Here is a 57017-nt window from a genome sequence, read left to right on the forward strand (position 1 = left end):
CCGAAATGGCCGATGCTGCCGAGCAGGCCAATGTCGTCAATATGGTCAATCTGACCTATCGCAATGTTGCGCCCTTGCAAAAGGCGCGCGAAATGGTGCTGGCCGGAGAGATCGGACAGGTGCGCCATTTCGAGGCGTCCTATCTGCAAAGCTGGCTGGTGTCGAAGACATGGGGCGACTGGAAGACCGAGAGCAAATGGCTCTGGCGGCTTTCCACGCGCCATGGGTCGAATGGTGTTCTGGGCGATGTCGGCATTCATATCCTCGACTTCGCATCCTATGCCATCGGCAGCGATGTGCAGCGGGCGTCCGCTCGACTCAAAACTTTCGACAAGGCGGAAAACGACCGTATTGGCGAATATGTGCTGGATGCCAATGACAGCTTCGTCATGATGGCGGAATATGCCAATGGTGCGCTGGGTGTCATTCATGCCAGCCGCTGGGCGACCGGCCATTTGAACGAGCTGCGCCTGCGCATCCATGGCGACAAGGGCGCATTGGAAGTGCTCCACACACCCACCGGATCAAGCCTGCGCGGTTCTATCGGCGAGGATATCGAAACGCCGGTCTGGCGGGATATCGATGCCGGTATCGTTGAGACGAACTATCAGCGTTTTGCCCGTGCCGTGGCTGACGGTGTCGGGCTGGAGCCGAGTTTCCGCCATGCCGCCAACCTGCAACGCGTGCTCGATCATGCCATGGTCGTGGACAAGCCCTTGCCGGAAGTGGTCGAAAACTGACCATCGTAACGCCGGTCTGTCGCAAACAGGTCGGCGTTTTGCTCCTGGCAATCTCTCTACCGCAGAGTGCGGGATATTTCCGCCTGTGCCGCTTTCAGCGCCGGAAGATAACGTGTGATGACGTCGACCATCGGTTCATCGGTCAAAGCCAGCCCGACATTCAGCGCCGCAACCACTTTGCCATGAAAATTGGTCAGCGGCACCGCCATGGAGCGCAGGCCGATTTCCACTTCCTGATCAATGCCTGCATAGCCCTGCTCGCGGACGCGGGCCAGTTCTTCCATGATGCGTGCCAGATCGGTTTCCGTCCGGGGCGTGCGGGCGATGCGCTGGCTCGCATTCAGCGTTTCAAGCGCCTCTTCATGAGGCAAGGCCGCCAGCAGCACCCGCCCCATCGAGGTGCAATAGGCTGGCAATCGCGATCCCGGCATCAGCATCACCGACATGACGCGCTGCTGCGCCGCACGGGCGACATAGACGATCTCTGTCTCATCAAGAATGGAAACGGAGGTGCTTTGGCGGATTTCATCCGACAGGCGGTCGAGAAAAGGCTGCACGATACGCGGAAGCGGCATCGAGGCGAGGCATCCTGTGCCAAGCCGCAGGATGCGCGGTGTCACCGTAAAATATTTGCCGTCATAGGCACAATAACCAAGCTCGGCCAATGTCAGCAGGCAGCGCCGCGTTGTGGCGCGATCATAACCGGAAATCTCCGCTGCATCGGAAATGCTGAGCCTCGGATGATCGAAGGTGAAAGCCTCGATAACCTTCAGGCCTTTGGCCAGCCCGCCCATCATGTCGCGATCCTTGATCTGCACGCAGGCAATCTCCGTATTTGTGCGATTATCGAACAAAGTAAGCATAACGCACAAAACCATTGTGGTCGAGGGGGCATCGTTTTATTCAATCTGGAGCGCATTATTGAAAGACGGTTCCCAAATTTTCGGCATGCGTACTGCCCGGCCCGAGTTTGGCGCTGCGGTCGTCTGAGGAGAAAAATATGGACAAGACAATAGGAAGCCTTGCGGAAGCGGTTGCCGGGATCGGCGATGGCGCGACCGTGATGATCGGCGGGTTTGGTGGATCGGGCGCGCCGATCGAGCTTATTCATGCGCTGATCGACAAGGGGCCGAAGAATCTGACGGTCATCAACAACAATGCTGGTAACGGTCGCATCGGCATTGCCGCCATGATCGACGCGGGACTGGTCAGGAAGATGATCTGTTCGTTTCCGCGTTCGTCCGATCCGCGCGCCTTCACGGACAAATATCTGGCTGGTGAAATCGAGCTTGAGCTGGTTCCGCAGGGAACGCTCGCCGAACGCATCCGCGCTGGTGGCGCTGGCATCCCGGCCTTCTATACGCCAACTGCCTATGGCACTGAGCTTGCCGAGGGCAAGGTGATCGCTGAATTCGATGGCCGCTCTTATGTGCAGGAACGCTGGCTGAAGGCCGATTTCGCGCTGATCAAGGCGCATGTGGCTGATATTCACGGCAATCTCAATTACCGCATGGCGGCGCGCAACTTCAATCCGCTGATGTGCATGGCTGCCGGCAAGACCATCGTGCAGGCGTCGCAGATCGTGCCGCTCGGCGGCATCGAGCCGGAGAACATCATCACGCCGGGCATCTTCGTCGACAGCATTGTCGAGGTTACAAACCCGCAGCAGGAAGAAGAACTCATTCGGGCAGGAGTGGCCTACGTATGACCGTCGATACTCGTGAGGACATCAAGCTTTCCAACGCCCAGATCGCCTGGCGCGCGGCGCAAGATATTGCCGACGGCGCTTATGTGAATCTTGGGATCGGTTTTCCCGAAATGGTTGCCCGCTATCAGCCGGAAGGCCGCGAGGCGATCTTCCACACCGAAAACGGCATTCTCGATTTCGGCGAAGCGCCGCCGGAAGGTGAGGAAGACTGGGATCTCATCAACGCAGGCAAAAAGGCTGTGACGCTGAAGCCAGGTGCTGCCTTCTTCCACCATGCCGACAGCTTTGCCATGGTGCGCGGCGGCCATCTCGATGTGGCGATCCTCGGCGCCTATCAGGTTGCGCAAAACGGCGATCTCGCGAATTGGCGCGTTGGCGCCAAGGGTGTGCCTGCCGTCGGTGGCGCGATGGACCTCGTCCATGGTGCCAAGCAGGTAGTGGTCATCACCGAGCACGTCACCAAAAAGGGCGAGCCGAAGCTGGTGGAAAAATGCGCTTTTCCGCTGACGGGCGTTGGCTGCATCACCCGCATCTATACCAGCCATGCGGTGATTGACGTTGATAAGGGCCGCTTTGTGCTGCGCGAAAAGCTTGCCGCGATGACGCTGGAAGAGCTACAGGCTATGACCGGCGCTAAGCTGCATATCGATGGCCCTGTCGCCGATCTCGTTGTTCCAGAATTGTGAGGCCTGTCATGACCGAAGCCTATATTTGCGATTATATCCGTACTCCCATTGGTCGTTATGGCGGCGCGCTTTCTGCAGTCCGTGCCGACGATCTCGGTGCCGTTCCGTTGAAAGCACTCATGGCGCGCAACACGTCGGTCGATTGGGAAGCCGTCGATGATGTCATCTTCGGTTCGGCCAATCAGGCAGGCGAAGACAACCGCAATGTCGCGCGTATGTCGCTGCTGCTGGCCGGTCTGCCGGTTGGCGTTTCTGGCACCACGATCAACCGTCTGTGCGGTTCGGGCATGGATGCGGTCATCGCCGCTGCCCGCGCGATCAAGGCAGGCGAAGCGGAACTGATGATTGCCGGTGGCGTCGAAAGCATGAGCCGTGCGCCTTTCGTCATGCCGAAGGCCGACAGCGCCTTTTCGCGCAAGGCGGAAATCTTCGATACCACCATCGGCTGGCGCTTCGTCAATCCGCTGATGAAGAAGCAATATGGCGTCGATTCCATGCCGGAAACCGGCGAGAACGTTGCCGAAGACTATAAGGTCTCGCGCGCCGATCAGGATGCATTTGCCGTTCGCAGCCAGAACAAGGCCGCTGAGGCGCAGGCCAATGGCCGTCTGGCCAAGGAAATAGTGGCGGTCACCATTCCGCAGCGCAAGGGTGATCCTGTCGTCGTGGACAAGGACGAGCATCCGCGTGCCACCAGCATCGAAGCGCTGGCCAAGCTGCCGACGCCTTTCCGCGAAGGCGGTACGGTCACGGCAGGCAATGCGTCGGGCGTCAATGACGGTGCGGCCGCATTGATCGTTGCTTCGGAAGCAGCGGTGAAGAAATATGGCCTCACGCCTATCGCCCGCGTTGTGGGTGGTGCGACGGCTGGTGTGCCGCCGCGTGTGATGGGCATCGGCCCGGCTCCGGCAACCAGGAAGCTCAGCGCCCGTATCGGTATTGCGCCTGATGCTTTCGATGTGATCGAGCTGAACGAAGCTTTCGCATCGCAGGGCCTCGCCGTGCTGCGTGAGCTGGGCATTGCCGACGACGACAGCCGCGTCAATCCGAATGGCGGCGCGATTGCGCTTGGTCACCCGCTCGGTATGTCGGGTGCGCGCATTGCGGGCACCGCGGCGCTGGAACTGTCGCTGAACGGCGGCAAATATGCGCTGGCTACCATGTGCATCGGAGTCGGTCAGGGCATTGCCATCGCGCTCGAACGCGTTTGATCGAACTTCTTCATCTCCAGCGAGGTTGTGAAGCAGCTTTGCTGGAGATGTGCGGGAATGATGGCGGAAGGAAATGGGGGTCGAACCCACCAGAGACCGTCTATCAGCCCCTCCCGGATTTGAAGTCCGGACATGCCACCGGGCATGCATCCCTTCCAGATATTGAATTCATTACATAAATTCGTATCAGGCGACGGTAGCGGCGGGCAGTTTGCTACCCAATTGCTACCATTTTATTTTCCCTTCTTTCCTACAGCACGGGTAATCATCGCGTCAATCTGGGCGGCAGCATTGGCTTGCATCCCTGGCATGACATGGCTGTAAAGGTCGAGCGTGATCGCGATTGTAGAATGTCCGAGGCGCTCGCTTGCGATCTTCGGATGCACCCCTGCTGCCAGCATCTGGGTAGCATGGGTATGACGCAAATCGTGAAGCCGGATCGGGGGAAGGTCGAGGCCTTTCCGCAGTCTATTCCATGCGTCTGTTAGCTTGCGCGGCTCAAGAGCTTCGCCTTGCTCATCGGCAACAATAAACGTCTCATCGGTGAGGCGAACACCCAGCGGCAATAGCTCCTCGGCCTGACGCGCTCTATGCGCCTTCAATGCAGCCGCGACCGAAGCCGGAATATCGACAACGCGGCCTTTACCCGACTTCGGTTCCTTGTAATGAACCTCTTTGTTCGTCTGCTCTGCGCTCTCAAGCACGAACAGCCGAGATCCTTCGAAGTCTATGTGCTTCCACCGGAGGGCTGCAATTTCCCCGCGCCTCATTCCGCACATCACGGCCAGCAGCACAGTCATGTGAAGTCGTTTACCTTCGACCGCCTTCAACAGTGTGGCTGTCTGGTTGGCGTCATAAGCGCCCATAGGCTTCCGAACCTGCTTCGGTGCCTTCGAAGTCGTGGCCGGGTTCCTCAGTAGCAATTCCCATGTGACGGCCTGACCAAGCGCCATGACAAGCACGCGGCGAATATGCCGGACTGTCACCTTTCGCCAGGGCGCCCGACCGAGTTTGCAAATGGCGCTTGGCAATACGACCAGCCCGACCCGGTTGGTGCCCGGTATTACGTCTCGCGGCGGTCACGACCTAATCCGCATTTTCAGGAGAAAATCCATGACTGTTTTGTCCGACTACGTGTCGGGAACGATTTCGCTCGCCAACGGGTCAGTGACCGTCACCGGCACAGGCACGCTGTTCGATGTGGCAAAGTCCCGTGAAGGCGACACGCTTCAAATCCAGAACCTGACGGCTGTCATTGCCAGCGTGGACAGCGATACGCAACTGACGCTTACCGAACCTTGGACCGGCACGAACATAGTTGATGGCGTCTATCGCGCTCGATACCTGCCTGATGGTGCGCGTGTCGCGGCCCAGACCAGCACGCTGATCGAACTGCTCGGAAACGGTGTTCTGGCGGGGATTGCTGAACTCGGCGTCGAGGAAGGCAAGGCGCTTGTCGGCGGGCCGACGGGTGAGTACGAGTTGGCCGAATTGGTTCAAGACCCGAACGGCAGTCTTGGCAAGCTGGCAGCACTGACACTTGCGGCGCGCCAGATAATGCAGACAGATCAGACAGGGGCGTTAAAGCAAATTGCTCTTGCTGCAAATAAGTTTCTGCGAACGGATGCAAACGGTGATCTCGCGCTAAGCGATCTTGGAGCGGCAGCAATAGCGTTGCTCAATCTGTCTGGCACTGCCGCTGCTGATCAGCTTCCTTATCTTACGGGGGCAAATGGGGCTGGTCTGACGACATTAACGTCCTTTGCTCGCACGTTCCTTGGATCAGCGAATGGGAGTGCTGCCGTCTCAGCGCTCGGGATTACGGTGTCAGCGCAATCAACCAGTTCAATGTCAATTATATTCCCCAACGGTTTTAAGATGTGTATGGGAACGATTACGCCTACTACTTTGAGCAGTGGTGGATTTTACATAACCATTCCCGTAGCTTTCACTTATAATCCAACGTCATGTAGAATTATGCCCGGCGGTCTCGATACGAACAAAATAATCTATAGCAACTATAGAAATAATTGGTCTAACAAACAGGTATTCGTACATGCTTGGTACAGTGCAACAAACGCAGCTGCCGCATCAATTACCAATCGTGTTGATTACTTTATAACGGGGTTCTGAAATGATTATTCGAGCTACCCTCAACGCGGAAGGTTTCGCAACGGGTTTTTACCCGGATAATGTCTGTCCCTCTGGCTTCCCCGATGACGCAATAGAGATTACGTTCGAACAGTACTCTGATCTTCTTGATAACCAAGGGCTGCGCAAGTGGGAAAACAGTCAGGTCATTGAATATGCACCACCCGCCGTCGAGCCTGTCACGATCATACCCGCCGTTACTCTCTGGGAACGCATGACTGATGAAGAGGCCGAACAGGTCAATGCTGCCATGGCAACCCAGCCTTTCCGCACTCGGCAAATCTTCCTGACGGCGAGCACGTTCCGGTCAGATCACGAGCTTTGGCCGTTGCTGAAAAGCATGGCTACCGGTCTTTTCGGAGAGGAAAGGGCAGCTGAATTGCTAAATTCATTTTGATTTCAGCTAGTTGGTTTATTTGGAGGAGTTAGTTTGTCGCGGATTTTTATAAATGGCTGTTCTATCAAAATATACGGGATGTACGAAAGAATGATCGCCGCAATGATCATCACGAAATAAAGAATAGGCCCCCGATATTCTGGAAAGAAGCGGATCGAGTAACTGAACATCAGCATATGCCAGAGGTAGAGACTGTAACTGACTTTGCTGATGTACGTGATTGCGCTTTTCGCAATAATTCCAAGAGAAGGGCGACGAAAATAGAAGACGAGCACAATTGACGCGGCACTTAACCCCGTAACGATGTAGCCTGCTACATCATGATACCAACGTGGGAGCATTGGCGTAGGAAGGCCAAGCAAGGAGCCGGAATAACGGTAAAGGTCCGCAGCAAAAAGCAGGCAAGCTACAATCACAAGCAAGGGCCACAACTGTTGAAACGTGTCTCGGACGCGTTTGATTTGAATGAGATAGGCGATAAGTACTCCATAAGCCATCCCGTCGAAACGAAACGGGTTAACACGGATAGAGATCGGTTCTGAGCCTGCGTAATGCTGATGTACGCGGACGACTATCGGAATGAGTATGGCGGCCAAGATCGCGATCAGCATTCCTCGCTTCTTGAAAAAACATGAAGCGGCCAAAGCCCCCAGCGGGAACAGAATATAGAACCATTCTTCCACGGCGAGCGACCAAGATACCGGAACAACACCTTGATTGTGGTTTATGGGCCATTGAAGCAATATGAAGTCACTGAATTGAACCCGCCCATAAACTATCCAGAAAAACAAAAGAATGAAAAAATAAGCGGGTAGAGTTCGCATCCAACGGCGGAACCAGAAGCGTCCAAAACTGTATCCGGTTACTCCTTGGTTGAACATTTTTATGAGGATGGAGCCGATAAGAAGCCCGGATAGAGCAAAGAATAGTTCTACACCGAACCATCCTCCAAAGGTGAGCGCCATGTTGTTGTCAGGGGAAACAAGCGCCTGTCGAGCATGACTTATCAAAACCATTGTGATCGCCGCTGCGCGTACGATATCTAGGCCAAAATTTCGAGTTTCTGAGAAATCAGACACGCACATCACCCTCCAATGCGGCTTCGCAGTAGCAGGGCTGTAATGATGTGGTCAATCGTAACAAACGATTTCCCAATATTTCTGAACAATGCCGCCGCCCAACGAGGCGGCTTTTTCTTCACCGAAAGAGGACCATGAAACTCGTTTCCGATTGGAAGCGGGTGCTCGCGCGTGCGTGGAGCATCCGTTTGCTTTTGCTCGCCGTTATTTTGTCCGGCGTTGAAGTCGCGTTGCCGCTGATCGGTGACGCTCTCCCCATCCCAACCGGCGCGTTTGCTGCCCTGTCGCTGATCATCACTGCAGGGGCCTTTGTTGCGCGCATCGTTTCACAGAAGGAGTTTAGAAATGGCGAGTAAACGAGCAAAGGGCGTGCTGGCATCCGGGATTGGCCTTGTCGCGTTGACGGCAACTTATCTCACTGTCCCGTGGGAAGGCGTCGAGAACAAAGCCTATTGGGATAGCCTCGGTAAGGTCTGGACGGTCTGCGCCGGCGAAACCAAGGGCGTGAAGAAGGGTGACTATTATTCTGACGCCAAGTGTCTCCAGATGCTGCAAACCCGGCTGGAGAACGAGACGCGCTGGACCGGCAGAACGCGAGAACGGATCGTTGTGCGGGCTTTTACGATGATTTGGCGAAGGGGATGAAATGAGTGAGGACTTGAAATGGCTCATGGGCACGTCGGTCACTCTGATCGTCTTTTTCAGTGGGGCGCTGATTACGGCCTTCCGCTCGCTTTCCAAATCACAGAAAGACGGTGACGATCAACTTCATGACCGAGTGAACCGTGTTCGCGATGAATACGTGCGCCGCGTCGATCTTGACGATCATGTGAAGCAGTTGCGGGACGGTATGAAGGAAATGAGAGACGAAACCCGCGAAGGTTTGAAAGAGACAAACAAGCGTCTTGACCAAGTGCTGGCGGTGCTCGCTTCCGATAAGAAGGCATGAGCATCCGCGACCTTCAACCGATCCGGCGCGGCGCTGACATATTCGTCACCATAAACGGCGAGGAAGTGAAGCTTTCGCACGCCCAAGCAGCACTGGTGGCGCGAGCATGGTTTGAGGCCACTAGCGGAGCATACATGGCCACGACTCACTCTGCCATCGATTTATCCTGACTGATGCACGGGCTTGTCGATCTGGCTGACATTCAGGTGGTGGGCAGTCGCTAAAAACTACCGGGGTCGGTACGGATTTCGTTCCGACATCCGACGAAATTCGTCTGATGTTCATCAAGTCCGACTTCGCGAGCGGCTTCCTTGGCTTCATCGGAAAGGCTGGCAACGTTGACGGCTCGCTTGGCGTCAGTACTTTCTATCCCAAGCTGGCGAGACGCTTCATTAATGCCGCTACGAGGACGATGACCTATTGGTGCAGTTTGCACCGAATGCTCTTGGGATACCTTCTGAGCATTCAATGCAATCCACTTCGCCACCTGCTCATCCCGCTCAAGCGCAGCTTGCCCAGTTTTTAAATGTGGCCCTGAGCCATATTTAACTGGACAGATTTGTCTAGTTTCGCCGAAAGTCGCCTCGATACGATCCTGAAACGCAGGCACGCCGTGCACAAACTGTGCATAATAAGGGCGAAAAGTTCAAAGAAATCCGTCAAACGCTAAACCGACGGGTTATCAGTTGGCTTTCTTTGCTTGAAAGCATTTGGTTAAACAACGGATATTGCAAGCCGTTGTTTTCAAACGATCTGGCCCTAGCAAACGCTAAATTTTTGCCACGGCAAAACCGAATTATCTCGCGATTATCTCCGGTAATGCCGTGACTGTCACGTGACAGGTCACGCCGTCACGTGACGCAACAGGGCGTTACGCGTGACGTTACTGTAACGCTTCCGTAACGTTTCATCGTCTGACAAGCGTCTTAATCAGACGGTTTAAGACGGGTCTAGATTTGGTCTGGCCGATCTTGCGGGCTGGAACAGAGAAAGAACGGGGTGCTACCATTCTGCTACCCAATTCGGTAGCACGATCCAATATAGCTACATACAAATGAAGAATGCGCCTGCCGCTATTCCCGATAAGCATGGACTCTCGCGGACGATCATATACAGCGGCAGACGTGGGCGTTAGAATTTGAAGTCCGGACATGCCACCGGGCATGCATCCCTTCCAGATATTGAATTCGTCCCATACTTTCGCACGGGCTAACTGTAGTAACGGGTTATCACCGCGTCAATCTGCGCCGCAGCGTTGGGTGCTATTTGTGCTAGTGCCTTCGCGATAGATAGCAGCATGGAATATTCAGAAGATGGAATGGATTCCTGTATTCTTGATAGCGTTCAAGGTTCTCGTGTTGGGCGTGGCTATGTTCTTCGCCATCAAGTTTCACTACGACGAAGATAAAAAGAAGAAGAATAGCGAGAAACGCGGGACGTAACGCCCACTTCAGCTGGGCCTGCCCGGTTTGTCTCAATCACTGAATGATGCACGTCCCCGGCCAATCGCGGCACGAGCGGTTGGCGCATCCGGTGAGGGCTGCCGCCACGATCAGTATGCAAATAGCTGTCGCCAGTGTCTTCATGTTTCGTCACTCATGATCGCTAGGGGTGATTGTTGCCAAACCTCATTGCCAGACTCCGCTGGCACTGGGCTTAAACGCTACATCAAGCAAGCGTTCCCACCAAGTCTTGATGGCATCCGCGCAGCATGGAAATGTCTGGCTTAAGGGCCTTGAGCGTTACTCACTCAATCATTCGAACGGTCGGGATAAGATTCTTTGGGAACCTGGATATGCGGGTTGCCCGGCGTATTTGATTGTTCGTGAGTAGGCTTTTCCTGATGGTCACTCGGTTCCACAGGAGATGGATCGATAGCTTCTTTCTCTCGTACCAGATCCGGGTCGGACCACGGATTTCGCTTTTGTGCCATTTTCTTCCCTCCTGGGTCATTGGTCTTGCTGGTTGACGTCGACTTCTTGTTGTCGGGACAGATATCTGGCGCTTGCAATGCCCGCTGCCAGATCAGCGATATATGTCTGATTACGCAATCCGCTCTGGTAGAGACTGATGATACTGGATGCCAGGTCCGAAGCTGAATAGGCGTTGCCGCCTGCCTCGAGCTTCTCGCTGGCTTCGGTAAAACATCTGCGCATCAAATCGACTTCTCCCGGCGCGTATATACGGCTCGCTTCATTGAAGAGCGGCATAGAACCCTCCTTTCAGCCACCAATCAAAAGCCTGCAAGATGCAGTAAAACGGCGATTGAATGCACCAGAGCAAAAATGGTTCCGTTAAAAATGCCCTGTCTTGCGTGGCAAGACAGGGCGGGTGCCAAGTTCCCGAGCTTGGTCTGAGCGGCAATTGACACCAACGACAACGAACTTCGGACGCAAGCGAAAGTTCCCCGCCTTTTGGTTCCAGCTATTCGTCGGCCCGGATTTGGGCGTGCGAAATCAGCCCGAAGATGAATGTGCCCCCGACGATGTTACCAAAAAGCGTGGGCAGACCGAATTTGAAGATGCTGTCGAAAGCGGAAACTTCGCCGATGAACAGCAAGAAGAGCACTTCAATCGACCCGACCACGATATGGGTGAGATCACCGATTGCAATGAGATAGGTGATCAGGAAAATAAGAAAAATATGGCCTTGCTTGGTGCTGTGCAGCATCCAGACCAAAGTCGCAATCAGCCATCCAGACATGATGCCTTTGCTGAATAGCTCATTACTTGTGTTTTCCATAAGATGCTTGCCCATATCTGTAAATGTGCGCGTAACCTCAACGGAGAAGATGGGCATCAAGACTATGACGAGGGCGGCAATCGCTCCTCCAATCAGATTGCCCAAAAGAACGATGCTCCACAGTCGTATCATCTTGAAAAAGTGAGACGCTGTCGGCTCTGTCATAAAAGGCAGAACCGGGGTGATCGTGTTTTCGGTGAACAATTGCTGGTTGGCGATGATCACGATTATAAAGCCCACGGTATAGCCGGCTGAACTGAGCAGAAAGAACAGGTTCCCGTCGGGAAGGTAGGCCTCCAGAATGCCCCGGGCGATCATCGAGGTACTCATCGAAATACCACCGGCGATTGCCGACCAGAACAGCGCCATCGCCTCCCTGTTCATTTCCTTTTCGCCTTCGCGGCGAATGAGTTCATGAATAGCTGCCGCTTTGGAGGGGAGACTTTCCTTCAGGACCTCCGCGGATTGGCCGTCTTCTTTCGGTTCAGGCATGAAGGCGTCTCCTCGTTGCGCCCTGTTGTTGCGTCATTTTGGAACGCATAGGTGGGTAAAAACTAACTAGGGCGCGGATTTTCTGCGTCCAGAGCGCTCAGCCCCCCCGAAATACGACAGATGCCGTATAGCGCCCGGGCAAAATCTACCGTTTCCTGAGGGGGGATTGTGTAACAACGCCTGCATGATCTCATCAAATTTCGGCGTCCATACTGGCGAGACCAGTAGAGGAGGAATGATGAAGACCATAGCCGTGTTAGCGATTGGGGCATTCATGGTGTCGGGAACAGCATTTGCGTCAGCGCCCGCTGTGTCGACCACCAAGCAGACTATCAAGCAAGATCAGGTATCCGGCCCGGTGGTGGCAGGTGGCCCAGGCAAATTGGGTCGCGTTTCCACATCGACCAGTGGCAAGCGCTTTATCTTTTAAGGCGGATGGTTTGCCCCGTTCAGGCGGGGCATTCATCCGTGGGTCGGGTCTCAGCGAAATCGCCGAACAAGTCCAGCTTGCGACGGTTTAGCCGTCGCAAATCTCCGCGCCGGATTGTGACGCTGTTGCGATCAAAGAACTCAAGGATCTGGATCGCCACCTTGCGGCCACTGTCCACACGGTCTCGAAAACGCGCGGCGATAAACCAGCCGCTGTCGAATTCTTCATCCATCACCGAGAGTATGCCGATCATCTCGGCAATCGTATCACGCTTGAAAAAATGATCGTGCGCCACTTCATGCACACGACCCATCCGACCGCCAAGCTTGAGAATGTGGCGGATGTCTTCCTCCTTTTCGCCCACCAAACCGGCAATGTCGCGCACGCGCGGCGGGCGAAAGCGCGCTTCGCCGCCAAGCATCGGCGCGATCCGCTCCCACAGTGCTGCGTCGGCGTCACTCATCGTCACCTCATGCTCGCTGAGCCGAAGCCAAGCGCCGTCGAGCTTCACCAGTTGCAAATCCGTCAACGCGGCTATCGCAGCCCGGAAGGCGCTTGCAGGCAGGCGCGGTTTTAAAAGCAGACGCAGTCTTTCCACGCCCATGCCGATCAGGTCCGGATTCTCGTCATGGAAAATGCCGAGCCGCTCAAGAATGGCATTCCGCAATGCATCCCAGCGCTCCGGCAACAGCAGCAACTGCGCCTGTCCTTGCGGCAGAACCGTCGCATCGAGCGCTTGCGCCAGATATTGCGGTCCATGGCTCAAAGCACGGTCGCGCAGAAAAGCGGTTGCATCCAGATAAAACGGATCGACGGACAGCAGCGCCCGTGCCGCTTGTACTGGGTCATCAATGGCATGGGCGTCGAGTTGCGCCATGCGTTCAGGGCTGCGGCGCTTGCGCTGCGGCGGGCGCAGATCAAGAAAGCGACCACCGCCGATTGTCCGCTGCGCGGAGACATCGCGAATGACAAAACGATCACCCGATGCGGCTGCAATCGGGCGATCCAGCACCAGTTGCACACGTCCATGCGGGCCCGGCGCGAGCGCCTCGTCCTGCAAAAGCACGATGCGCGCACCCACTTCCGCCGACGCATGGTGCAGCCGTACTGGAAACCACTGGTCTATCGGCTTGCGTTCCGATGGCAGGATTGAAAGCGAGGCGTCGATACGATCTGTCGGCAGGTGCAAGTCGGGCGACAACACCATGTCGCCACGACTGACAGCGTCCTTGGAGATGCCCTCGCCTGCCAGATTGAGCGCGCAACGGTCGCCCGCCTGTGCAGTTTCGCGTGGCCGGTTTTGCGCATGGATTGTGCGCACGCGCACCGGTTTTCGCGAAGGGCTGATAGTCAGTTGATCGCCGATCCTGGCCGTGCCGGAAAGGACGGTGCCTGTCACGACAGTCCCCGCGCCCTGGATGGTGAAGGACCGATCCACAGCAAGGCGAAAGCGTCCATCGGCAGGGCGATGCGGAAAGCTTCGCGCCTCGGTTTCGAGCGTCGCTTTAAGCTGGTCCAGTCCTTCGCCAGTCACCGTGGACACCGGCAATATGACAGCATCGGCAAGCGGTGTTGCGGCCAGAATGTTGCGGATGTCGGCTTCCACCTCGCTCACGCGCGCGGCTTTGACAAGATCGCACTTGGTGATCACAACGATGCCGCGTTTGATCCCAAGCAGATTGACGATGGCCAGATGTTCGCGTGTTTGCGGCATGATGCCGTCATCTGCCGCCACCACCAGCAGAACGAAGTCGATGCTGGCCGCGCCCGCCAGCATGGTATGCACGAATTTTTCATGCCCCGGCACATCGACGAAACCGAGGATGTCCTGTTCGTCGCCTGTCAGGGGCAGATAGGCAAAGCCAAGATCGATGGAAATGCCGCGTGCCTTTTCTTCCTTGAGCCGGTCAGTGTCGATTTGCGTGAGCGCACGGACGAGGGACGTCTTGCCGTGGTCGATATGTCCCGCCGTGCCGATAATCATGGGCGGTGGCCTCCGGCAGCGCGCGTTTCGGCTGTTCTGCGCTCATCGTCACCGAGCTGTTCGCGAGCCGCTTGCAGGAAGGGCTCGGCAAGGGCGCTGCCTTGGGAGCGAGCGCGTAACAGGTGTTCATAAGCCGACAAAGCATTGCGTTCCACACCCATGCCGAGATGCAGCGCGGCACCCAACATGGCTTCGCCATCGGCCTCGCCAGCGTCTGCCGCCTTGCGCCACCAGAACACGGCTTGCGCTGGATCGCGCTGCACACCAAGTGCGTTATGATAGATCATACCAAGCCGCGTCATGGCGGCGGCAACACCGCTTTCGGCGGCTTTCAACGCCCATTCGCGTGCTTCCACCGGGTCGGCGGCAATGGCGTCACCTTCCAGCAGCATCCAGCTCAGCATGTCCTGCGCTTGCGCGTCGCCCTGCTCGGCGGCCAGCCGATAGAGTCTTGCCGCTTCGGGATAGTTGGGGTCGATGTCCTCGCCCTTGAACAGAAGCGAGGCGAGATTGCGCTGGCCGGAGGCGTCACCCGCCTTTGCAGACAAGGCCAGCCATTGATGCGCGAGATCGATATTTCTTTCGACCCCCATGCCGCCCGCAAAACAGGCACCGATATTGTTCTGGGCGCGGGCATTGCCCTTGCGCGCCAGCGGTTCCCATATCGACAGGGCGGTGGCGTAGTCCCCTGATTTCGCCGCGACGAGCGCCAGTTCCAGCGACTGCGCGTCACTGTCTGGCTTTGGCTTGCGGGAGAAAAGATCAGCGAGCCGCATAGGAAGCCAGGTTTCTGACGAAGCGGGTCTCATCATCAAGGCAGCGCAGATCGAGAATGAAAGCGCCTTTTTCGATGCGCCCGATCACCGGCAGCGGCAATTGTCGGAGCGCGGTGGCCAAAGAGGTGAGCGCGGAGCCACTGCCGTTTTTCGGGGCGATGGACAATCCGGCGCTTGGAACTGTCGATAATGGCAGAGCGCCGGAGCCGATCTGGCTGGCGCAATTCGTCACTGTCACATCAAAAGCGGAACCGAGCGCGTTTTGCAGTTCCGGCTGCAATCGGGTGGCTTGAATGGCAATGTCGCTTTTCGACCGCGCCAGATAGCGCAGCGTCGGCAGCTTTTCGGCCAGACGTTCGGGATTGCGATAGAGTTTTAGCGTTGCTTCCAGCGCGGCGAGCCTGATCTTGTCCACGCGAAGGGCGCGCTTCATCGGGTTCTTGTTGATGCGGGCGATCAGATCGCGCCGCCCGACGATGAACCCGGCCTGCGGGCCGCCCAACAGCTTGTCGCCGGAGAAGGTAATGATATCGGCCCCTTCGGCCATCGCTTCGCGCACGGTCGGCTCATGCGCCAGACCGAAAGCGGAGAGGTCGGCAAGTGTGCCGGACCCAAGGTCGTTGACCAGCGGCACACCATGGGCCTTGGCGACTGCGGCAAGCTCCGTCGCCGATACTTCCCGCGTGAAGCCTTCAATGCGGTAATTGGAAGTATGGACCTTCAAGATCAGCCCCGTATCAGGCCCGATAGCGCCTTCATAATCGCGCGGATGGGTGCGGTTGGTGGTGCCAATCTCAACCAGTCTGGTGCCTGCGCGGGTCATGATATCCGGCATGCGGAACGCGCCGCCGATTTCGATCAGTTCGCCGCGTGAAACGACCGATTCCTTGCCCGCCGCAAGGCTGTTCAGCACGATCAGCACGGCGGCGGCATTGTTGTTGACGACGGTAGCGTCTTCCGCGCCGGTTAGTTCGCAGACCAAAGCGCGCAAATGGTCGTCGCGTTCGCCGCGTGCACCGGTGGAAAGATCAAACTCCAGCGAAACGGCTTCGCGCATGGCTGCCGTCGCAGCTTCGATGGCCGCTTCGGCCAATATGGCGCGTCCGAGATTGGTGTGCAGAACCGTTCCCGTCAGATTGAACAGTGGGCGCAGGCTCGATTGCTCAGAGGCTTCAAGCAAATCAATAACGCGTTGGGTAATCTCTGCGCTGTAGGACGGTGCAGCACCGGATTTCACGGCTTCGCGCACTTCGGTCAGAACAGTGCGGATGGCTTCGGTCAGCGCCGGGCGACCGAAGCGTTCGAGCGCGGGACCAAGTTCCGGCATTTGCAGGAGTGCATCGACGGAGGGCAACTGCCGCAGGTGAGACCGGGTCTGATCCATCGTGCCTCACAATCCTGCAAGCAAGGCTGCAAAACCGCCGCGTCGATAGGGCGTTTCGCGCATCAGCATATCAAGGCCGAGGCTTGCCACATCGTCGGTCATCGGGTCTGCATCGGTGGATTGCTGCTGGTAGATGATCTTGGTCCAGCTTTGGCATTCGTCGCAGGTTTCCGCCTTGATGACGCCGCCGCCGTCTTCAACTTCCTTATAGCCGACGCCCTTGGTGGAGCCGCAGCAGACGCACTTGATGCGGACATAGTGCCAGAGCGTGTTGCAAACCGAGCAGGAACAAAAGCGCGCACCATGTGCGCCTTTCCAGCCCACCACGATTGACCCGGATGGCATGCTGCCGCAAGTGGGGCAGACGCCATCGGCAACGGGCAGCACGGCTTTCGGATCAAGCGCGGATGCAAGCCGCGTGAAATGCAACTGAAGCCCTGCCCAGATATAGATATGTTCGGCAATCGCATCCGGCGGCAGCATACCGGTAAAAACCGCATCAATCATGCTGCGGCGCTCTGCCGGGCTGGCTGCGGCCACACGTGCCAAGGCATCGGCGGCATCCTTTGGTTTGGCGATATGGTGCACGCGATCAAACAAGTTGTCGAAGGTTGAATTCAGGGTGCCATCCGATGCTGCCACATCGCGGTCAATGCAGGGCATTTCAGGTTTCCGGCTGGTGTCGCTTGGCGAAACCGGACCGAGCTCTTTTTGAACCGCAGCCTGCGCACCGCTCAGATCGGCCAAAAATTCGAGATAGGGTTTGAGTGGGCTGACCGAACCCAGCAGCCGCAGGCGCGCGGCTCTTCGGGAAAACAGGTCGTCGGGATCAGGCAATCGTACAAAGGGTGGAGACGATATTTCGCCAATCGCCGTCGGGTCCGGCGCCAGATCTGTCTTGCCTGCCATTCTACTCCCTCACGAACCCGCCGGGCCACGTGGACCAGTGCAACCATATTCATTCTCGGTCGATCGCCAGATTTTTCAACCCGGCGATGCGTAAAATCATGCTGCCGGTTTGCCGCTTGCCTGCTTCGCCTTGCGCTTGGCGTTCAACTCGCGCAGCCACTTGCGATGGTGCCGCCATGCCCAGCCGCCGGTCACCGTGCCGCGCGTCATGGCGCTGAACGTGCCTCTGATCCAGATTGCGGCATAGACATGCACGATCCAGACGCAGATGGCGATGACGGCGGCCATGGAGTGGATAAGCAATGCCCAGCGTTGCTGGTCGATGCTGACAATAAAGCCGAAATATTCATTCCAGATGGCGAGGCCCGAGACGATCAGGATGATGATCAGCAATGACATTGACCAGAAAACGAGCTTCTGCCCGGCATTATATTTGCCGATTTCGGGCAGTTTCTCTTCATTGCCAGCGATCACATCATCGACCTGACCGAGCCAGCGCGTGTCCTCGCGCTTCCAGAGATTGGCGCTCCAGAAACGCACGAAAAGACCAAAGAAGCTGAAGAAAAGCACGACGCCGATCCATGGATGAATGGTGCGCGTCCATTGACCGCCGCCGAAAAGACCGGACAGGAAAAACAGCCAGGGGTGGAACATGGCAAGCCCGGAAAGCGCCAGCAGCACGAGGCTGATGGCGGTGATCCAGTGATTGATGCGCGCGCCGCCGGAATAGCGATGCACGCGGACCGGCTTGCCCGGTTCTATGTCATCGCTGGCGGAAACATCGTCAAAGTCGGTCTTGCTCATGAGCTTTTTTCTCCCGTGAGCTTTTCGGCCTCTTCCTCATCATGTTCGGTCACGACATTCGGACCCTTGAAAATATAATGCAGGAAGCCGGTGGCGACGGCCAGCCCCATTACCGCCATGCCTGCATATTTGGAGACGCCTTTCCAGACTTCGACAACCGGGCTGATGCGCGGATTGTTCGGCAGGTTGGCGTAAATTTCCGGTTTGTCGGCGTGGTGCAGCACATACATGACGTGTGTGCCGCCGACTCCCGGCGGATCGTAAAGCCCGGCATTTTCAAAGCCACGGGATTTCAGATCCTTGATGCGTCCATCGGCCCATTCCTTCATTTCGTCCTTGGTTCCATAGACGATGGCCTGAGTAGGGCATGCTTTTGCACAGGCCGGGCCTTGTCCAACCGCAATGCGGTCGGAGCACAGTGTGCATTTATAGGCCTTGTGGGTCACTTCCGAGATGCGCGGGATGTTGAACGGACAGCCCTTGATGCAATAGCCGCAGCCAATGCAATTATCGTGGATGAAATCGACGATACCGTTGGAATATTGCACGATGGCGCCAGGCGCCGGACAGGCCTTGAGGCAGCCGGGGTCCTCGCAATGCATGCAACCATCCTTGCGAATGAGCCATTCCAGATTGCCGGTGTCGGGATTATCCCATTCGGTATAGCGCATCAGCGTGAAGGTGTTGGGCGTCAGATCATGCGGGTTGTCATAGACCCCCACATTGATGCCCACCTCCTCATGCGTATCGTTCCATTCGGCACAGGCCGACTGGCACGCCTTGCAGCCAATGCATTTCGACACGTCGATCAGCTTGGCCACTTCTGTCTGGCGTTCGGCGGGTGGCGTCACGGATGACGCCGACCGCCGCATCAGGTCACTGTCACCGAAGCGCGGAGCTTGCGGCTGGACACTGGGATTGGGAACGGGTGGAAACATTCTTCAATCCCTTCTAAGCAACAGGCGCGCTGCTGCGCTCGATATTGACCAGAAACGCCTTGAATTCCGGCGTCTCGATGTTTGCGTCGCCGACGAACGGGGTCAGCGAATTCGGGCCGAAGCCCTTGCGGGCAGCGCCCATGAAGCCCCAATGCAGCGGAATGCCGACCACATGCACCGTCTTGCCGTCGCAGATGAGCGGCTTGATGCGTTTGGTCACCACCGCCTTGGCCTTGACCGAGCCGCGCTTAGACCAGACGCGCACCCAGTCGCCCTTGGCGATGCCCTTTTCCTTGGCCAGTTCTTCCGAAATTTCCACGAAGAATTCCGGCTGCAACACGGCATTCACATGCACATGCTTGGTCCAGTAGTGGAAGTGTTCGGTCAGGCGATAGGAGGTCGCCGCATAGGGGAACTCCTCGGATGCGGTATCGGCGAACTGCTTGAAGTCGTTGTTGAAGACGCGGGCCACCGGATTGCCCCGGACATTTGGCGCAACCACATTGGCGATCGGCGATTCAAACGGCTCGTAATGGGCCGGGAACGGACCATCCCGCATCATGCCACGGCAGAACAGGCGCGACGAGCCTTCCGCATTCATGATGAAAGGACCGACTTCCTGTGGCTTGGCGGTCGGCGCGATGTCCGGCACGTCATAGCCTGTCCATTTGGTTCCGTCCCACTCGATGAGCTTACGGCTCGGGTCCCATGCCTTGCCGTTGAGATCGGCGGAGGCACGGTTGTAGAGGATGCGCCGGTTGGCAGGCCACGCCCACGACCAGTTGAGATAGGCACCGGTCTCGTCAGGATCGTGATTGTCGCGGCGCGCCATGTTGTTGCCAGCCTCGGTGAAACAACCCGAATAGATCCAGCAGCCCGACGCGGTGGAACCGTCATCGCGCAGCACGGCAAAACCGGGTAGCAGTTTGCCTGCCTCCAGCACCACCTTGCTCGGGTCCGTCGGGTCCATCAGCGTGGTCAGGGCGCTGCCGTTGAGCTCCTTTGCCAGTTCTTCGGCGGTCGGTTCTTCCGGGTCCTTGTACTCCCAGACCAGATTGAGAATTGGATCGGGGAATGCGCCGCCTTCCTTGCTATAAAGCGCTTTCAGCCGCATGAAGATCTGCGCCATGATCCAGTTGTCGGTCTTCGCCTCACCGGGCGGTGTCGCCCCCGGCCAGTGCCATTGCAGCCAGCGTCCGGAATTGGTCAGCGAACCTTCGTCCTCTGCAAAGCAGGTGGATGGCAGCTGGAACACTTCCGTCTGGATTAATGCGGTATCGACGTCGTTATACTCGCCGTGATTTTCCCAGAAGCGCGATGTTTCCGTTTCAAGCGGGTCCATCGTGACGAGGAATTTCAGCTTCGATAGGGCCGCGGTCAGCTTGTTGCGGTTTGGCACCGCCATCAGCGGATTGAAGCCCTGACAGACATAACCGTTGACCTTGCCATTGTTCATCATGTCGAAGATGCGCAACACGTCATAATTCGGCACGTCCAGCTTCGGCAGCCAGTCATAGGCAAAGTCGTTTTCTGCTACAGCGGCGCTGCCCCACATTGATTTCTGGAAGCTCACGAAGAACTTCTTGTAGTTTTGCCAGTAGCTTGTCTGGTTCGGGCGCAGCGGCTTGAAGCTGCGCGTCGACATATAGGTGTCGAGGTCGATCTCCTTCTCGACCGGGATATTCATATAGCCCGGCAGAAGATTGGACATCAGGCCGATATCGGTCAGACCCTGAATATTGGAGTGGCCGCGCAGCGCATTCATGCCGCCGCCCCGCACGCCGATATTGCCAAGGATCAGTTGCAGCATGGCCATGCCGCGAATGTTCTGCGCGCCCTTGGAATGTTGCGTCCAGCCCAGCGCATACATGGATGTCATGGTCTTGGTCGGCGAGGAGCATTCGCCGATCATCTCGGCCACTTTCAGGAATTTCTCCTTCGGCGTGCCGCAAATGCGCTCGACCATTTCCGGCGTGTAGATGGACACATGCTGCTTCAGCAGGTTCCACACGCAACGCGGATGCTGCAACGTATCGTCCACAACGGCATAGCCGTCATCGCCGATCACATAATCCCAACTTGAGCGATCATAGTCGCGTTTTTCCTCGTCATAGCCGCTGAAAAGCCCGTCCTTATATTCGAAGCCATCCTTGACGATGTAGCTGGCATTGGTGAAATGCTTCACATATTCCCACTGCACCTTGTCATTCTGGATGCAGTAGTTGATGACGCCGAGCAGGAAGGCGATATCCGACCCCTGACGGATCGGCGAATAATAATCCGCCACCGATGCCGTGCGCGTGAAACGCGGATCGACGACGATCAGCCGGGCGCCACGGTTGGCCTTGGCCTCCGTCACCCATTTGAAGCCGCACGGATGCGCTTCCGCCGCATTGCCGCCCATGACGACGATGAGATCAGTGTTCTTGATGTCTGTCCAGGCGTTGGTCATTGCGCCACGGCCAAATGATGGGGCGAGACTCGCCACCGTCGGGCCGTGTCAGACGCGTGCCTGATTATCGAATGCGACTATGCCTGTGCTGCGCACCACCTTGTAGGTGAGAAACGCTGTTTCGTTGGTGGTTGCGGATGCGGCGAGAAAGCCCGTCGACGTCCAGCGGTTGACGGTGACGCCCGCCTCGTTCTTCGCGATGAAATTCGCGTCACGGTCATCTTTGAGGTGGCGCGCGATCCGGTCCAGCGCGTCCTCCCATGATATCCGCTTGAATGCACTGGTGCCCGGTTCGCGCACCATCGGATATTTCAGGCGTGTCTCCGCCTTGACGAAATCCTTGAGCGCCGCGCCCTTGGGGCACAGCGTGCCGCGATTGGTCGGGTGGTCCGTATCGCCCTCGATATGGATCAGGTCGGATTTCTCGCCCTTGCGCAGATCACCCTTGGAATAAAGGATGATGCCGCAGGCTACGGAGCAGTAAGGGCAGGTATTCCGGGTTTCGGTCGTATTGGCCAGCTTGAAGGGGCGGATGGATTCGGCATAGGCGGTTTCCACCGCACCGAAGCCGAAAGAACCGAGCGCCGAAGCCGCTACCACCGCTCCCGTTCCGCCCAGAAACTGGCGGCGTGAGAGCTCCACATTCATCGTGCGATACCTCCCTGATGATCAGAACCGACGTGCAGGGGAAACTTCCCGGTCACGTTGTCGGGCAGGCTTGACTTTCACTCTGGCAGTTCACCGCAATAAGACGAAGTTGTCAACCGAACCGAAGGGCGAAAAATATAATAACAAAGCCCATTTATATATAACATGACAGGCGTACTCAAGTATTAATACATGAATGTAATCTTCACGATGACTTTCTCTTGTTCGTTGGTTGATTGACGGACTTAAACAAACACGGCAGACTGCGCCCGTGACTTCTTCCGCTGCTCCCGAGTTTCGGGGCCTTGATCACAGATCATTCCTGGCATGCGCTGGTCTTTCCAGGTCGGGCGCAACAGCAGCGCTTTCTCCGCATATTCGCAAGAAACAGAGCTCATGGCTCCTAAAGAGGGGCCACGAAAGGGGATCGTCATGAATCGTCGGGAACTCCTCAAATCCGGTGCGGCCTGCGCCGCCCTCAGCCTTCTGCCGGGCTTCGCCTTGGCCCCTGCCTTTGCCGATGACGGCACGTTTACGCCCAAGCCATCGAACTGGCGCAGTTTCGAGATCAGGACAACTGTGAGCCCGACCGCATCCAAGGATGTCATTCGGGCATGGGTGCCTTTGGCCGGTTTTCAGGCGGATGACTGGAACCGCCCGGAAGGCAATCGGTGGACGACAAATGCCAGGGTCGCGCAGATCAATCGCGATCCACGCAGCGGGGTAGGCCTCCTCTATCTCGAATGGGCGCCGGGTGAAGAAACGCCGACCGCGGAAATCATTAGTCTCATCTCGACCCGTGACCGCGCCAGCAGCCTTGAGGCATCGGCGACCGCCGTGCCGCTGACACAGGCCGAGCGCGCAAAATATCTGGCTGGAACACGGCTGGCACCAGTGGATGGCATTGTTCGGGAGACCGCAAACAAGATTGTCGGCGACGCCGCAAGTGATCAGGATAAGGCCCGCCGCATCTATGACTGGGTTGTCGCCAACACCTATCGGCGCGCGTCCACGCGCGGCTGCGGCGACGGCGATATCGTCGCCATGTTGAGGAGCGGTGATCTTGGCGGCAAATGCGCAGATCTCAACCCGCTGTTCGTGGCGCTGGTGCGCTCTGTTGGCATTCCCGCGCGTGACCTTTACGGGGTGCGGGTGGCGCCGTCCGCTTTCGGTTACAAGAGCCTTGGCGCAAAGAACGAGGTCATCACCAAGTCGCAACATTGTCGTGCTGAAATCTATCTCGATGGCGTCGGCTGGGTGGCGACCGATCCGGCCGATGTGCGAAAGGTCATGCTTGAAGAAGAGAAGGACGGTTTGACAGCGGACGATCCGCGTGTGGTTGCCGTTCGTCAAAAGCTCTTCGGCGCATGGGAAGGCAACTGGATTGCCTTCAATGATGGCAGCGATATCGATTTGCCATCTGCGCAGAGCGGGGAGCTTGGCTTCCTGATGTATCCGCAAGCCGAGGTCGCCAGCATGCGGCTCGATTGTCTCGACGCGGACGCTTTCCGTTATAGCATGACGGCGCGCGAGATCACGATCTGATACGAAATAGCATCACGGGAACAGCTTTCGGTTCAGGAGGACCTATGGATATCGCATCGCCCATCCGTCTCAGCACTCTGGCGCATGGCGGCGGCTGTGGCTGCAAGCTGGCGCCTGCCGTGTTGCAAAATCTGCTTGCTGATCAGCCCGCCATCCAACCTTTCAAGCAGCTGCTGGTCGGCACCGAGACCGGCGACGACGCAGCGGTCTGGCAGCTTGACGATGAGAACTGTGTGATCGCCACCACCGACTTCTTCATGCCGATGGTGGACGATCCGGTCGATTTCGGGCGTATTGCGGCAACCAATGCCATATCCGACGTCTACGCGATGGGCGGAACGCCCATCATGGCGCTGGCGATCCTCGGCATGCCGGTGAATCAAATGCCTGCCGAAATGATCCGCCATATTCTGAAAGGCGGTTCCAGCATCTGCGCAGAAGCCGGAATTCCGGTGGCGGGCGGCCATTCGATCGATGCGCCGGAGCCGATCTACGGGCTGGCGGTGGTTGGCACTTGCAAGCTTGCCAATCTGCGCAAGAATAGCGGCGCGAGGCCGGGCGATGCGCTCATTTTGACCAAGGGGCTCGGTGTCGGCATCTATTCCGCAGCGTTCAAGAAACAGGTTCTTGATGGTGCCGGTTACGATGAGATGATGGCCTCCGTCACTTTGTTGAACCGGGTCGGCGCGGAACTTGGCAAGGATGAAGCTGTGCACGCGGTCACCGATGTGACGGGCTTCGGCATTCTCGGTCATGCGCTTGAAATGGCGCGGGGGTCCAATGTCGGCATCACGCTTCGATACAGTGATCTTCCGTTTTTGGCTCAAGCCGCACGTCTTGCGGAACAAGGTTTCATCACAGGCGCTTCGACCCGCAACTGGGCGAGTTATGGTGATGACGTGCGACTGGCGGACGATACTCCGCTCTGGAAGCAGCAATTGTTGACCGATCCGCAAACGTCGGGCGGGCTGCTTGTTTCCTGTGCACCGGATGCGGCTGAGCGCATTCTCGCAATGATCCACTCTGCGGGTTATCCGGCGGCAAATATCATCGGCACGATTGGCGGAGCGCCAAAAGTCGTGACGGTGGTTGACTGACGCCTGATTGAATTGCCAGTAAAATTCGAGCGTTCCTTGAGCGGCGACCCAGCCTCATGCATAGTGTTCCTGTAAAAATAAGAGTCGCAACCCGCGATAAGGACAAGCATGTATTGGGCTGATGTTATCGGTATCGTAGCGGTTCTTCTTCTGGTGGCTGCTAACGGTTTCTTCGTTGCCGCTGAATTTTCATTGGTCGCGGTCCGTAAAAGCAGGGTGGCTGAACTGGTCGCAGCAAAGCGCACCAACGCTTCGGCCCTTATGCGCGCGGTTGATCATCTCGACGCCAATCTGGCGGCCACCCAGCTTGGTATCACCATTTCATCGCTTGCGCTCGGCTGGATCGGCGAACCGGCGCTTGCGCATCTGATCGAACCCGCTTTGGGCGCATTGCCGACCAACTGGGTAAGCTTCGGTTCCCATGCCATCGCGGTTGCGATTTCCTTCATCATCATTACGGCGCTGCATATCGTGCTAGGCGAACTTGCGCCCAAAAGCCTCGCCTTGCAGCGCAGCGAGGGCACGGCGCTTTTTGTCGTCCGCCCGCTCGGCGCGTTCACCTTCATCTTCTGGCCCGCCATTTCGACGCTTAACGCTCTGGGCAATCTGGTGCTGCGCCTGTGTGGCTTGCAGCCCGGCAACGGAGAGGGTTCGACTCATTCTCCCGAAGAAATCAAGCTGCTCGTTGCAGCCAGCCAGCAGGCCGGGCTGATCGAAATGACACAGCGCGAGGTGGTGGCGCGCGCGCTGACCATCGGTGATCGCCGCGTTGGCGATATCATGACGCCACGGCGCGAAATCGACTGGATCGATGCCGATGACAGTCAGGAACAAATGCTCAAGACCATCCGCGACTGTCGCCACGAACAATTGCTGATCGCCCATCAGAGCATTGATGAACCCATCGGCATGGTTCTCAAGAAAGACCTGCTGGATCAGGTACTCGACGGTCATGCGGTCGATCCACTGAAGGCGATCCGCGAACTCGTCGTGGTGCACGAAGCAACGCCGATTTTCCGCGTGCTGGAAATCTTCAAGAAAAGTCCGGTACGGCTGGTCGTGGTGGTTGACGAATATGGTATCCTCGAAGGCATTGTCACGCAGTCTGACCTGCTTGAAGTCATCGCGGGCGATATACCCGATATTGATGATGAAGAGCCGGATATCGTGACCCGCACGGACGGTTCGCTTTTGATCGACGGTCTGATGTCGGCCCATGAAGCCTTTCATCGGCTGGGCTTTACGGAAATCCCGGAAGATCGCGGCTATCACACGATTGCCGGATTTGCGCTGTTGCAGCTGGGCGATTTGCCGTCCGTCGGCGACAGCTTCGAATATGACGACTGGCGTTTCGAAATTGTCGACATGGATGGTCGGCGCATTGATAAGATTCTGGCGCAGAAGACATAGATCAGGCCACGGTCAGCGGTGCGTAACACTTTCGCTTATGGCTGATAATAGCTTATTGCCCGCAACAAATGATCGGGCTAGCATGGTTCCCATTACAACTACGGCAGGATGAACCTGTCGAAACAAATGGGGAAATAACATTATGAAAATGGCACGCCTTGCCTATGCCGGTGCACTTCTTGCAACTGTGGCCGGTTTTCATGCCGCGCCTGCTGCCGCGCGCGATCTGACCGTCGTCTCCTGGGGCGGCAACTATCAGGATGCGCAGCGCGAAATCTATTTCAAGCCGTTTTCGGAAAAGACCGGAAAGCCGCTGCTCGATGAATCATGGGACGGCGGTTATGGTGTCGTTCAGGCCAAGGTGAAGGCTGGCAAGCCCAATTGGGATGTGGTGCAGGTGGAAGCCGAGGAACTGGCGCTCGGCTGTGCCGATGGTCTTTATGAAAAGATCGACTGGGACAAGCTTGGCGGCAAGGACAAGTTCCTCGACAGCGCGGTCAATGATTGCGGTATTGGCGCCATCGTCTGGTCCACGGCCATTGCCTATAATGGCGACAAGCTGAAGGACGGCCCCAAGTCCTGGGCGGATTTCTGGGATGTAAAGAAGTTCCCCGGCAAGCGCTCGTTGCGCAAGGGCGCAAAGTACACGCTGGAATTCGCTCTACTCGCCGATGGCGTCAAGAAGGATGAAGTCTATGATGTGCTGGGCACGCCAGAAGGCGTTGACCGCGCCTTCAAGAAGCTCGAAGAGTTGAAGCCGAATATCGTGTGGTGGGAAGCAGGGGCGCAGCCGCTGCAATTGCTGGCTTCCGACGAAGTTGTAATGGCTTCGGCCTATAACGGTCGCATCACCGGTATCAACCGCGCCGAAGGCAAGAATTTCAAGGTTGTATGGCCGGGTAGCATCTATGCCGTCGATAGCTGGGTCGTCCTGAAGGACGCCGAAAACAAGGACGCTGGCATGGATTTCATCGCGTTTACCAGCGAACCGGAAAATCAGGTCAAGCTGCCGAAATATGTAGCCTATGGTCTGCCGAACAAGGACGCCGCGAGCAAGGTTCCGGCGGAATTCGCAGCCGATCTGCCAACGGCGGAAGCCAATATGACGGATGCGATTCCGCTCAATGTCGATTTCTGGATCGACAATTCGGAAGAGCTGACGAAGCGCTTCAACGCCTGGCTGGCGCAGTAAACGGGTTAGCCTGAGAACACCCATCGCCATCCCGTCTGCCGAGATAACAAAGAGATAGAGCGGTTCCGTTAAAACTGAACCCGCTCCATCGGGTGGACGGGATATTCCGATGCCGGCAACTGGAGTGATTCATTGACGGACTATCGAATTCGATTTGAGAATATCAGTAAATCCTACGCCGATTTCAAAGTCATAGACGGGCTCAACCTCGATATAGCACGCGGCGAGTTCGTCAGTTTGCTTGGGCCATCCGGTTCGGGCAAGACCACGCTTTTGATGATGCTCGCTGGCTTTGAAAGCCCGAGCGGCGGCAAGCTTGTCGTCGATGGCAAGTCGATCAACGATGTTCCATCCTACAAGCGCAATATGGGCGTCGTGTTCCAGAACTATGCGCTGTTTCCCCACATGAGCGTCGGCGAGAACATAGCATTCCCATTGCAGATGCGCGGGCTTGGCAAGGCGGAGATATCCGACAAGGTCGCAAAAGTGCTGGATATGGTGCAGCTTTCAACCATGCGCGAGCGCAAGCCGTCGCAGCTTTCCGGCGGGCAGCAACAGCGTGTGGCTTTGGCCCGTGCGCTGGTTTTCGAACCGGGCGTGGTGCTGATGGACGAGCCGCTTGGCGCGCTCGACAAGCAATTGCGCGAACAGATGCAGCTCGATATCCGCGCGCTCCACAACCGCCTCGGTTTGACCATCGTTTTCGTGACACATGACCAGAGCGAGGCGCTGACCATGTCGGACCGTATCGCCGTGTTCAACAAGGGACAGATCGAACAGATCGGCTCGCCGCGCGAAATCTACGACGAGCCCAAGACCCGTTTCGTGGCAGAATTCATTGGTGAAACCAATCTGGCCGAAGGCAAGGTGGAGCGTGTCGATGGAACGAAAACGTTGATCCGCCTCAAGAACGGCGCCGAGTTGAACGCCTCATCATCCGGCGCGCTGACGCCGGGGCAAGATGTGCTGCTTTCCATCCGCCCGGAGCGGATCGAACTGGGCGGCGAGGCCAAGGCCGACAATAATCTCAGCACACGCGTGACCGATAGTGTTTATCAGGGCGATCATCTGCGCATCCAGCTGGATGACAAGGCGCATCATTTCATTGTGCGCCTCGACCGTAAGGCGCGCGAATGGCAACCGGGCGTCGATGTGGTGGCGCATTTCAATGCAGCCGATTGCTGGACAATTGTCGCATGACGGTTCTCTCCGCCAAAAGCACACGCTCGGTTCTGCTCATCGCGCCGCTTTTGATCTTCATTGCGCTGTTTTTCCTGTGGCCGCTTGGCGTGATGATGAAACAGGCAATCTCCGACACGGCGGTGCTGCGGGTTCTGCCGCAAACGGCGGAGGCCGTCGCCGGTTGGGACGGTCAATCGGGTCCGACACCGGAGATGAAACAGGCGCTAGTTGCCGATCTCAGGGCATCCACCGATCAGCAGGCGGTCGGCGATATGGTGCGGCGCCTGAACAGCGCCCAGTCGGGCTTTCGCACATTGATGAGCAAGACGCTTACAGCCATCGAGAAAGACGATCCGGCGCTTGATCTGGAAGCAGTCGATAAACGCTGGAGCCAGCCACAATATTGGCGGGCCATTGCCAATGCGCTGTCCCCCACCACAGACCGCAATCTGCTGGCGGCGGTGGATATGGAACGCGACAGTTCAGGCGAGATTGTTTCCATGGCCGCGGGCACGTCGGCCAATCGCGCCATCATGCTGCGCACATTCTGGATCGCCGCACTGGTCACGCTGGCCTGCGCCGCCATCGGTTATCCCTATGCGGTGTTGCTGGCTTCCGCCACGGGCTGGGTGAAAAGCGCCCTTTTTGCAGCCGTGCTTCTGCCGCTCTGGACGTCGCTTCTGGTGCGGACGGCGGCATGGTTCATTCTGTTGCAGGACAAGGGGTTGATCAACGACACGCTGATCTGGCTCGGTCTCACCAACGGGCCACTGCCGCTGATCTTCAACCGGATGGGCGTGATCATCGCCATGACGCATGTGCTTTTGCCGTTCATGGTTTTGCCGATCTACAGCGTGCTGGTGTCCATCCCGAACAATCTGATGCCTGCCGCCGCTTCGCTGGGTGCGCCGCCATGGCGGGCGTTCCTGCGCGTTCTGCTGCCGCTCAGCATGCGCGGCATCCTGTCCGGCATGTTGCTCGTCTTCATGAGCGCCATTGGTTATTACATCACACCGGCACTGATCGGCGGTCCGAGCGACCAGATGATCAGCTCGATCATCGCCTATTATGCCACCGGCTCGGCCAATTGGGGCATGGCTGGCGCGCTGGGTATGGTGCTGCTGGTTGTCTGCCTGCTGCTCTATGCGGTCTATGGTCGCCTGACCAACGAAAAGCCGGGGAGGGCATAACCATGGGACGCTCCGTCAAGATCGTGTTCGGCGTGGCCGCTGTCCTTTTTCTGGTCGCGCCCTTATTCGCCATCCTGCCGCTGGCCTTCACCTCAAGCGTGTTCCTCACCTATCCGGTGCCAAGCTGGTCGATGCGCTGGTTCGAGGAACTGGCAACAGCCGATGCCTGGCGGCGCGCCATCGTCAACAGCCTGATCATCGGCTTTGGCACCATGACGCTGGCAACGGTTCTTGGCACTATGGCGGCCCTTGGCCTGCGCAATCGGGCGCTGTTCCTGTCCGGTCCAATCCGCACGCTGTTTCTGCTCCCGATGGTGGTGCCTGCGGTGGTGATGGGCGTCGGCATGCAATTGCTGTTCGTGCGGCTCGGCATCGCCAATTCCTATTTCGGGGTCATCGTCGCGCATACGGTGGTGTCGATCCCCTTTGTGATGGTGAGCGTCACCGGCGCACTGGCGGGCATTGACCGGCGAGTGGAGCTTGCGGCGGAAAGTCTCGGAGCATCGCCGCTGACTGTGTTTCGCCGGGTGACGTTGCCGCTCGCCATGCCGGGCGTGGTTTCGGGCGCGGTGCTGGCCTTCGCCACGTCGCTGGATGAGGTTGTGCTGACGCTGTTCGTCGCCGGTCCCAACCAGCGCACGCTGGCGCGACAGATGTTTTCCACCATCCGCGAAAACATCAGCCCGGCGATTGCCGCCGCAGCCTTCCTGTTCATCGCGGGCACGCTGATCCTCGGTCTGGCTGCCGTGCTGTTCAAACGGAAAACGCCGCGCATGGCGTGATCGGAAAACCGCATAAGCTAGCGGATAAGATTGTGGAATTGTGGAACTTTTGACGGGGTATTCGGTTTGGAACCTATGCACCTCTCCACGATCCATTCAGAGAGAATTTCGCTTGCGGCATTATCGCCGGAGCATTCCGGTTATGCGCTTTTCTTCGATATCGACGGAACCCTGCTGGATATCGCACCAACGCCGGACGGCGTCGTTGTCGATCCCGCGTTGGTGACCGCCTTGGAAAAATTGCGCGAGCGTTTGTCCGGCGCAGTGGCGCTGATGACGGGCCGTCCGCTGGATTTCGTGGCAAAGCGTTTCCCTTCCTATTCAGGCGCTATCGCGGCATTGCACGGCACCGAGTTCCGGCTGCCGTCGGGGCAGGTCGAAAAGCTGGAGCCGGGCGAAGAATTCGCGCGCGCCAAGGATTTTATTCGTGAGACGCAATCCGGTATTGCCGGGCTTCTGCTGGAAGATAAAGGCAATGCGATCGCAGTTCACTTCAGGCTTGCGCCCGAGAAGGAAGACATTGCGCGTGAATTGATCGATGCGGCGGAAAAACTGGCCGGTCCCGACTGGCGGGTTCAGGCTGGGAAATTCGTTTTCGAACTGCGTTCGCGCCATGGCGACAAGGGCGCCGCTCTGCGCCGCCTGATGCAGAGCGAGGCCTTTGCCGGGCGTCTTCCGGTCGCGTTCGGGGACGATCTGACGGATATACCGATGCTGCAAGCGGCGATGGATTTGGGCGGAATGGGCATTGCCGTGGGCGAAGCGATCAGCGACCTGTCCACGGACGCGGTTGCCTCGCCGGAAGCCTTGCGGGCTTGGGTGATCAAAATGGCGGGCACGCAATAGAGCACATCCCGAAAAGTGTGAAACGGTTTTCGGATAAGATGTGCGTAAAAACAAAAATGTTAGAGCGCCGATCTGCTTCAATCAGATCGAAACGCGCTCTAACACGATGAAAGGAGAATGGAGTGGGACGCCTTGTCGTGGTTTCCAACCGCGTTCCCCTGCCGGATAAGCAGGGAAAAGCCCCGGCAGGAGGATTGGCCGTCGCCTTGCAGGCGGCCTTGAATGTCAGAGGGGGTGTCTGGTTCGGCTGGTCCGGTGAGACACTGTCCGGCAGAGAGACACATCAACTGGAAACGAAACAGGTCGGGCCGATCAGCTATGCGCTGCTAAGCCTGCAAAAGAAAGATATCGACGAATACTACGCCGGCTTCGCTAATCGCATGCTATGGCCGCTCTGCCATTACCGGCTGGACCTCATAGACTATACCCGCAAGGATATGGCGGGCTATTTTCGGGTCAACCGGCTGTTCGCGCAGCAATTGCTGCCGCTAATCGAGCCCGACGACACAATCTGGGTGCATGATTATCACCTGATCCCGCTGGCCGAAGAATTGCGGCGCTGCGGGGTGGAAAATCGCATCGGCTTTTTCATGCATATTCCATGGCCTCCAGCCGATCTGCTTTTGACGCTTCCGGTGCATGAGGCGATCATTCGCGGTTTGACCTATTACGATCTCGTCGGTTTCCAGACGGAAAACGATGTGGAGAATTTCATCGGGGGTCTGCGGCGGGAAAAGATCGGCAAACAGATTGAACCCCGGCGCTTCGAGGCTTTCGGGCGCAGCTTTAGCGTGGACAGTTTTGGTATCGGCATCGAAACCGAAGCCTTTGCCGAGATTGCGATGAAGACGCAAAACAGCAGTTCCGTAAAGCGCATGCGGGACAGCATGAGCGGGCGCGATCTGATCATCGGCGTCGACCGGCTGGATTATTCCAAGGGGATCACCAACCGGCTTGAAGCTTTCGAGAATTTTCTGAAAATCGATCCGGTCAATCGCGGCCATGTCACCTTTTTGCAGGTGACGCCGAAGTCTCGCACCGAAGTGCCGGAATATAAGGATATGCAGCGGGAAGTGGCGGAAATGGCCGGGCGCATCAACGGGGCGAACGCCACCTTCGACTGGACGCCGATCCGCTATATCAACCGGTCTCTCAATCGCGATGTGCTGGCCGGGCTTTATCGTCTGGCGAAAGTGGGGCTGGTCACGCCGCTGCGCGATGGCATGAATCTCGTGGCGAAGGAATATGTCGCGGCGCAGGACCCGGATGATCCCGGCGTGCTTGTGCTTTCACGCTTTGCCGGTGCCGCGCAGGAACTGGACGGTGCGGTTCTGGTCAATCCCTATGATACGGAAGCCGTTGCCTATGCGATTGCGCGGGCGCTGTCCATGCCGCTGGAAGAACGGCAGGAACGCTTTAACGGCATGATGAATTTTCTGAAAACCCATGACGTCACACGCTGGTGCGACGATTTTCTGGCGCGGCTTGCGCCGGAAAAATAGACCAACAGCTTGCGCCGCACGGCGCAAGCTGTTCCGGGAATTAGGCGACAGCCTTGCCGTAAGTGCGTACGACATTGCGGACGGCTTCGACCATCAGCGCATGCGGCGTGGCTTCGACCGCACCCGAGGCGACAGCCGGATAAAGCGTGCCGAGATATTGGCTGATCAGCGTTTCGGGTATCTTGCGACCTTCCAGGCGCTTCAAAAGCGCATCGACGGCGGCGGTTGCCGCCGGGTGCGGCCAGTAATAGCGAATGCGGTCGCTATAGGAGAAATGGCGTTGCAGCCGCAGCTCTTCCGCGTCGCCGTGATAATATTTTTCCCAGTTCTTCGGCTCGGCCAGAAGCAGCGCTTCCATCTTGCCGCGCAGGGTTTCTTCCTCCGGCAGCTTGTCGAGGAATGCCGCAATCTGGTCGAGACCATAAAGCGCCTCGCGCAGTGCAAAAGTCAGGCCAGGGCCGACTTTCAGAATAGCGAAACCGTCGTGCACGAGATCGGAAAGCGCTTCCACCGGCTGGTAATCGGTCGAATGGGCTTCGAACACGAATTGCGGCATTTCGCTCAGAACAGCGCTTAAAGCCGTCGCTTTTTCGCTGTTGTAGAAGACGACGTTCTCATTGCCGAATTCGACACCCGGCTGCACCACAACACCGATGGCGCGGGAAAAGGCGTCTTCCAGTCCGAGTGCTGCAAAAGCTTTGCGGTGAATGGCCACGGTTTCGACCGCCGCACCCGGTTTGGTCAGTTCCAGCTCTTCGATTTCTTCCATCGCACCGCCCGGAATAGGGACTTCCGTGCCGATGATATAGACCGGCAGGTCATATCCGGCTTCGCGGGCCGCCGTTTCGGAAACCTTGGCGAGACGCGCAGCGCGCTCGGCGGTCACTGCATCAGGCAGCGCGACTGGCTCGCCAGCGCAGCCCATCGACGTATCGAGATGGATTTTGGTGAAGCCTGCGCGCACGAAGGCGTCGATCATGACATCCGACTTCGCAAGGGCTTCTTCGGCTGGCAGATGTTTCCACGGGTTGGGGCCGAGATGGTCGCCGCCCAGAATAAGCCGCTTGGTGTCGAAGCCGACGCGCGCGGCGATGTCTTCCACGAAGCGGCGGAAGTCGGCAGGCGTCATGCCTGTGTAGCCGCCATCCTGATTGACCTGATTGCAGGTGGCCTCAATCAGCACGTCGGTCTCGGTCGCGGTGCCTTCGAGGAGGGCTGCTTCGATCACCAGGGGATGCGCAGAGCAGATCGACGTGATGCCACCGCGAACGCCGCTTGCATAACGGGCGGGAAGTGCGCTCAGAACGTTCGTGCTGCTCATGCTGGAACTCCGTTTTTCTGCAGGAAGGCTACAATTTCAGCCATGGTCGAGGTGCCTTCCATCGGTCCCTTGACGCCGACGGCGCGTGCGCCGGTGGCATTAGCGATGACAAGAGCTTCCTTCGGGGCCATGTCGCGCAGCCAGCAGGTGACGAATGCCGCGCCAAAACTGTCGCCCGCGCCGGTTGGGTCGATTTCATCGACCTTGAAAGCAGGCGCGAAAACTTCACCGGACTGGTCGAAATAGCTGGCGCCTTCCGCGCCGCGCTTGACCACAACGGCTTTGACACCCCGCGCCAGCAGCTCTTCCACGGCTGCCTTTTCCTCGGTCGCCTTGGTGAAGAGGAAAATTTCCGGGCCGCTCGGCATGAACAGGTCGGTGTTTTCCAGAGCATGGGCCAGTGCCTGACGCATGCCCGGCAATTCCAGCATTTCCTTGCGGATATTCGGGTCGAAGGACACTGTGCCGCCCTTCGCCTTGATGCGGATTGTCGCCTCGTGGATCGCCGAGACGATGCCATCGGAGAACAGGGCCGAACCCATGATATGCAGATGATCGGCGGTCTCGATCAGCGTTTCAGCTTCTGGTGTCAGGCCAATCGCGCTGCATGCGCTGTGCTTGATGTTGAAGATGAAGTCGCGATTGCCATCAGGGCGATAGCGCACGAAGGCGCTGCCGGTGGCGGCTGTCGGATGCACGCCGATGGCCGAAATATCCACGCCGTCGTTTTGCAGGCGCTCGACATTGAGCGCGCCGAAATCGTCATTGCCGACCGCGCTGACCATGCCGCAAGGCTGGCCCATCTTGGCCGCCTGATCGATGAAGATCGCGGGCGCGCCGGAGGCGAACGGGCCGATCAACGGGATGGCGGATTTGAAACCGTTGCCGGTTTCCACGGCCATGATCTCGACGACGATTTCGCCGATAGTGATGATCTTTTTCATATGCTGCACCGATTACGTCCGTACGGATTTCGAGCGCACATCGAGCCAGACCGCGACCAGAATGACCACGCCCTTGACGATGAGCTGATAGAAATAAGGCACAGACAGCATGTTCATGCCGTTATTGATAACGCCGATGATGAGCGCGCCGAGAATGGTGCCGACCATGGTGCCGACGCCGCCCGCAAGCGAGGTACCGCCCAGCACGACCGCCGCAATGGCGTCGAGTTCGTAGCCCATGCCCGCATTGGTCTGCGCCGAGGACAGGCGCGACGAGAGCAGAATGCCGCTGATCGCAGCCATGACGCCGGAGAGCATGAAGACGATGATCTTGATGCGGTCGACGCGGATGCCCGAATAAATCGCCGCTTCCTTGTTGCCGCCCGACAGATAGATGCGGCGACCGAACACAGTCTTCGACAGCAGGATATAGTTGAAAATGAACAGGACACCGACAATCCAGATGATGATCGGCAGGCCGAGCCAGTTTTCCGACCCGATGGCGAGCCAGGTATCGTTTTCGATGATTTCCGGCGCGCCATTGGTCGGCAGGCTGACCATGCCGCGATAGATGCCCATTGTCGCGACCGTCACGATGAAGGAGGGCAGCATCAGCTTTGCCGAAAGCACTCCGTTCAAGCCGCCCATGATGGCGCCCGCCGCAAGGGTGAAAACCACGGTTGGCACAAAGCCGAACCCCATGGAGAAGGCTTGCGCCGCCACCATGCCGGAAACGGCGATGATGGAGCCAATCGAAAGGTCGATCTCACCGAGCAGGATCACATAGGTCATGCCATAGGCGGCAACGGCAATCACCGCCACCTGCTGCATGATGTTCATGAAGTTGTTGAATGCGAGAAAGCGCGGGTTCAACACTGCGAAGACCACGCAGAGCACGGCCAGCGAAACAATGATGCCGCCATATTGGCGAACCAGCGGGGAGGAGAAAAGCGAACGGCGGACTTCCGCGTCCACGGCTTTCTTCTGGATATTTTGGGCGTTGCTCATAGGTGCATTCCTGCTGCGTAGCTCATGACGGTTTCGGGCGTAAGGCCATCGGCATCGACAATGGCGGCGACATGCTTGTTATGCATGATGACCACCCGGTCGCTGAGGCCCAGCACTTCCGGCAGTTCGGAGGAAACCATCAGGATCGCCGCGCCGTTGGCGGCAAGTTCACGGATGATGCGATAGATTTCGAATTTCGCGCCGACATCGACACCGCGTGTCGGTTCGTCGAGAATGAGGATCCGCGGTTTTGTCTGCAGCCACTTGGCCAGCACGATCTTCTGCTGATTACCGCCGCTGAGCGATCCGGCAACCGTGTCGATGGAAGCGGTCTTGATGGCAAGGCGCAGCACTTCCGCCTTGGCGGCGGAGCGCTCCGCGCTGGAACGCATCAGGCCGAAAGGCCCCGCCAGCTGGCCGAGCCCCACCATATTGATGTTGCGCTCGACGCTATGCGGAAGAACAAGGCCTTCTTCCTTGCGGTTCTCGGTCACGAAGGCAATGCCGTGGCGAATGGCATCGGTCGGCGAGGCAAGCGTGATGGCTTCGCCTTCGAGCCTGATTTCGCCCGTTGGCCGCAGCATCCCGAACAGCGCCTTCATTACATCCGAACGGCCAGAACCGACCAGTCCGAAAAGCCCAAGGACTTCGCCGGGCTTCACATCGATGGAGACCTCGTGAAACTTGCCCGGTACGGACAGGTTCTTTGTCGCGAGAATCGGCGGAACGGCGTCCGAAGGACGTGGCGCTTCACGCGGCGGGTAAATGTCGTTCATCTCGCGACCGACCATCAGCGCGATCAGGCGCTCGATGCTGGTCTCGCTCTTTTCGGCGGTCGTGACATATTCGCCATCGCGAACAACCGTAATGTCGTCGGAAAGCCGCATGATTTCTTCCATGCGGTGCGAGATATAGATGACGGCAGTGCCCTTGGCCTTCAGGCGCTCGATGATTGAAAACAGGATTTCCGCCTCGCTGTCGGAGAGCGACGAAGTCGGCTCGTCCAGAATGACGACATCGGCAGGCTGGCTCAAGCCCTTGGCGATTTCGACGAGCTGACGCTGGGCAATCGAAAGATCGCCGACCTTGGCGCGCGGATCGACCGGAAGTCCGAGATCGGCAACAAGTCTGGTCGCTTCCGCGTTCAGCTCGCGCTCGCGGATGAAGCCGAAGCGGCTCGGCTCGTGGTTCGCGAAAATATTCTCGGCAACGGTCAGGTTGCGGGAGAGGCTCAATTCCTGAAAGACGATGGCGATCCCGCTGGCGCGTGCATCGCGCGGGTTCTTCGGCGCATAGGCCGCGTCTTTGAGCAAAATCGTGCCCGAGGTCGGCTTGAACACGCCGGCCAGAATCTTCATCAGCGTGGATTTGCCAGCACCGTTTTCACCGAGCAGCGTATGCACGCGCCCGCGCCGCACGGTCAGGTTCATGCGCTTCAGCGCGATGACCGGGCCGAAAGACTTCGCAACATCGCGAATTTCCAGAACCGTATCCGCTGCCGTCTTCTGTTCGGATTGGGTTGCTGTCACAGGATCTGTCACTTTTGAGGCCTCCACGCTCCGTTTGCTGCAGTCTGCCACGAACCGGATATGGCCGGGTCCGCACAGCCGTGCTGTCTAAAGGGATGCGGTGGCGGCCCGGAAAGGGGAGGCTTTCCGGGCCGCCACCGCAAAAAGGAAACAGCGACTGGGAGGAGTGTCGCTGCTTCACGCGGTCTTACTTGGTTTCGCCGTCCTTGGTGACGACGCCCGGAACGATTGGCTGCTTGGCCGGAACGCTCTCGCCCTTGATGACCTTGGCGGCGGTTTCAACCGCAACCTTGCCCATCTGGTCTGGATATTGCGCGATCACGCCGACCATGATCGGGTCGTTTTTCACGGCGTTGCGGGCTTCTTCCATGCCGTCAAAGCCGATCACCTTGACCTGATTGTCGAGCTTGGCGGCCTTTACTGCCGATGCAGCGGCAAGTGCAGCGTCATCGCCGAAGCCGAAGATGCCGACGATATCCGGGTTGGCCTGCAAGATGTTCTGCGCGGTCGCCAGTGCTTCCGGACGGGTGATGCCCGGCTGGATCGCCACGATTTTGATGTCGGGATACTTGGCGATGCCCTTCTTGAAGCCTTCAACGCGGTCAACAACTGACTGAACCGTCGGGTAATCGATGACGGCGACATTGCCCTTTTCGCCGATGGTCTTGGCCATCAGTTCGGCAGCGCGTTCGCCACCGGCAAAGTTGTCGGTGCCGACGAAGGAGGTCACGTCCACATTGTTGGCAGGCACATCGACCGTGATGACCTTGATGCCAGCCTTTTCAGCCTTGTTGATGGCCGAGCGCACGCCCTTGCTGTCAACCGGCGAAATGATGATGACATCGACGCCCTTGGTAATGAAATCTTCCACATCGGCGAGCTGCTTGCTCAGGTCCTGATTGGCGATAGAAATTTCGAGCGGCACGTTTTCTGCCTGCGCTTCCTTCTTCATCGCGTCAGCGAGCGAGATGTAGAACGGATGCTGCTGGGTGAGAAGTGATGCGCCAACGCCTTCGGCAGAGGCAGAACCCGCCATCATGGCCAGAGCGACGCCGGAAAAGAGAATGCGGCCGAGAGAAGTGCGAAACATGATTTCCTCCGTATGAACCGGCGTCTGCCGGGCTGTCCTTCTAACAGGGACATGAACGATGACTTACCTGCTGGTTCATCGGACCGCAGCACTTTGCGTCGGTCTTCAAATCTCCCGGAAGGGCAGGTGCCTTCAGCCCATTATCGAGCTTCATTAGACATGATGGAGCTTGTTCAACGTGTCAATATATAATTTTTCACGTGTAAAAATTATAACGATTTAATTTCGCCCGAATAGCGGCGGGAAAAACAGTTGTGTTGCCTTATATCAGCATTTTCTGCGGTAATAAGGGCTGGCACCGGTGAAATTCAGGTTGCTTCTGTGAAAAAATAAATTTACGCATGGAAAAATCTTGAGGCGTGGAGTGGGCGCCGATCGGGACTGGCCCGAGGAAAGCGGAGCATGGCTGAAAACAAGATCAGGACGATGGAGGAGTTCGCCGTGGCAAGCGGCTTGTCGCGTCCTACGGTCTCGAAATATTTCGATAATCCGGAAAGCGTAAAGCCTTCCACGCGCGCCCGCATCGAAAAGGCGCTGAAGGATTACAACTATCAGCCCAATATTTTCGCCGTCAGCCTCAACCGCAAGAAGCCGAAGAATATCGGCGTCATCGTTCCGCATATTTCCGATCCGTTCTATGCCGAAATCATTCGCCAGATCGAATTGCGATGCCTCGCGGAAGGTTATTGGACCATCGTTCTGTCGTCGCATGGCGAGCGCAAGCTTGAAGCACGCGCCATGCGCTCGCTGATGTCGCTCAAGATCGCCGGTGTCCTGATGGCGCCGCTCGGTTTTGAAACCGACACCAAGCTTCTGGCAAGCCTTTCCGATTCGATGCCGGTGGTGTTTCTGGATAGCCGTATCGGCGAGGACCAGCCCTTTGTCGGCACCGACAACCGCGTCAGTATCGGCAACATTACCGAATATCTGTGCCGGACCGGCGAGCATCCCTGTTTTCTGGAAATGCCTGCCGTCAACCAGAACGCGCTGGAGCGCCGCGCAGCCTATATCGCCACGATGGAAAGGCTCGGTATCGAGCCCATCGTTTTGCCGATGACCCCGAAAAACTGGAGTTTCGAGGAGCTCGGCTATCAGGAGGCGGGGCGTATTCTCGACCGCGGCGGTTTCCCGACGCGCACGGTTCTCTGCGCCAATGATCGTCTGGCCTTCGGCGTGATTTCGGCAGCTTTTGAACGCAGGCGTCATGTTGGGCGAGAGGAAGGCAGCGATCTGCGTGTCGCCGGTCACGACGATCACCCGCTGAGCCGCTTCACCTGCCCGCCTCTGACGACGGTTGCTCAGGATTATCGCCAGATCGCGCAGCTTGGGCTGGATATGCTGTTTTCACGCATCAATGAGCAGGACAGCAGCAGCGCGACCGGCGAGGATATTCGCTATCTCGACAGCCATCTGATCATGCGCAGTTCGGCGTGATTGCTGCCGATAATTGCGTATTTAAGCTGACATTCTCAGCTTGATCTCCGCATTCAGCAGGATGCGGTTGCTTTCGGGCAGTTCGAGCCGATCTTCGGAATCTTCGCCCAATGTACGGAACAGAAGCTCAATCGCCAGCCTGCCGATTTCGTTATAATCCTGTGCGACCGTAGTGAGCGGCGGGCAGGTATATTCCGACAGCGGATTGTTGTCGTGACCGGCCACGCGGATATCGCAATCCTTGAGCCTGCCGATTTTCAGTCCCGCCTGCCAGAGCGCGCCCGTAACGCCAAAGGCGATGCGGTCGTTGGAGCAGAGCACCGTCGAGGTCGGAAAACTTGCCTTCTCGCGCATGATGCGCGCCGTCTGTTCAAAGGCATATTGTTCGAAATCCCAGCTGCGGCTCGGTTCCAGTTCGATGATGCGTGGCTCGTGACCGAGCTTTTCCATTGCCGTCGTATAGGCTTCGCGCCGTTTGAGAGCGTTGTTGTTCACAATGGGCATCGAGAAATAGCAAGGCTCGCTGCCTGAACGGCAGAGATAATCGACGATCAGGTGGAAGGATTTCTGGTTGTCGGTGCCGACGAAAGGCGTGGTGCTGTCGAGCGGCGAATCCACATAGACGATGGGGACGTCATCGGCGAGACGCGCCAGCGCGGAATGCTGCGACTGTTCGCCAAGCGGTGCGATGATGGCGCCCGCGACATTGAGCGAGCGAAGCGTTTCAATCGCGCGCTTTTCCAGTTCCGGCTTGCCATCCGACGACAGAACGACAGTCAGATAACCCCGTTGCTCGGCCAGCGTTTGCAGCCTGCGGGTCATCGCCATGTAGAAATGATCGAGCTGGTTTGGAATGATGATTCCCAATATTGTCGTGCGACGACGATTAAGGTTCACCGCGAAAAGATTGGGACGAAAACCGGACTGCTTGACGGCCGCTTCGATGATCTCGCGGGTCTTCGGGCGGACGGATGATGGGTCGTTGAAATATTTGGAAACTGTGGGGCGCGACAGCCCGACGAATTCCGAAAAGTCTTCCATGGTGCGTATGGTTTTGCGCACGTTTCTCTGTCCTGTCCGTCAGCTGCCCGCTGCAATTTCTTGCAGTGACAGCTCACATTCTCCTGCTATCGGTCGGGTCCAGATGCGCTGGCCCATAGATGCGCGACACATGGTCTGCAGCTTGTTTTCCAATAATTTCAGGATGTTCCTCCAACCAGACCCGCCATGAAATTTTTCGCGGCAGACCCAAGTCAAACTGTCAAAGGCTGAAGCAAAGGTCAAGCGAACAATGTCGAACATCTGGATCGATGCAGCGCATATTTGAATGTGCTAAGATAATCGCGGGGTCAGATCGCGCGGTGAAAAATCCGTTGTTTCGGCCAGGAAAACAATCGAATGAATGGTCTTTTCAGCGCGCAAATCAAAATCAAAAACCGTGCTTGACAAGCTACGGAGAGCCGCGCCATAAATTTTACATATGTAAGAATTTTGCTATGCATTCGTAAAGGAGGAGACGAAATGCGGACCAAAACTTATGTGACAGGGCTTATTGCGTCTGCCGCTGGCGTCGCAATGTTTGCCGGTTCGGCGTGGGCGGAGGAGCTCACGATCGCAACGGTCAACAATGCCGATATGATCATCATGCAGAAGCTTTCGCCGGAGTGGGAAAAGGCCACCGGCAACAAGCTCAACTGGGTGGTGCTCGAAGAAAACGTGCTGCGCCAGCGTGTCACCACCGACATCGCAACCAAGAGCGGCCAGTTCGACATCATGACCATCGGCGGTTATGAAACCCCGATCTGGGGCAAGGCCGGATGGCTTCTTGCGGTCGATGATCTGGGCGACGATTACGACTATGACGATCTTATCAAGCCGGTGCGCGCCGGTCTGACGGTCGATGGCAAGCTTTATGCCGTGCCGTTTTACGCGGAAAGCTCGTTCACCCTTTATCGAAAGGATCTGTTCGAAGCCGCTGGCCTGAAAATGCCGGATGCGCCGACCTATGCCGAGATCAAGGAATTCGCGACCAAACTCACCGACAAATCGAAAGAACAGTACGGTCTTTGCCTGCGCGGCAAGCCGGGCTGGGGCGAAAACATGGCCTATCTTTCCACCCTGGTGAACACATTTGGCGGCAGCTGGTTCGATGAGAGCTGGAAGCCGCAGATGAGCTCCGATACCTGGAAAAAGGCCATCAACTACTACGTCGATCTGATGAAGGAAGCAGGCCCTCCCGGAATCACCTCGAACGGCTTCAATGAAAATCAGGCGCTGTTCTCCACCGGCCATTGCGCCATGTGGATCGACGCCACCTCGGCTGCGGGACGCATTTACGATCCGAAGCAGAGCCAGGTTGCCGACAAGGTGGCCTTCACCAAGGCGCCTGTCGAAGTGACGCCGAATGGCTCGTCCTGGGCCTGGTCGTGGAACCTCGCCATCCCGGCATCAACCAAGAAGGCGGAAGCCGCAAAGTCGTTCCTGAAATGGGCGACCTCGAAGGGCTACGTCGAACTGGTCGGCAAGTCGGAAGGCTGGGTTGCCGTTCCGCCGGGTACGCGTCAGTCGACCTACGCCAATGAAGAGTACAAGAAGGCCGCGCCTTTCGCTGAGACGGTTCTCAAGGCGATTGAATCGGCCGACCCGACCAAGCCGACCAAGGACCCGGTCCCCTATACCGGCATCCAGTTCGTGGCGATCCCTGAATTCCAGGCGATCGGCACCATTGTCGGTCAGGCAATCTCTTCGGCTGTCGCCGGTCAGCAAAGCGTCGATGCGGCGCTCGATGGCGCACAGAAGCAGGCCGAACAGATCATGACGCAGTCCGGTTACATCAAGTAATCCGGTTACCATCAGCCTGCTGCGCTCCTGAGTGAGAGCAGCAGGCTCGATTTTCGCGCGATCCGCCGCACCCTTTTCGGGCGCGGTGGATGTTGAAGCGGGAAGGGGAGGAACGTCAGACATGCCAGCAAACCCGGCTTTGGCCACAGGCACTAAATCGCGCTTTGCCGCAAAATCGCGCCGCAGCGTCCGTACCGGACCTCTGCTTGCACCCGCCGTCATCCTGCTCTTGCTATGGATGATCGTTCCACTGGCGATGACGCTCTGGTTCTCGTTTCAGTATTACAATCTCATCAATCCCTTCGTGACCGGTTTTGCCGGTTTCTCGAATTACAAGTTCCTGCTGTCCGATCCGGGGCTCTGGTCGGCCATCACGAAGACGCTCATTCTGTTGGGCTCGGTTCTGGCCATTTCGGTGGTGCTGGGTGTTTTGTTTGCGGTGATTTTCGATCAGGATTTCTGGGGCAAGAATATTGCGCGACTTCTGGTCATTGCGCCGTTCTTCGTCATGCCGACGGTGTCGGCGCTGATCTGGAAAAACCTTCTGATGCACCCGGTCAACGGGTTGTTCGCCTTTATCTCGCGCAGTCTCGGACTGCCTGTCATTGACTGGTTCGGACAGTTTCCAATGGCGTCGATCATCATGATCGTATCCTGGCAGTGGGTGCCTTTCGCGACGCTTATCCTGATGACCGCCATGCAGTCGCTCGACCGCGAGCAGATGGAAGCGGCGCGGCTTGATGGCGCCAAAGGGCCGGTGATGTTCTTTTATATCGTCCTGCCGCATCTGCTGCGCCCGATCTCGGTCGTCATCATGATCGAGACGATCTTCCTTCTGTCGGTCTTCGCGGAAATCCTCGTCACTACCTCCGGTGGGCCGGGTATTGCCACGACGACGCTGACCTATTTCATCTATCTGAAGGCGCTCCTTCAGTGGGATATCGGTGGCGCTTCCGCTGCCGGTGTCGTCGCCATCATACTCGCCAATATCGTTGCCGCGTTCCTCATCCGAACCGTGGCGCGCAATCTGGATAATTAGGGGAGACGAACGATGGCTGCAAAACGCAAGTTCGACAAAGCCGCGCTCTCCGCCGGGATTATCGGCTGGATCGTGGCGCTTTTGATGTTCTTCCCGATCCTCTGGATGCTGCTTGCGGCATTCAAGACGGAGATCGACGCGGTGGCCCCGCCAAAGTTGTTCTTCGAGCCGACGCTGGAAAATTTCGCGGCGGTCAATCAGCGCGCCGACTATTTCCGCTACGCCATGAACAGCGTGATCGAGAGCCTTGGCGCGACGATCCTGTCGCTGCTGATCGCCGTTCCGGCGGCATATGCGGCGGCATTCTTTCCGGGAAAACGCACCAAGGATCTGCTGTTGTGGATGCTCTCGACCAAGATGCTGCCTGCGGTGGGTGTTCTGGTGCCGATCTATCTTCTGGCGCGCGATACCGGGCTTCTCGACACGCGCACCGGTCTGATCATCATCTTCACCCTTTCCAATCTGCCGATTGTGGTCTGGATGCTCTATTCCTTCTTCAAGGAAGTGCCGCATGAAATCCTTGAGGCGAGCCGCATGGACGGGGCGAAGGTCGGCCAGCAGATACGCTATCTGCTCCTGCCGCTAAGCCTGCCCGGCATTGCATCGACGGCGCTTCTTTCCATCATCCTGTGCTGGAACGAAGCCTTCTGGAGCCTCAATCTCACGGCCTCGCAGGCCGGGCCTCTCACGGCATTCATCGCGTCCTTCTCGTCACCGGAAGGGCTTTTCTGGGCAAAACTCTCGGCAGCGTCCACGCTCGCCATCGCGCCGATCCTCGTCTTCGGTTGGGTTACGCAGCGCCAGCTGGTGCGCGGTCTCACCTTCGGCGCCGTGAAGTAAAGGGAACCCCATGGCTACGCTTTCTTTTCATAACGCCACCAAGTCCTTCGGCAATATCGATGTCATCAAGGGTGTGGACCTAGCCATCGAAGACCGCGAATTCGTGGTCTTCGTCGGGCCGTCCGGTTCGGGCAAATCCACGCTTTTGCGGATGATCGCGGGGCTGGAAGAAATCACCAGCGGCGATCTTTTGATCGACGGGCAGCAATGCAACGATACGCCGCCGGACGAACGCGGGCTTGCGATGGTGTTCCAGACTTATGCGCTCTATCCGCATATGAATGTGCGCGACAATATGGGTTTCGCGCTCAAGCTGGCAGGTGTGGGCAAGGCGGAGCGTGACCGCAAGGTGGAAGATGTTGCCAGGACATTGCAGCTCGACAAATTGCTGGACCGCAAACCGCGCCAGCTTTCGGGCGGTCAGCGCCAGCGCGTCGCCATTGGGCGCGCCATGGTGCGCGAGCCGAAGATTTTCCTGTTCGATGAACCGCTGTCCAATCTTGACGCGGCGTTGCGCGTGCAGATGCGTATCGAATTGGCGCGCCTGCATGACCGGCTGAATGCGACGATGATCTATGTCACCCATGATCAGGTGGAAGCCATGACGCTGGCCGACAAGATCGTTGTGCTGCGTGATGGCAAGCTGGAACAGGTCGGTTCACCGCTGGAGCTTTATCACCACCCGGTCAATCGCTTTGTGGCGGGTTTCATCGGATCGCCGACCATGAATTTCATCGAGGTCAAGGCGGGCGCCGTCGATAGCGATGGCGTGACGGTGCAGCTTGCCAATGGGCGTTCGGTCAAGGTGCCGGTTGCCGGTGAAGGGGTGAGCGCCGGTGCGCCGCTTGTGCTGGGCGTTCGCCCGGAACATCTGCATCCGGCGGATGACGGCATTCTCGAAGGCGAGATCATGGTGGTCGAGCGTCTTGGCGGCCAGACTTATCTCTATGTGCAAAACGATGCCGCTTCCGGCCTGATCGTGGCGGAAGCTGGCGGCAACAGCACGGCCCGTGCGCATGAAACGGCGCGGCTCGGTTTTGATGCCGCCGACGCGCATCTCTTTACGCCCGATGGCCTGTCGCTCCAGCGCCGTGACCGCCATCCGCTGATCCTGTCTGAAAAGAAAACGCATCTTTAAAGAAGCATTTCCAGCAAAAGTGCGAAGCGGTTTTGCGTCGGATAATGCGTAAGGAAAAACAATCACATTACCGGAGAAAGTCCATGAGACTGAAAGACAAGGTTGCCCTCATTACCGGCGCTGCGCGTGGCATCGGGCTTGGCTTTGCGGCTGCCTATGCGCAAGAGGGTGCAAAGGTCATCATTGCCGATATCAATATCGAGCGCGCGGAAGAAGCCGCGCGCGGTATCGGTCCATCCGTGAAGGCGGTGAAGCTGGACGTGACCGATCTTGGCGCAATCGACAAGGTGGTGGCCGCCATCGATGCCGAATATGGCGGCATCGATATTCTGGTCAACAATGCCGCAATCTTCGACATGGCGCCGATCAATGAACTGACCGAGGACAGCTACGAGCGCGTTTTGGGTATTAATCTCAAGGGCCCGCTTTTTATGATGAAGGCGGTTTCAAATGTGATGATCAAGCGCGGACGCGGCGGCAAGATCATCAATATGGCGAGCCAGGCGGGTCGCCGTGGTGAGGCGCTGGTGACGCTCTATTGCGCATCCAAGGCGGCAATCATTTCCGCCACGCAGTCGGCGGCTCTCGCTCTGGTCAAGCATGGCATCAACGTCAATGCGATTGCGCCGGGCGTGGTCGACGGCGAACATTGGGATGTGGTGGATGCGAATTTCGCCAAATGGGAAGGCCTGAAGCCGGGCGAGAAAAAAGCAGCCGTGGCGAAGTCGGTGCCGATCGGTCGCTTCGCGACGCCGGAGGATATTACCGGCATGGCGGTGTTCCTCGCCTCGTCCGACAGCGACTATATTCTCGCCCAGACCTTCGGTGTCGATGGCGGCAACTGGATGGCGTAAGGCGAGGCCGGGATAGTGCAATGAAAGCGATCTATTTTACCGGCCATGGCGAAGCAGACATGGCCGATCTGCCGGAACCGGCATTGCTGCCGGGTCACGCGCTGATCGACGTCAAGGCGTCGGGCCTCTGTCACACAGACATTGATGTCCTGCATGGCCGCTATGGGTCGAGTGCCTTTCCGCTGGTGCCGGGGCATGAATATGCGGGCAGGGTGATGGCCATCGCCGAAGACGTGACCAATGTGAAGGTCGGCGACCGCGTTGCGGTCGATCCGAATATTCCCTGTGGTCACTGCCGGGCCTGCCTCAAGGGGCTGACCAATCTCTGCTCCGACCTGAAAGCTTATGGCGTGACCCATAATGGCGGCTTTGCTGGCATGAGCCTCGTCAATGCCAGCCATCTCCATTCTATCGGTGATCTGCCTTATGATATCGCGGCCCTTGCCGAACCGTTGGCCTGCGTGCTGAACGGGCTTGGCGCGGCAGGCTTGAAGACTGGCCCGCACGGTACTGAAAATGCGCTGGTTTTCGGGGCAGGCCCAATCGGCCTGTTGCTGGCCCTGTCGCTGAAAGCGCAGGGCGTGTCCGAGGTTGCGGTCGCCGACATCAATGAACACCGGCTGGCTTTCGTTGAAAGCCTCGGGCTTGAGCCGGTCGTGTCCGGTTCGCAAGCGCTGGACAGGCGCCAGCGCAGCTTTGATTTTGTCGCCGACGCCACCGGCATAGCCGGGGTGGTCGAAAGCATGGTCGGCTTCACCGCCGATGGAGGAACCGTTCTGGTATTTGGCGTCTGTGCGCCCGACGCACGAATTTCAGTGGCGCCGTTCGAGATTTTCCGTCGCCAGATCAGGATTGCCGGTTCGCATTCTTTGAACCGAAACATTCCGCAGGCATTGGACATATTGAAACAGGACTTTTCAAACGGTGGCTCTATGGCGCGGCTCATTTCCCACCGGCTGCCGCTGGAGCAAATGCTGCCATTCTTCACCAAAAATGGCGGCGATCCCGCGACCATGAAAGTCCAGTTCGTACCCGATTGAATAGAGGATACCGTCATGACCAAGCTATCGCGCGCAACGCTTCAAAGCTTCGATAAGGTGCACAAGCCCGGCTACGATCCTGCCGGGTTGAAGCCGGGTATCGTGCATTTCGGCGTCGGCAATTTTCACCGCGCCCATCAGGCAGTCTATCTGGACGATCTGTTTGCGACCGGCGAGGGGCATGACTGGGCGCTGGTGGGTGCCGGTGTGCGTGGTAGCGACGATGCCATGCGTGATACGCTCAAAGTCCAGGACTGGCTGACCACCGTTGTGGAACAGGAAGCCGATCATGCAGGCGCGCGCATCACCGCATCGATGGTCGATTATGTGACGATTTCGACCGAGGAAGGGCGCAAGGCCCTGATGGCCTATCTGACATCAGCCGATACGCGCATCGTTTCGATGACGATCACGGAGGGCGGCTATTATATCGACCCGGCGAGCCAGACCTTCGACCCCGCCCATCCGGATATCGTGGCGGATGCCACGCATCCGGACCATCCGAAAACCGTGTTCGGCCTGATCGTTCAGGCGCTGAAGCTGCGCAAAGCGGCGGGTGTCCAGCCTTTCACGGTCATGTCCTGTGATAACATTCCGGGCAACGGGCATGTGACGGAAGACGCCGTGACGGGGCTTGCCAAGCTGAGCGACCCGGCCTTTGCCGACTGGATTTCCGCCAATGTCGCTTTCCCGAATTCGATGGTGGATCGCATCACGCCCGCCACCGGCGCGCGCGAACGCGAGATTGCCGCGAAGGATTTCGGTGTCGATGACGGCTGGCCGGTCTTCTGCGAAGTTTTCAAGCAATGGGTGATGGAGGATAATTTCCCGACCGGACGCCCGGCTCTGGAAAAAGTCGGCGTCACCTTCACCGATCAGGTTGCCGCTTATGAACTGATGAAAATCCGCATCCTGAATGGCGGCCACGCGGCCATCGCCTATCCGGGCGGCTTGCTCGACATTCATTTCGTGCATGAGGCCATGGAGCATCCGCTGATCCGGCGCTATCTGGAGAAGTTGACCAAGGAGGAGATCATCCCGGAAGTGCCGCCCGTGCCGGATACCGATCTTGAAGCCTATCGCGTGTTGATCGACAAGCGCTTCGCCAATCCAAGCATCGGCGACACCATCCGCCGCCTGTGTCTGGATGGCTCCAACCGCCAGCCGAAATTCATCCTGCCCACCGCTGCTGACCGCGTGGCGAAGGGCCATACCGTGACCGGGCTTGCGCTCGTTTCCGCTTTCTGGTGCCGCTATTGCTATGGCACCACAGATAGCGGCGCTGTTATCGAGCCGAATGATCCGTCATGGGATCGCCTGACCAAGCAGGCAGCGCGCGCCAAGGCCGACCCGGCTGCGTGGCTTTCCATGGATGATATTTTCGGGGCGCTTGCCACCAATCCCGCCTATGTCACCGCATTCAGTTCGGCACTGAAAGCAATCTGGCAGGATGGCACGGTCAAGACGTTGGAACGCTACCTTGCGGGGCAGCCACTCTGATCAGAGCGGCGCTGCAATCAGATGCCCGGTCGCGGCGTGGCGCATGACTTCCATCGGCACGCCGTAAATTTCCTGCAACCGCTTGGGCTCCATCACACCCGTCGGTGTTGATTGGGCGATCAGGCGGCCACTGTGCAGCGCGAAGATGGAATCGCAGAAGCGCGCGGCCATGTTCACATCGTGCAGCACAATGAAAACGCTCAGTTCCTTCTCCTGCGACAGCTTGCGTACCAGCGACAGAACTTCCAGCTGATGGGCAATATCGAGCGCCGATGTGGGCTCATCGAGAAGCAGGCATTGCGCATCCTGCGCCACCAGCATGGCCAGCCAGACGCGCTGGCGTTCGCCGCCGGAAAGCGTATCGACAAGCCGGTCCGCAAAAGGTGCTATGCCGGTCAGTTCGATGGCCTCTTCCACCTTCGCCCGGTCGGTATCACCAAAGCGGCCCAGAGCGCCGTGCCACGGATAACGGCCAAGCGCGACCAGTTCCTTGACCAGCATGCCCGATGCGGATGCCGTCTGCTGCGGCAGATAGGCAAGCTTGCGTGCAAATTCGCGGTCGCCCCATTGGTCGAGGCGCTTGCCTGCAAAATGGATTGTGCCTCCCGACGCTGGCTGCTGGCGGGCAAGGATTTTAAGCAGCGTCGACTTGCCCGAACCGTTATGTCCGATCAAGGCTGTTACACTTCCTGCCGGTATCGACATGGTCAAAGGCTGCAACAGCGTGCGCCCGGCAACTGAAAAGCTGACATTCTCAAGTTCGAACAAGTTGGTCATCAATCGTCGTCCTCTGGCGCAGTGCATGCCCCGCAATAACGCAGCTTTTCGAAAGTTGCCACAAAAACATGAGTAAGTTATACCTCTTTTAGATTGAGATTTCAGGAAAAGCAGATTTGGGTTTCCATCCGCATATGAAAAGCCGGATCGAAGACGTCACCTTGCTGGACGATCTTCACTATCGCGTCTGGAATGGCGCGATTGCCGACGTGTGGTCTGTCGAATGCGGTCCCGGCGCGCGCGGTGAATATGTCTCGCAAGCGCCACGCCTGTTTCTCGTCTGCGAAAGCCAGGGCGCACTCGATATCCGTCCCGGCAGCAAGGGGCGTGCCGTTGCGCAAGGCGCGAACCCTTCGCGTCTTTGCTATATTCCGGCGGGCATGACGATCTGGAGCGAGAGTGCGAGACCGGGTAAGCTCAAGCATCTTGATCTGCATCTCGACATCAACACGCTGCAGCAGCGCTTTGGTGGCGCGCTCGACAGGGCTGCGGTCGAGCGTCCACGCCTTTTGTTTTCCAATGCAAGGATTGAGCAGATCGGCGGGCTTCTGGCGGAAGAGTGCCTGTCCAATGCGCCGTTGCACGATCTCTATGGTGAAGGCCTGATCAACGCGCTTGTCGCGGAACTGTTCGGGGCGGAAGCGCAGCCGCGTGCAGGCGCGAGCAGGCTGTCACCATGGCGGCTCCGGCGCGTGACAGATTTCATCGAGGACAATTACGCGCGCATCATCCGCTTGCAGGAACTGGCCGATCTGGCTGGTCTGTCGGAAACATATTTCTGCAGCGCCTTCAAGGCATCGACGGGGGTGTCGCCCCATAGCTGGCAGATGGAGCGACGCATCGCGCGTGCGCAGGCGCTGCTGCTTCAGGCGCACACGCCGCTGCCGCATATTGCGGCGCTGGTCGGGTTTTCCGATCAGGCCCATTTCACGCGTGTTTTCAAGAAGCAAACCGGCACAACGCCGGCGGCATGGCTGAGACAACAGGTGTAGCAGAGCCACAGAAAGGATTGCTTTTTTACTGCACGCTGAGATGAACTGAAGATCGTTCAATTTGCCATAAAAACGAACAATCCTGCCGAATATTCTTGATATAAGCACTCATATTAACGCGCCCGTCTGCGGGGTCGCGGGAGCCTGTGAAGGTTCGCGTTTTTATCCGTCTTAGGGGTCACATCATATGCCGTCGATGAAGCACAATCTTCTCGTCCTGCTGGCAAGCGGTACTGCGCTTGCCGCCATTCCTGCCTTGGCGCAGGAAGACAGCAAACCCCTTCAGCTGAACACCGTTGTCATCCAGTCCGATGGCAATGGTGGCACCACGCGGGCCGACGGTGTTGCGCCGGTCCGGGGCTTTGTGCCTCAGGCGACGACCACCGGCTCAAAGGACAGCGTTGCAATCGATAAAATCCCGCAATCCGTATCGGTCGTGGGGCGCGATCAGATGGATGCGCTCGGCGCGCAGAAGATCGACGAAGCCTTGCGCTATACGCCCGGCGTGCTGGCGCAGCCTTTCGGCGTCGATAATGACACGAACTGGCTCTATATTCGCGGTTTCGACGCGACGGCCAATGGCACCTTTCTCGATGGGTTGCAGAATTTCAGCTACGGCTTTGGCGGCTTTTTAATCGACAGTTTCGGTATCGAGCGCATCGACGTGCTGCGTGGTCCGGCATCGGCTCTTTATGGCGGTGCCAATCCCGGCGGTATCGTGAATTACATCAGCAAGCGCCCGACCGGCGAACGCCTGCGCTATCTTGAGGCGGGCATCAACAGCTATGGCAATGGCTATCTCGGCTTCGACATTGGCGACAAAGCGACGGAGACGGTTAATTACCGCGTCAACGGCAAGATCCAGGGTGGCGACAACTATACGGATTTTTCCAAGGAGTTTCGTGGCGTCATCTCGCCAAGCATCGAATACAAGCCGGATGAATCGACCAGCCTGACCATTCTGGCCAACTATACCCATCTGGACCTGACGCATGATGGCGGCTTTCTGCCTTACTATGGCACCGTGGTGCCGACGGAGTTCGGCAAGATTTCGCGCAAGGCGAATTTTACCGAGCCGGATGTCGATTCCTATAATCGCGAACAGCTATCGATCGGCTATGAATTCGAACACACATTCGACAGTGACTGGACCATCCGCCAGAATGTGCGTTACGGCTTTGCCAATGTGAAGGAGCATAGCCTCTACCCTTACGGCTATGACGGATTTCTGGCGCAGCCAGCGGCGGGCAATCCCTACCTCGCCCGCATCAATTTTAAGCACGATACCACGGTCAACACCTTTCAGGCTGATAACCAGCTTGAAGGCAAGGTGACGACCGGGGCCATCGATCACAATCTGCTGTTCGGCGCGGAATACCGGTATTTCCGCATCGACCAGATGCAGCAGACCGGCGGCGCGACGATCATCGACGCCTATAACCCGGTTTATGGCGAGCCGCAGGGGCCTATGTGGGACCCCTATATTGATCAGGATCTGCGCCGCAATCAGGTGGGTGTCTATGCGCAGGATCGCATGGAATTCGGCGATGGCTGGGTACTGACGCTGAATGGTCGTTACGATCATGTCTGGACCGAAGCCTCAGGTCTGCCGAGCTTCGAATATGATACGGGCCGCTTCTCCGGTCGCGCAGGTCTCGGCTATGAGTTCGAAAACGGCATCACGCCCTATGTCAGTGCTGCGACCTTCTTCAATCCGATTATCGAGACCCTGTATGACGGCAGCTATGCCAAGCCGGAAACCGGCGTTCAGTATGAAGCCGGTGTCAAATATCGCCCGGCATTCTTCGATGGCCTGATCACCGCGTCCTTCTTCGATCTGACCAAGGAAAATTCGCTCACCGGCTCCAGCTTTGCCCGTGAACAGCTCGGCAAGGTCAATTCGCGCGGCTTCGAACTCGAAATGCAGGCCAATATTGCCGAGGACTGGAAGGTGACGGCAAGCGTGACCGCCTATGACCTCAAGGTCAAGGAAAACGCCTCGGACCCAACGCTGGTCGGCAAGCGTCCTTATCTCCTGCCGGAGCAACAGGCTTCGGTCTTCGTCGAGTATAAGGTGCCCGAAGGCGCGCTGAAAGGAGTGACGCTGGGCGGCGGCGTCCGTTATATCGGCTCGTCCTATGCCGACGAGCAGAACACGCTGAAAGTGCCCGCTGTGGCACTCGCCGATTTGAAACTCGGCTATGAAAAGGATAATTGGGGCATCGATCTCAACGTGACCAATCTTTTCGACAAGGATTATGTTGCTGGATGTCAGGGCGTCTATGTCTGCGGTTATGGCGAGGGCAGGAAGGCTTTGCTCAAGGTGCACACCAAGTGGTGATGCGACGGTTTTCGCCGCGCGTTCCGTCATGACAGTCACCCGTCGCACGGTTCTCGGATTCGCAGGCGCCCTTTTTGCGGCGCCTGCACTGCGTTTGGCCCATGCCGCGACGATGCGTTTTGCGGTGATCGACTGGGCCATGCTTGAGACCGTTCTGGCGTTCGGCGCTGTACCGGTGGCAGCGGCAGAACTGCGCCAATACAGGCAAATGCAGCTTGAACCGGCAGTGCCAGAAAATGTCGCCGATCTTGGTCTGCGCGGAGCGCCCAATCTTGAGCTTCTGCGCATGATCGAACCAGATCTGATCGGCGCGTCCAATTTTTACGAGTATCAGCGTGCGGCCTTCGAGCGCATCGCGCCGGTCTTCGCGCCGACTGTCTATAGCGCCGGTCAGCCGCCCTATGCGATGCTGGAAGAGGCGACGTTGCGCCTTGGCGAAAAGCTTGGTCTGGCTGCGGAAGCGCGCGCTTACGTCGTGACTGTTGCACGCGAGATTGCGGAGGCGCGGCAGCGCTTCGCTGCGATACCGGGACGGAAGGTCTTCGTCATCAGCCTGGGCGATGCCCGGCACTTTCGCGCTTTCGGTCGCGACAGCCTGTTTGGAGAAGTGCTGGTTCGGCTTGGCTTCCAGAATGCGTGGACGCGCGATACAAGCTATTCAGCCGCAGCGCCGGTGGGGCTGGAGCAATTGGCCGAAACGCCGGACGCATCCATCGTGGTCGTCGGCCCGACCGATCCTGAAACGCTTTATCGTCTGCCGCAAAACGCCTTGTGGAACGCTATGCCCGCCGTCCGTGAAAAGCGGGTTTTGTTTCTGCCGCCGCTCGACCATTTTGGCGGATTGCCTGCCGCGCGCCGCTTTGCCCAGCTTCTTCGTGAAAACTGGAAGAGCAGCCGATGACGGAGAAGAGTGTTGCAGGCATAAGGCCGCTGCTGTTCTGGGCGCTGCTCGCGCTTGTTGCGGCACTGATGGCCGCTTACGAATTCACGCGGGCGCTGAATGCCCCTGCCGGTTCACCGGAACTGCTGGCGCTGCACCGGGTCATCGCGTTCGACACGGTCTTACCGCGCAATGCCATGGCCCTCATTTGCGGCGCAGGTCTTGGGCTTTCCGGTCTGCTGTTGCAGCAGGTTTTGCGCAATCCGCTCGCCGAACCCTCGACACTCGGCATTGCTGCCGGGGCGCAGCTCGCCATGACGGCGGGTATACTCTATCTGCCCGCGGCCCTCATTTTTCGCGAGTGGCTGGCTTTGGCGGGCGGTCTGGCGGCGGTCAGTCTGGTGCTGGCGCTCAACTGGAAACGCTCGCTGGAACCCGCTTCTGTCATTCTCTGCGGCATGATCGTTTCGCTGACCGCAACGGCGGCAAGCACGGCGCTCATCCTCGCCAATGGCGAATATGTGTTCTCGCTGTTTGTGTGGGGCGGCGGTTCGCTGGAGCAGCAAAGCTGGGGGCCGGGCATTTCGCTCTCCCTGCGGGTTCTGATCGGCGGCGGGATTGCCTTTTTTCTGCTGCGCCCGTTGACATTGCTGGCGCTCGACAATGCCAATGCGCGCAGTCTGGGCCTGTCGCTGGCGGCAAGCCGCCTTCTGGTGATTGCCATTGCCGTCTGGCTGGCGGCAAGTATCACGGCAGAAGTCGGCATATTGGGCTTTGTCGGTCTGGTCGCTCCGACGCTGGCGCAGCTTTCTGGCGCGCGCCGTCTCAAGACAAAGCTGATCGCCGCGCCCGCCATTGGGGCAATTCTGCTCTGGTTGACCGATGGCTGCGTCAGCCTGTTGCAGACCGTCACCGGCGACCGCCTGCCGGTGGGCGCTGCGACTGCATTGCTCGGCGGTCCGCTGCTGCTCTGGATGCTGCCGCGTCTGCGCATGTTTGAATGGCCGTCGGGCCAGAGCGAGGCCAGCGCTGTTCGCCTCAAGCGTACCGGCTTGTTCTTCGCCATTTTGCTGCTGCTTGTCCTGCTTGTGGCCGCCATCACGCTGGGTCTCGGCCGGGGGCAGGACGGTTTTGTCCTTGCCCGTGGTGAAGTGTTCGATGCGCTTTTCGACTGGCGCGTGCAAAGACTTGCTCTTGCGGGCCTATCGGGCGGCATGCTGGCATTGGCCGGAGCCATTCTCCAGCGCATGACGGGTAACACGCTCGCCAGCCCCGAAATTATGGGCGTCGGCCTTGGTGCTGGTGCGGGTTTGGCGGTGGTTCTCCTGCTTCCCGTCGCAAGCCTTTCCCTGCAATGGCTGGGCGCTTCCATCGGCTCGGTGCTGGCGCTGATCTTCATTCTGGCGATTGCCGCGCGCAGCGGTTTTGGTGCGGAAAAGCTGCTTCTGGCCGGTGTCGGCCTTGGCGCTATGGTCAGCTCCATTCTGACAGCCATCATTGCAACCGGCTCTCCACAAGCCTTTGTCCTGCTCGGCTGGTTGAGCGGTACCGGCACGCAGGCGACGCCTATGCAGCTTTGGCTGGCCGTTCTTGCGCTGGCCGCCAGTTTCACGATCCTGCTTGCTTTGTCGCGCTGGCTCGACATTCTGCCGCTTGGTTCGGTGACGATGCGCACCCTCGGTCTTTCGCTCGTCCTGCCGCGTCTTGTGATCGTGCTGATTGCAGCGCTTCTGACAGCGATTGCATCGATGATGGTGGGGCCGCTCTCGTTTGTCGGGCTGATCGCTCCGCATCTGGCGCGCAATTTCGGCCTGCATACGCCGAAGCGCTTCCTGACGGCATCCATGCTGATCGGCGCGCTGATGATGGTAAGCGCCGATTGGCTCGCGCGGATGGTGGCCTTTCCCTACAATCTGCCGCTTGGCCTGTTCGCCTCGCTTCTGGGTGGGGCCTGCTTCATCGCGCTGCTATCGCGGCGCGGGTAGCCTTTATGACGTGGCCTTCGCCGGGGCGGTTCTAAGCACGCGCCAGCCGAGAAGACTGAAGCCGATGGTCATCAGCGGATTGAGAATGTTGAAAAAGCAAAAGCCGAGATAGGCGGTGGTGCTGACCCCCAGCGCCGCAGCCATATAGGCGCCGCAACTGTTCCATGGGATCAGCGGAGACGTCACGGTTGCGCTGTCGCCAATCACGCGGGAAAGAAGTGCCGGTGCCAGTCCGCGA

The 57017-nt window shown here is 57.9% G+C and carries 53 protein-coding genes and 1 tRNA gene (2 of these 54 cut by a window edge); 31 read left to right on the top strand and 23 right to left on the bottom strand.

Annotated elements, in window-relative coordinates:
* On the top strand, positions 1-740 hold the 3' portion of the coding sequence (locus tag WIX40_RS05855) for a Gfo/Idh/MocA family protein (protein WP_339440954.1). The gene continues 307 nt to the left of window position 1, outside the view; 740 of the gene's 1047 nt are visible here — the last part of the coding sequence; the start codon falls outside the window, past its left edge; it ends in the stop codon at positions 738-740.
* 56 nt (positions 741-796) lie between these two features.
* Here WIX40_RS05855 and WIX40_RS05860 read toward each other — a convergent pair whose 3' ends face one another.
* Positions 797-1534 (bottom strand): IclR family transcriptional regulator domain-containing protein, encoded by a 738-nt coding sequence (locus WIX40_RS05860; RefSeq protein WP_210261470.1) that lies wholly within the window; start codon positions 1532-1534, stop codon positions 797-799.
* 206 nt (positions 1535-1740) lie between these two features.
* On the opposite strand from WIX40_RS05860, the gene WIX40_RS05865 reads away from it, so the two are divergent.
* From WIX40_RS05865 to pcaF, 3 genes are read left to right on the top strand one after another with little or no spacing between them, the layout of a single operon-like run.
* Positions 1741-2448 (top strand): 3-oxoacid CoA-transferase subunit A, encoded by a 708-nt coding sequence (locus WIX40_RS05865; protein ID WP_109366916.1) that lies wholly within the window; start codon positions 1741-1743, stop codon positions 2446-2448.
* The gene (locus WIX40_RS05870; protein ID WP_109366917.1) at positions 2445-3134 is read left to right on the top strand and encodes a CoA transferase subunit B; all 690 of its coding nucleotides are present in this window, start codon (positions 2445-2447) and stop codon (positions 3132-3134) included. The genes WIX40_RS05865 and WIX40_RS05870 overlap by 4 nt, the downstream gene beginning before the upstream one ends.
* A gap of 8 nt (positions 3135-3142) precedes the next feature.
* Positions 3143-4345, top strand: coding sequence for a 3-oxoadipyl-CoA thiolase (pcaF, locus tag WIX40_RS05875; RefSeq protein WP_140024690.1), 1203 nt, complete (start codon positions 3143-3145; stop codon positions 4343-4345).
* 61 nt (positions 4346-4406) lie between these two features.
* Here the strand turns inward: pcaF and WIX40_RS05880 are convergent.
* Positions 4407-4502, bottom strand: a tRNA-Sec gene (locus WIX40_RS05880).
* Between the two features lie 76 nt (positions 4503-4578).
* Positions 4579-5211 (bottom strand): site-specific integrase, encoded by a 633-nt coding sequence (locus WIX40_RS05885; RefSeq protein ID WP_339439152.1) that lies wholly within the window; start codon positions 5209-5211, stop codon positions 4579-4581.
* A 247-nt stretch (positions 5212-5458) separates the two neighbouring features.
* Here WIX40_RS05885 and WIX40_RS05890 point away from each other — a divergent pair, with 247 nt between their 5' ends.
* Both WIX40_RS05890 and WIX40_RS05895 read left to right on the top strand, forming a co-directional pair.
* The gene (locus WIX40_RS05890; RefSeq protein ID WP_339439154.1) at positions 5459-6478 is read left to right on the top strand and encodes a hypothetical protein; all 1020 of its coding nucleotides are present in this window, start codon (positions 5459-5461) and stop codon (positions 6476-6478) included.
* A 1-nt stretch (position 6479) separates the two neighbouring features.
* The gene (locus WIX40_RS05895) at positions 6480-6893 is read left to right on the top strand and encodes a hypothetical protein (RefSeq protein WP_339439156.1); all 414 of its coding nucleotides are present in this window, start codon (positions 6480-6482) and stop codon (positions 6891-6893) included.
* Positions 6894-6895: 2 nt separating this feature from the next.
* Here WIX40_RS05895 and WIX40_RS05900 read toward each other — a convergent pair whose 3' ends face one another.
* On the bottom strand, positions 6896-7972 hold the full coding sequence (locus WIX40_RS05900) for an acyltransferase family protein (RefSeq protein ID WP_339439158.1): 1077 nt from the start codon (positions 7970-7972) through the stop codon (positions 6896-6898).
* Positions 7973-8106: 134 nt separating this feature from the next.
* Here WIX40_RS05900 and WIX40_RS05905 point away from each other — a divergent pair, with 134 nt between their 5' ends.
* The 3 genes from WIX40_RS05905 to WIX40_RS05915 are packed head-to-tail and all read left to right on the top strand — an operon-like array spanning position 8107 to position 8921.
* Positions 8107-8328, top strand: a complete 222-nt coding sequence (locus WIX40_RS05905; protein ID WP_339439160.1) for a DUF7940 domain-containing protein — start codon at positions 8107-8109, stop codon at positions 8326-8328.
* On the top strand, positions 8318-8617 hold the full coding sequence (locus tag WIX40_RS05910; RefSeq protein WP_339439162.1) for a glycoside hydrolase family protein: 300 nt from the start codon (positions 8318-8320) through the stop codon (positions 8615-8617). Before WIX40_RS05905 ends, WIX40_RS05910 begins: the two co-directional genes overlap by 11 nt.
* A gap of 25 nt (positions 8618-8642) precedes the next feature.
* On the top strand, positions 8643-8921 hold the full coding sequence (locus WIX40_RS05915; RefSeq protein WP_339439164.1) for a hypothetical protein: 279 nt from the start codon (positions 8643-8645) through the stop codon (positions 8919-8921).
* Positions 8922-9141: 220 nt separating this feature from the next.
* On the opposite strand, the gene WIX40_RS05920 is transcribed toward WIX40_RS05915, so the two are convergent.
* The 4 genes from WIX40_RS05920 to WIX40_RS05935 form a co-directional block, all read right to left on the bottom strand.
* Positions 9142-9408, bottom strand: a complete 267-nt coding sequence (locus WIX40_RS05920; RefSeq protein ID WP_339439165.1) for a hypothetical protein — start codon at positions 9406-9408, stop codon at positions 9142-9144.
* 1263 nt (positions 9409-10671) lie between these two features.
* Positions 10672-10854 carry a hypothetical protein gene (locus tag WIX40_RS05925; RefSeq protein ID WP_339439167.1) on the bottom strand — a complete coding sequence of 61 codons (183 nt, stop codon included), beginning with the start codon at positions 10852-10854 and terminating at the stop codon, positions 10672-10674.
* Positions 10855-10870: 16 nt separating this feature from the next.
* Positions 10871-11131 carry a hypothetical protein gene (locus WIX40_RS05930; protein WP_140024692.1) on the bottom strand — a complete coding sequence of 87 codons (261 nt, stop codon included), beginning with the start codon at positions 11129-11131 and terminating at the stop codon, positions 10871-10873.
* Positions 11132-11345: 214 nt separating this feature from the next.
* Positions 11346-12155 carry a formate/nitrite transporter family protein gene (locus WIX40_RS05935; RefSeq protein WP_109366921.1) on the bottom strand — a complete coding sequence of 270 codons (810 nt, stop codon included), beginning with the start codon at positions 12153-12155 and terminating at the stop codon, positions 11346-11348.
* A gap of 235 nt (positions 12156-12390) precedes the next feature.
* On the opposite strand from WIX40_RS05935, the gene WIX40_RS05940 reads away from it, so the two are divergent.
* Positions 12391-12585 carry a hypothetical protein gene (locus tag WIX40_RS05940; RefSeq protein ID WP_140024694.1) on the top strand — a complete coding sequence of 65 codons (195 nt, stop codon included), beginning with the start codon at positions 12391-12393 and terminating at the stop codon, positions 12583-12585.
* 19 nt (positions 12586-12604) lie between these two features.
* On the opposite strand, the gene selB is transcribed toward WIX40_RS05940, so the two are convergent.
* The 7 genes from selB to fdnG all read right to left on the bottom strand — a co-directional run bounded on the left by selB (position 12605) and on the right by fdnG (position 22480).
* The gene (selB, locus tag WIX40_RS05945) at positions 12605-14569 is read right to left on the bottom strand and encodes a selenocysteine-specific translation elongation factor (protein WP_339439171.1); all 1965 of its coding nucleotides are present in this window, start codon (positions 14567-14569) and stop codon (positions 12605-12607) included.
* Positions 14566-15345 carry a tetratricopeptide repeat protein gene (locus WIX40_RS05950; protein ID WP_339439173.1) on the bottom strand — a complete coding sequence of 260 codons (780 nt, stop codon included), beginning with the start codon at positions 15343-15345 and terminating at the stop codon, positions 14566-14568. Before WIX40_RS05950 ends, selB begins: the two co-directional genes overlap by 4 nt.
* A complete protein-coding gene (selA, locus tag WIX40_RS05955) occupies positions 15332-16729 on the bottom strand; it encodes an L-seryl-tRNA(Sec) selenium transferase (RefSeq protein WP_339439175.1) in 1398 nt (465 codons plus the stop codon). Before selA ends, WIX40_RS05950 begins: the two co-directional genes overlap by 14 nt.
* 6 nt (positions 16730-16735) lie before the next feature.
* Positions 16736-17638 (bottom strand): formate dehydrogenase accessory protein FdhE, encoded by a 903-nt coding sequence (gene fdhE, locus WIX40_RS05960; RefSeq protein WP_339439177.1) that lies wholly within the window; start codon positions 17636-17638, stop codon positions 16736-16738.
* 96 nt (positions 17639-17734) lie between these two features.
* The gene (locus WIX40_RS05965; RefSeq protein ID WP_109366927.1) at positions 17735-18442 is read right to left on the bottom strand and encodes a formate dehydrogenase subunit gamma; all 708 of its coding nucleotides are present in this window, start codon (positions 18440-18442) and stop codon (positions 17735-17737) included.
* Positions 18439-19380: a formate dehydrogenase subunit beta gene (gene fdxH, locus WIX40_RS05970; protein ID WP_171318007.1), complete on the bottom strand. Its 942-nt coding sequence runs from the start codon at positions 19378-19380 to the stop codon at positions 18439-18441. The genes WIX40_RS05965 and fdxH overlap by 4 nt, the downstream gene beginning before the upstream one ends.
* A 13-nt stretch (positions 19381-19393) precedes the next feature.
* Positions 19394-22480: a formate dehydrogenase-N subunit alpha gene (gene fdnG, locus WIX40_RS05975; protein ID WP_339439180.1), complete on the bottom strand. Its 3087-nt coding sequence runs from the start codon at positions 22478-22480 to the stop codon at positions 19394-19396.
* Between the two features lie 432 nt (positions 22481-22912).
* Here fdnG and WIX40_RS05980 point away from each other — a divergent pair, with 432 nt between their 5' ends.
* The 9 genes from WIX40_RS05980 (at position 22913) to otsA (ending at position 33226) form a co-directional block, all read left to right on the top strand.
* A complete protein-coding gene (locus WIX40_RS05980; RefSeq protein WP_339439182.1) occupies positions 22913-24025 on the top strand; it encodes a transglutaminase-like domain-containing protein in 1113 nt (370 codons plus the stop codon).
* A 44-nt stretch (positions 24026-24069) separates the two neighbouring features.
* Positions 24070-25122 (top strand): selenide, water dikinase SelD, encoded by a 1053-nt coding sequence (gene selD / locus WIX40_RS05985; protein WP_339439184.1) that lies wholly within the window; start codon positions 24070-24072, stop codon positions 25120-25122.
* Between the two features lie 108 nt (positions 25123-25230).
* On the top strand, positions 25231-26532 hold the full coding sequence (locus WIX40_RS05990) for a hemolysin family protein (protein WP_339439186.1): 1302 nt from the start codon (positions 25231-25233) through the stop codon (positions 26530-26532).
* Between the two features lie 142 nt (positions 26533-26674).
* Positions 26675-27724 (top strand): ABC transporter substrate-binding protein, encoded by a 1050-nt coding sequence (locus WIX40_RS05995; RefSeq protein ID WP_339439188.1) that lies wholly within the window; start codon positions 26675-26677, stop codon positions 27722-27724.
* Positions 27725-27856: 132 nt separating this feature from the next.
* On the top strand, positions 27857-28924 hold the full coding sequence (locus tag WIX40_RS06000) for an ABC transporter ATP-binding protein (RefSeq protein ID WP_109366935.1): 1068 nt from the start codon (positions 27857-27859) through the stop codon (positions 28922-28924).
* The gene (locus WIX40_RS06005; protein ID WP_140024706.1) at positions 28921-30096 is read left to right on the top strand and encodes an ABC transporter permease; all 1176 of its coding nucleotides are present in this window, start codon (positions 28921-28923) and stop codon (positions 30094-30096) included. Before WIX40_RS06000 ends, WIX40_RS06005 begins: the two co-directional genes overlap by 4 nt.
* Positions 30097-30098: 2 nt before the next feature.
* Positions 30099-30878 (top strand): ABC transporter permease, encoded by a 780-nt coding sequence (locus WIX40_RS06010; protein WP_121539506.1) that lies wholly within the window; start codon positions 30099-30101, stop codon positions 30876-30878.
* Between the two features lie 75 nt (positions 30879-30953).
* Entirely contained in the window at positions 30954-31724 is a 771-nt protein-coding gene (otsB, locus tag WIX40_RS06015; RefSeq protein ID WP_339439192.1) for a trehalose-phosphatase, read from the top strand.
* A 122-nt stretch (positions 31725-31846) separates the two neighbouring features.
* The gene (gene otsA / locus WIX40_RS06020) at positions 31847-33226 is read left to right on the top strand and encodes an alpha,alpha-trehalose-phosphate synthase (UDP-forming) (RefSeq protein ID WP_339439194.1); all 1380 of its coding nucleotides are present in this window, start codon (positions 31847-31849) and stop codon (positions 33224-33226) included.
* 40 nt (positions 33227-33266) lie between these two features.
* On the opposite strand, the gene WIX40_RS06025 is transcribed toward otsA, so the two are convergent.
* The 5 genes from WIX40_RS06025 to WIX40_RS06045 form a co-directional block, all read right to left on the bottom strand.
* Positions 33267-34547 carry a D-tagatose-bisphosphate aldolase, class II, non-catalytic subunit gene (locus tag WIX40_RS06025; RefSeq protein WP_339439196.1) on the bottom strand — a complete coding sequence of 427 codons (1281 nt, stop codon included), beginning with the start codon at positions 34545-34547 and terminating at the stop codon, positions 33267-33269.
* On the bottom strand, positions 34544-35491 hold the full coding sequence (locus WIX40_RS06030; RefSeq protein WP_171318016.1) for a tagatose kinase: 948 nt from the start codon (positions 35489-35491) through the stop codon (positions 34544-34546). Before WIX40_RS06030 ends, WIX40_RS06025 begins: the two co-directional genes overlap by 4 nt.
* A gap of 12 nt (positions 35492-35503) precedes the next feature.
* Positions 35504-36499, bottom strand: a complete 996-nt coding sequence (locus WIX40_RS06035) for an ABC transporter permease (RefSeq protein ID WP_167836168.1) — start codon at positions 36497-36499, stop codon at positions 35504-35506.
* Positions 36496-38040, bottom strand: coding sequence for a sugar ABC transporter ATP-binding protein (locus tag WIX40_RS06040; RefSeq protein WP_339439199.1), 1545 nt, complete (start codon positions 38038-38040; stop codon positions 36496-36498). Before WIX40_RS06040 ends, WIX40_RS06035 begins: the two co-directional genes overlap by 4 nt.
* A 175-nt stretch (positions 38041-38215) precedes the next feature.
* Positions 38216-39118 carry a substrate-binding domain-containing protein gene (locus WIX40_RS06045; RefSeq protein WP_171318018.1) on the bottom strand — a complete coding sequence of 301 codons (903 nt, stop codon included), beginning with the start codon at positions 39116-39118 and terminating at the stop codon, positions 38216-38218.
* A gap of 402 nt (positions 39119-39520) precedes the next feature.
* Between WIX40_RS06045 and WIX40_RS06050 the strand changes: the two genes are divergently transcribed.
* Complete coding sequence (locus tag WIX40_RS06050; RefSeq protein ID WP_339439202.1) at positions 39521-40552, top strand: LacI family DNA-binding transcriptional regulator; 1032 nt, start codon at positions 39521-39523, stop codon at positions 40550-40552.
* A 21-nt stretch (positions 40553-40573) separates the two neighbouring features.
* Here WIX40_RS06050 and WIX40_RS06055 read toward each other — a convergent pair whose 3' ends face one another.
* Positions 40574-41593 (bottom strand): LacI family DNA-binding transcriptional regulator, encoded by a 1020-nt coding sequence (locus WIX40_RS06055; protein WP_109366945.1) that lies wholly within the window; start codon positions 41591-41593, stop codon positions 40574-40576.
* A gap of 480 nt (positions 41594-42073) precedes the next feature.
* On the opposite strand from WIX40_RS06055, the gene WIX40_RS06060 reads away from it, so the two are divergent.
* The 7 genes from WIX40_RS06060 (at position 42074) to WIX40_RS06090 (ending at position 49804) form a co-directional block, all read left to right on the top strand.
* Complete coding sequence (locus WIX40_RS06060; protein ID WP_171318019.1) at positions 42074-43393, top strand: ABC transporter substrate-binding protein; 1320 nt, start codon at positions 42074-42076, stop codon at positions 43391-43393.
* A 121-nt stretch (positions 43394-43514) separates the two neighbouring features.
* Positions 43515-44432, top strand: a complete 918-nt coding sequence (locus WIX40_RS06065; RefSeq protein ID WP_109366946.1) for a carbohydrate ABC transporter permease — start codon at positions 43515-43517, stop codon at positions 44430-44432.
* Positions 44433-44444: 12 nt separating this feature from the next.
* Positions 44445-45272: a carbohydrate ABC transporter permease gene (locus WIX40_RS06070; RefSeq protein WP_109366947.1), complete on the top strand. Its 828-nt coding sequence runs from the start codon at positions 44445-44447 to the stop codon at positions 45270-45272.
* A gap of 10 nt (positions 45273-45282) precedes the next feature.
* On the top strand, positions 45283-46410 hold the full coding sequence (locus tag WIX40_RS06075) for an ABC transporter ATP-binding protein (RefSeq protein WP_339439206.1): 1128 nt from the start codon (positions 45283-45285) through the stop codon (positions 46408-46410).
* A gap of 83 nt (positions 46411-46493) precedes the next feature.
* Complete coding sequence (locus WIX40_RS06080; RefSeq protein ID WP_140024714.1) at positions 46494-47264, top strand: L-iditol 2-dehydrogenase; 771 nt, start codon at positions 46494-46496, stop codon at positions 47262-47264.
* 20 nt (positions 47265-47284) lie between these two features.
* Complete coding sequence (locus WIX40_RS06085; protein ID WP_339439208.1) at positions 47285-48304, top strand: zinc-dependent alcohol dehydrogenase family protein; 1020 nt, start codon at positions 47285-47287, stop codon at positions 48302-48304.
* Positions 48305-48319: 15 nt separating this feature from the next.
* A complete protein-coding gene (locus WIX40_RS06090) occupies positions 48320-49804 on the top strand; it encodes a mannitol dehydrogenase family protein (RefSeq protein ID WP_339439210.1) in 1485 nt (494 codons plus the stop codon).
* Here the strand turns inward: WIX40_RS06090 and WIX40_RS06095 are convergent, their stop codons facing one another.
* Positions 49805-50581, bottom strand: a complete 777-nt coding sequence (locus WIX40_RS06095; protein ID WP_171318023.1) for an ATP-binding cassette domain-containing protein — start codon at positions 50579-50581, stop codon at positions 49805-49807.
* Positions 50582-50697: 116 nt separating this feature from the next.
* On the opposite strand from WIX40_RS06095, the gene WIX40_RS06100 reads away from it, so the two are divergent.
* The 4 genes from WIX40_RS06100 (at position 50698) to fhuB (ending at position 56779) form a co-directional block, all read left to right on the top strand.
* On the top strand, positions 50698-51573 hold the full coding sequence (locus tag WIX40_RS06100) for a helix-turn-helix transcriptional regulator (RefSeq protein ID WP_109366953.1): 876 nt from the start codon (positions 50698-50700) through the stop codon (positions 51571-51573).
* A 187-nt stretch (positions 51574-51760) separates the two neighbouring features.
* Positions 51761-53914, top strand: a complete 2154-nt coding sequence (locus WIX40_RS06105; protein ID WP_339439213.1) for a TonB-dependent siderophore receptor — start codon at positions 51761-51763, stop codon at positions 53912-53914.
* 28 nt (positions 53915-53942) lie between these two features.
* On the top strand, positions 53943-54815 hold the full coding sequence (locus WIX40_RS06110) for an iron-siderophore ABC transporter substrate-binding protein (RefSeq protein WP_339439215.1): 873 nt from the start codon (positions 53943-53945) through the stop codon (positions 54813-54815).
* Positions 54812-56779: a Fe(3+)-hydroxamate ABC transporter permease FhuB gene (gene fhuB, locus WIX40_RS06115; RefSeq protein ID WP_339439217.1), complete on the top strand. Its 1968-nt coding sequence runs from the start codon at positions 54812-54814 to the stop codon at positions 56777-56779. Before WIX40_RS06110 ends, fhuB begins: the two co-directional genes overlap by 4 nt.
* A 3-nt stretch (positions 56780-56782) precedes the next feature.
* Here fhuB and WIX40_RS06120 read toward each other — a convergent pair whose 3' ends face one another.
* A protein-coding gene (locus WIX40_RS06120) for a Na+/H+ antiporter NhaC family protein (protein WP_209446017.1) crosses the window boundary here: on the bottom strand, positions 56783-57017 show its 3' end. The gene runs 1229 nt beyond the window's last position; only the last 235 of its 1464 coding nucleotides appear in the window; its start codon lies beyond the right edge, outside the window; it ends in the stop codon at positions 56783-56785.

This window comes from Ochrobactrum teleogrylli (assembly GCF_037482325.1).
GTDB lineage: Bacteria > Pseudomonadota > Alphaproteobacteria > Rhizobiales > Rhizobiaceae > Brucella > Brucella teleogrylli.

Excerpts from the sequence above, each read along its gene's own strand:
- WIX40_RS05860 (WP_210261470.1), bottom strand. The coding sequence starts at position 1,534 with ATGGGCGGGCTGGCCAAAGGCCTGAAGGTTATCGAGGCTTTCACCTTC.
- WIX40_RS05865 (WP_109366916.1), top strand. The coding sequence starts at position 1,741 with ATGGACAAGACAATAGGAAGCCTTGCGGAAGCGGTTGCCGGGATCGGC.
- WIX40_RS05870 (WP_109366917.1), top strand. The coding sequence starts at position 2,445 with ATGACCGTCGATACTCGTGAGGACATCAAGCTTTCCAACGCCCAGATC.
- pcaF (WP_140024690.1), top strand. The coding sequence starts at position 3,143 with ATGACCGAAGCCTATATTTGCGATTATATCCGTACTCCCATTGGTCGT.
- WIX40_RS05885 (WP_339439152.1), bottom strand. The coding sequence starts at position 5,211 with ATGGGCGCTTATGACGCCAACCAGACAGCCACACTGTTGAAGGCGGTC.
- WIX40_RS05890 (WP_339439154.1), top strand. The coding sequence starts at position 5,459 with ATGACTGTTTTGTCCGACTACGTGTCGGGAACGATTTCGCTCGCCAAC.
- WIX40_RS05895 (WP_339439156.1), top strand. The coding sequence starts at position 6,480 with ATGATTATTCGAGCTACCCTCAACGCGGAAGGTTTCGCAACGGGTTTT.
- WIX40_RS05905 (WP_339439160.1), top strand. The coding sequence starts at position 8,107 with ATGAAACTCGTTTCCGATTGGAAGCGGGTGCTCGCGCGTGCGTGGAGC.
- WIX40_RS05910 (WP_339439162.1), top strand. The coding sequence starts at position 8,318 with ATGGCGAGTAAACGAGCAAAGGGCGTGCTGGCATCCGGGATTGGCCTT.
- WIX40_RS05915 (WP_339439164.1), top strand. The coding sequence starts at position 8,643 with ATGGGCACGTCGGTCACTCTGATCGTCTTTTTCAGTGGGGCGCTGATT.
- WIX40_RS05925 (WP_339439167.1), bottom strand. The coding sequence starts at position 10,854 with ATGGCACAAAAGCGAAATCCGTGGTCCGACCCGGATCTGGTACGAGAG.
- WIX40_RS05930 (WP_140024692.1), bottom strand. The coding sequence starts at position 11,131 with ATGCCGCTCTTCAATGAAGCGAGCCGTATATACGCGCCGGGAGAAGTC.
- WIX40_RS05935 (WP_109366921.1), bottom strand. The coding sequence starts at position 12,155 with ATGCCTGAACCGAAAGAAGACGGCCAATCCGCGGAGGTCCTGAAGGAA.
- WIX40_RS05940 (WP_140024694.1), top strand. The coding sequence starts at position 12,391 with ATGATGAAGACCATAGCCGTGTTAGCGATTGGGGCATTCATGGTGTCG.
- selB (WP_339439171.1), bottom strand. The coding sequence starts at position 14,569 with ATGATTATCGGCACGGCGGGACATATCGACCACGGCAAGACGTCCCTC.
- WIX40_RS05950 (WP_339439173.1), bottom strand. The coding sequence starts at position 15,345 with ATGCGGCTCGCTGATCTTTTCTCCCGCAAGCCAAAGCCAGACAGTGAC.
- selA (WP_339439175.1), bottom strand. The coding sequence starts at position 16,729 with ATGGATCAGACCCGGTCTCACCTGCGGCAGTTGCCCTCCGTCGATGCA.
- fdhE (WP_339439177.1), bottom strand. The coding sequence starts at position 17,638 with ATGGCAGGCAAGACAGATCTGGCGCCGGACCCGACGGCGATTGGCGAA.
- WIX40_RS05965 (WP_109366927.1), bottom strand. The coding sequence starts at position 18,442 with ATGAGCAAGACCGACTTTGACGATGTTTCCGCCAGCGATGACATAGAA.
- fdxH (WP_171318007.1), bottom strand. The coding sequence starts at position 19,380 with ATGTTTCCACCCGTTCCCAATCCCAGTGTCCAGCCGCAAGCTCCGCGC.
- WIX40_RS05980 (WP_339439182.1), top strand. The coding sequence starts at position 22,913 with ATGAATCGTCGGGAACTCCTCAAATCCGGTGCGGCCTGCGCCGCCCTC.
- selD (WP_339439184.1), top strand. The coding sequence starts at position 24,070 with ATGGATATCGCATCGCCCATCCGTCTCAGCACTCTGGCGCATGGCGGC.
- WIX40_RS05990 (WP_339439186.1), top strand. The coding sequence starts at position 25,231 with ATGTATTGGGCTGATGTTATCGGTATCGTAGCGGTTCTTCTTCTGGTG.
- WIX40_RS05995 (WP_339439188.1), top strand. The coding sequence starts at position 26,675 with ATGAAAATGGCACGCCTTGCCTATGCCGGTGCACTTCTTGCAACTGTG.
- WIX40_RS06005 (WP_140024706.1), top strand. The coding sequence starts at position 28,921 with ATGACGGTTCTCTCCGCCAAAAGCACACGCTCGGTTCTGCTCATCGCG.
- WIX40_RS06010 (WP_121539506.1), top strand. The coding sequence starts at position 30,099 with ATGGGACGCTCCGTCAAGATCGTGTTCGGCGTGGCCGCTGTCCTTTTT.
- otsB (WP_339439192.1), top strand. The coding sequence starts at position 30,954 with ATGCACCTCTCCACGATCCATTCAGAGAGAATTTCGCTTGCGGCATTA.
- WIX40_RS06025 (WP_339439196.1), bottom strand. The coding sequence starts at position 34,547 with ATGAGCAGCACGAACGTTCTGAGCGCACTTCCCGCCCGTTATGCAAGC.
- WIX40_RS06030 (WP_171318016.1), bottom strand. The coding sequence starts at position 35,491 with ATGAAAAAGATCATCACTATCGGCGAAATCGTCGTCGAGATCATGGCC.
- WIX40_RS06035 (WP_167836168.1), bottom strand. The coding sequence starts at position 36,499 with ATGAGCAACGCCCAAAATATCCAGAAGAAAGCCGTGGACGCGGAAGTC.
- WIX40_RS06045 (WP_171318018.1), bottom strand. The coding sequence starts at position 39,118 with ATGTTTCGCACTTCTCTCGGCCGCATTCTCTTTTCCGGCGTCGCTCTG.
- WIX40_RS06050 (WP_339439202.1), top strand. The coding sequence starts at position 39,521 with ATGGCTGAAAACAAGATCAGGACGATGGAGGAGTTCGCCGTGGCAAGC.
- WIX40_RS06055 (WP_109366945.1), bottom strand. The coding sequence starts at position 41,593 with ATGGAAGACTTTTCGGAATTCGTCGGGCTGTCGCGCCCCACAGTTTCC.
- WIX40_RS06060 (WP_171318019.1), top strand. The coding sequence starts at position 42,074 with ATGCGGACCAAAACTTATGTGACAGGGCTTATTGCGTCTGCCGCTGGC.
- WIX40_RS06065 (WP_109366946.1), top strand. The coding sequence starts at position 43,515 with ATGCCAGCAAACCCGGCTTTGGCCACAGGCACTAAATCGCGCTTTGCC.
- WIX40_RS06070 (WP_109366947.1), top strand. The coding sequence starts at position 44,445 with ATGGCTGCAAAACGCAAGTTCGACAAAGCCGCGCTCTCCGCCGGGATT.
- WIX40_RS06075 (WP_339439206.1), top strand. The coding sequence starts at position 45,283 with ATGGCTACGCTTTCTTTTCATAACGCCACCAAGTCCTTCGGCAATATC.
- WIX40_RS06080 (WP_140024714.1), top strand. The coding sequence starts at position 46,494 with ATGAGACTGAAAGACAAGGTTGCCCTCATTACCGGCGCTGCGCGTGGC.
- WIX40_RS06085 (WP_339439208.1), top strand. The coding sequence starts at position 47,285 with ATGAAAGCGATCTATTTTACCGGCCATGGCGAAGCAGACATGGCCGAT.
- WIX40_RS06090 (WP_339439210.1), top strand. The coding sequence starts at position 48,320 with ATGACCAAGCTATCGCGCGCAACGCTTCAAAGCTTCGATAAGGTGCAC.
- WIX40_RS06095 (WP_171318023.1), bottom strand. The coding sequence starts at position 50,581 with ATGACCAACTTGTTCGAACTTGAGAATGTCAGCTTTTCAGTTGCCGGG.
- WIX40_RS06105 (WP_339439213.1), top strand. The coding sequence starts at position 51,761 with ATGCCGTCGATGAAGCACAATCTTCTCGTCCTGCTGGCAAGCGGTACT.
- WIX40_RS06110 (WP_339439215.1), top strand. The coding sequence starts at position 53,943 with ATGACAGTCACCCGTCGCACGGTTCTCGGATTCGCAGGCGCCCTTTTT.
- fhuB (WP_339439217.1), top strand. The coding sequence starts at position 54,812 with ATGACGGAGAAGAGTGTTGCAGGCATAAGGCCGCTGCTGTTCTGGGCG.